The sequence below is a fragment of the Nocardia salmonicida NBRC 13393 genome, from assembly GCF_001613085.1.
GTDB classification, from domain to species: domain Bacteria; phylum Actinomycetota; class Actinomycetes; order Mycobacteriales; family Mycobacteriaceae; genus Nocardia; species Nocardia salmonicida.
This window is the reverse complement of the sequence record NZ_BDBR01000019.1, coordinates 1-55306: the sequence shown is the minus strand read 5'-3', so window position 1 is coordinate 55306 and position 55306 is coordinate 1. Positions and strand designations below refer to the sequence as shown.

Below are 55306 nucleotides of genomic sequence, written 5' to 3'. Positions count from 1 at the left end.
CGCACGTGTCGGTGAAGGCGGCGATGGTGTCCGGCAGGAGTTCTTCGGGACCGATCGGGTCGGTGAGCGCGATGACAGTGCCCGCGTGGCGTTGGTAGGCGACGCACCGTTCACCGTCGTCGGCGAACCAGTATTTGTTCTCCGGCCACGTGGTCATCCACGACATGGTGCTGCCGCCGTAGCGGGCGAGCAGGGCGCGCACCGCGTCGCCGGGATCGGTGCCGGTGAGCGCGCCGTCGGAGATCCTGCGCCGGACCGGCACCCGGAACGCGCCGCGGCCGCCGTAGAGCAGGGCCACCTCACCCGCCCACAGCAGGGCGGTCCCGACGGTCACCGCGCCGGTGGTCTCGTAGTCGGTGCCGATGGAAACGCCGAGCAGCACCAGGGTGAGCACCACGTGCAGCAGGCCGTAGCCGAGGGCGACCCACCACGCCCAGTGTCTGCCCTTGCGTAACTGGTCGGCGACCAACCCGATCACCACGACCGTGACGATCGTGCTCCACAGCGAACCGCGTTCGCCCTCGGTGGGGCCGAGCAGGCTGTTGGCGGGGAAGAAGTACACCGCCACCGAGGCCGCGGCGATCACCATCAGTCCGGCGAAGGCCAGCATGCGCACCTCGCGTCGGGTGCGTGGCCAGAAGCCGTGTTCGGTTCGGCTGAAGAGCTTTTCGCCCGCGGGCAGCCACACGGCGACCGCGATGAGATGCATGAGATCGGCGAAGGTCGATTCGAACAGGAAGGTGATCGCCACGTGTGCCATCAGCAAGGCGCGCACCCGCAGACGCCACGGCGAGCGCAGGGTCGCCGAGACCGCGGCCACCGCCGAGATCGCCGCCGTGGTGAACCCGACATCGCGCACCTCGGAAAGCCGGTCGGCCCAACCGAGATGGGTGTGTGCCAGCAGCCCGACCGTCACCGACGCGCCGAGGACCCCGATCAACTGGCCCGACAGGCAGACCAGGGCGGTGCGCACGGTGCCGAGCCGCCACTCCGCCCAGCCGATCGCGGCCGCTGAAAAGATTGTCATGCAGAGGTATTGGACGGGGGTGAGCCCGAAGAACCAGCCCGACAGCGGCGTCCACCACTTGCCCTCGGTGAGCGCGAGCCAGCCGTAGGCGATATCGGGGTACCAGGAACGCTGGTCGAGCCTGCGCCAGAGGCCGCCGGTGGCGAGGCCGAGAATCATGACCGCGACCAGGAAGCCGAGAGTGAACGGCACCCGGCGGATCACGGTGTGCGCCAAGGCGACGCCGCGCGAAGGAGCTGGTTCGGTGGCAACCGCGTCGTCGTTCATGGAACCACCCTTTGCTGCGAGTGCGCCGCACCGGCGCGGTGACGTCTTCTGTGTACCGTATGTCATCGCGGTCGTACGGGGACCGCGATGCGCGCTAGGGCGGTCGAGGTGGCATCTGTGGAGGTCAGCGATGACGCGAATCACCGATCTGTCGTTGCTCACCGGATGGCTGCCGGTGGCGCTGACGGTGCTCGGCGCCGTGGGTGCGGTGTGGTTGCTGTTTCCTCGCGTACGGCGGTACGTCACGACGACCATGCCGATCGTGGTGCTGTCCGCCGTGGTGCTCACCGTGGCGCTGTACCTGTTCGTCGAAGAGGTGTGGCAGCCGTTTCCCGATCCGATCGCCGTCTCGGTGTACGTGCTGATCGGGATCGCGGTGGCCGCGGTGCTGCTGGTGGTGCCACGGATTCTGGTGCGCCGGAGTGTGGCGACCGTGGTGGTGACCGTGCTCGCGGCCGGTGTCGTGCTGGTCGCGGTGGGAGTCCGGATCAACCTCGTGTACGCGTCGTATCCGACGGTGGGCGCGGCGCTCGGGGTGGAAGAGGTCGATCGGGTGGAGGCCGGTGAGCTGACCCGGCGCGAGCGGGTGATCAGCGCGCGTCCGCTCGAGCCCGCGTGGCAAGCACCCGGCGGATTGCCCGACGGCGGGCGGATGCTGACCGCGACCGTACCGCCGACGGCGTCCGGATTCACCGCTCGCGAGGCTCAGATCTATTTGCCGCCCGCCTATTTCGCGGACCCGCGGCCACTGCTGCCGGTCCTGGTGTTGCTCGCCGGTGAGCCGGGCGCACCGCAGGACTGGTTCGTCGGTGGAAAGTTGGCCGAGACCATGGATTCCTTCGCCCGTGCGCACAACGGCCTCGCGCCGGTGGTCGTTGTCGCCGACGGCACCGGCTCCCAACTGGCCAACCCGCTGTGTTTGGACTCCGCGCTCGGCAAGGTCGCCACCTACCTGGCCGTCGACGTGCCCGCATGGACAAAGGCGAATCTGCAGATCGATCCGGATCCGCGCTCCTGGGCGGTGGGTGGACTGTCCTATGGCGGCACCTGCGCACTGCAACTGGCCACCAACTATCCCGGCGTCTATCCCACCTTCCTCGACATCTCCGGTGAGGACGAGCCCACGCTGGGCGACCGGCAGCGCACCGTGGACGCCGCGTTCGGCGGGGATACCGCGGCGCTGCTGCGGGTCAATCCACTCGATCTGCTGCGATCGCGGACCTATCCGGATTCCGCCGGTGCGTTCGTGGTCGGCGCCGATGACGAGATGTATCGGCCGCAGGTGGAGCGGATGTATCAGGCGGCGAAAGACGCGGGGATGGACGTGCGGTTGCGTATTCTGCCCGGCGGCCACAACTTCGCGCTGTGGGCGTCCGCGCTGCGCGATCAGCTGCCGTGGTTGGCCACCCGGCTCGGCCTCACACCCTGATCGGTGCCGGATTCCGCGGGGGTCGCCGGAGTACAGTCGGCGCATGTCCGAGGCGAAAACCCCAGGTACGGACGCCGGTGATGCAGCAGAGGCGCTCACCGAGAAACACATTTCCGACGCCGCGCTCGCCGTTCTCGACGCGGGCGGCAGGCAGGCTCTGTCCGTCGGGGCGGTGGCGCGGCGGCTCGGGGTCGACGCGGCCGCGGTGCACGCTCACGTGGGCAGCTCGGACGGGCTCGAACGCGTCGTGATCGAACGCGTGCTGTCGTCGGTGGCGCTCGGGCCGCTCACCGACGACGGTGTGGAGTGGACCGCGGCGGTGGTCCAGTTCGCGCTCAGTGTGCGCGGTCGGCTGTTCGATCACCCCGCGGTGCCGGAGTTGATCATGTCGGGTCCCATGGACAGCCCGTCGGCGGACGGGCCCGCGGCACGCGAAATGGCCGAGTCGCTGTTCGTTTGTCTCGCTCGCGGTGGACTACCGGCGCCCATCCGCGCGCACGGCGTCTACGCGGTGATCGTGTACGTGCTCGGCTCGATCGCCCTCGACGTGGCCGAAACCGACGGAAAGCCGCCGCTGCCAGGGGAATCCGAGCGGATCGCGGCCCGCCGCGCGGCTCTCCACGACCTGGATCCGACCCGGTGGCCGCGCACCGCGGCGCACCTCGAGGAGATCGCCGCCTGGTCCTCCGTCGATCAGTTCGTCTGGGGGCTTCGCGTACTGCTCGTCGGGATGACGGCGACCTGACGCGCGAACGCGCCGCGGGCGAGCAGGGCGGCGAAGGCCAGCAGCCACACGCTCCACAACACGTAGCCGAGGAAGTTGACGACGGCGGCGAGCTCGATGCCGAGCGGGATGACGACGCCGGTCGCGATGGCGGCGGCGCTGGTGTAGCCGAGCGCGGCGAACCACCGTGGGGTGCAGGGCCGCGATGACCAGCGCGGTCCAGATCGCGGTGAGGGTGTACCCGGCGGTTTCGCCGAGGAGGGTGCCGAGCAGGGTGTGCTGGCGTTCGAAGGTGTCCGCGTCGGTCAGAGTGGGGACCAGTAGCGGCCAGCGCAGCAGGCCGATCGTTTGCACGAGGGCGGCGGCGACGCCCGCTCGCACCGCCCAGCGCATCGTGGGAAAGCTGTCCAGCCGGCCGATGGGTGAATCGATCCCAACGTGGTGTACACCTACGTGGCGAGCCGCGCCGATCTGGAGCGCGCCGTGATCGAACGCGTGCGCTCGGCAGTTGCCCTCGAACCCCTCCGCGATCAGGGTGTGGAGTGGGCCGAGGCGGTGGTCCAGTTCGCGCTCGGCCTGCGCACCGAACTGCTCGCGCATCCGGCGGTCGCGCTGCTGATGATGTCCGGGCCGATGGACGGGCCCGCGGCGAGCGACGTCGGCGAGGCGATGTTCGAGTGCCTGGCTCGGGGCGGGTTGTCCGAGACGAGGCAGGCGAACGGCGTGTACGCGGTGATCGTGCAGGTACTGGGCGGGATCGCGCTCACGGTGGCCGAGACCGACGGAAAGCCGCCGCTCACAACGGAATCCGAGCGGGTCGCGCGACGTCGTGACGGGCTGGCCCTGCTCGATGCCGAGTGCTGGCCGCGCTCTGCCGCGCAGGTGGACGCGATGGCGGCGCGGAATTCCGAAGATCAGTTCGTGTGGGGGTTGCGTGCCCTGCTCACCGGGATAGCTGCCGGCTGACTACCAGGGGCGGGGGTGCAATCCCGCTGCCGCACAGGACTTGTCGATGGCATCGGGCAGAGAGTCGTTGTCCGCGGCGAGGCTGACGAGGGCGAGTGTGTAGGTATCGCCGAGGTGGGAGAGATAGCCCGCGAGTCGGGTGCGGGGGAAAGTGGTGATGTCGGGGTGGATCGCGCGCGCGGCTACTCGGGTGCAGTTGTGCGGCCCGACTTTTCGCACGGCTTCGGGGAGGGCGCCGATGTTGGAGCACAGGATGTCTCGCTCGCCCGCGCCTTTGCTGAGGGTGTGGGCCCAGCGGTCGGGGAGTACCTGGAGGATCTCCTCGGGAAGGCTCGCGGGGCTCGACATTCGGCGCTGATAGGCGGCTTTGGCCTTGTCGCGGATTGTCGCGGGGGAGTCGGCGCGGTGGATCGCGATCTCGGTCATCGCGAGGTCGTTGTCGACGCGTGGCTCGTCGCGGGTGTCCACGGGCAGACTCGCGATTATCGTTGGACCCGGAAATCCGTTGTGCCACAAAATATTCGCGATCAGGTGGATGAACAGGCTGTTCGCGGTTCCGTCGGCCGCGGCCGCGGTGGTGTCCCAGTGGTCCGCGTCGAAGGTGAGCAGGGTGCTGCGGACGGCGCGATCAGTGGACGTGTCGGGGGTGCTGGTCGCGGGTGGCCGCGGGATGCCTCGGCGCAGCGCATGTGCGGTGCCGCTGATGATGGTGGTCCACTGGGCGCGCGCGTCAGCCCAGTCCGAAGACGTTGTGAAGACACCTTTCCCGGCGTTGGGCAGGTCCTGCTCGTCGGCTCCGAGGGAGTCGAGGGCGACGGTGATGGCGTGGATCAGGCCACGGGCATCGGCGAGTGCGTGTGAACACGTCACGGCCACCACGGTTCCGCCGTCGTCCAGGCGCGCGGCCGACAGGCGCCATCCCGGGGTGTACTCCGGGTCGAGGTCGGTGCCGAGTCCATCGGCCCAGGGCAGGATCGCGTTCTCGACGAGTGGCCCCACGCTGCTGGAAGTGCGGTCGTCCGGGCTCATCGGTGTTGTCGGCCAACCTGCTTCGGATGTCCCGACGGCGTTCGGGAGGAGGTCGAGAGCGTGCGCTCCGGTGTTGGGCTGCCAGGCGCGGCGGGCGCCGGGGACTCGCGGGTTGACGACTCTGCGACCCAACCGGCCGCGACGTAAGCGGTCGTGAATCGCTTGCAGGAGAGCGGGTTCCATCGTATCGGTGGTGCGCCAGAGCCCCTGGAGCGCGATGGGGGTGCCCATGCCGCGGTGGGTGCGCAGGAAGATCTCGTCGACGACCGTGAGACGGTCCATCAGCGGCGGTCTGCGCTACCGTGCCTGCCCTCACCCGCGGCGAAGCGGGCGGCGCCGTCGAGCGCACCGCCGGTCAGGGCGGTCAGGCCGTGCCGGAATTCGACGCGCAGCGCCTCTTCCTCGGTGTGGCCGTACTGGTCGTACAGGGCGGCGCGGTCGGTGCGCAGACATGTTTGGGGCAGCGCCGCGAGCTGGGCGGCCAGCTCCTCGGCGACGCGGCGGGCATCGCCGGTGGGCACGACCCGGGTGACCAGGCCCATCTGCAGCGCTTCGGGCGCGCTCACCGGGCGGCCGGTGAGGATCATGTCGAGTGCGCGACCTTCGCCGACGATGCGCGGCAGACGCACGGTGCCGCCGTCGATCAGTGGGACGCCCCAGCGGCGGCAGAAGACGCCGAAAGTGGCGTCCTGCTCGGCAATGCGCAGATCGCACCACAGGGCCAGTTCGAGCCCGCCCGCCACGGCGTACCCGGAGATCGCCGCGATCACCGGCTTGGACAGGCGCAGCCGGGTCGGGCCCATCGGACCGTCACCGTCCTCGGCGGCGTGATTGCTGTTCTCGGTACCGAGGGCTTTGAGGTCGGCGCCGGAGCAGAAGGTGCCGTTCTCGCCCCACAGCACGGCCACCGAGGAGGTGGGGTCGGCGTCGAATGCGCGGAAGGCCTCCACCAACGCGCGAGCGGTCGGGCCGTCCACCGCGTTGCGGGCCTGTGGGCGATCCAGGATCACCGTCGTGACCGGGCCTGCGTGCTCGACGCGCACGGGGGGCGGAGCCGGCTGACCGGTCGATGATTCCATTCCTCGACCATACGGCCAGGTTGCCCTTGTGTGAAGAGGTGAATTAGTGGTTCACTTCTTCACATGGTGTACCGCAGGACCCCGGCCGTGCAGGCCCGGCTCGACGCGCAACGGGCGCTGATCGTGCAGGGCGCCACCGCCGTGCTCTCGCGCGACGGGTTCGCCGGGTTGTCGATGGCCGCGGTCGCCGCCGAGGCGGGAATCGCGACCGGCACCGTGTACAAGCAGTTCGAGAACAAGGCCGAGTTGGTAGCGGCGGTGTTCGAGACGGTGGTCGCCCGCGAGGTCGACGCCGTGCGGGCCGCGGTGGCGGCCGGTGACGTGGTCGGGCGGGTCACCGCGGCGGTGGAGACCTTCGCCGGTCGTGCGCTGAAGAATCCGAAACTGGCCTATGTCCTGCTGGCCGAACCCGTCGACCCCGCGGTCGACGCGCAACGGCTGGAATTCCGGCGCGCGTTCGCCGCGTCGTTCGAGACCGCCATCGCACACGGTGTCGCCGAGGGGCGTTTGCCCGCGCAGGACCCGAGCCTCACCGCCGCTGCCCTTGTCGGCGCGATCGGCGAGGTACTCGTCGGGCCGTTGGCGGCGGCTCCCCACGCCGAGACCGTCGTTCCGGAATTGGTTGCTTTCGCCGTGCGCGCGCTCGGTGCGCGCCCGGAAACGTTGTAGTCGAAGGAGTTGCAGGACATGCCGACCCACGAAGTGTTCAACCAGGCGCCACCGCTGATCCCCTTCGACGGCGCGCGCAACCCCGCGCTGCTGGAAGGCCTGCACCGCGAAGGGGCAGGCTGGGCCGAAGCGGAAGTGCGCGAACTCGGTGCGCTGGCAGGCGGTTTCGAGGCGCAGGAGTGGGGCAGACTGGCCAACGAGTACCCGCCGGTGCTGCACACCCACGATCGGTGGGGTAATCGGGTCGACGAGGTGGAATTCCACCCGCACTGGCACGACCTGATGAAGGTCGCGGTGGCGCAAGGCCTGCACGGTTCGCCGTGGCTGGACGAGCGGCCGGGCGCGCACACCGCTCGCGCCGCCAAGTTCTTCACCTGGGGCGCCGCGGACGCCGGGCACATGTGCCCGATCTCGATGACCTACGCGGTGGTGCCCGCGTTGCGCCACAATCCCGAACTGGCCGCCCGCTTCGAGCCGCTACTCGGTTCACGCACCTACGATTTCGGGCTGCGCGAGCCGTCGACCAAGGCCGGGCTCATCGCTGGCATGTCGATGACGGAGAAGCAGGGCGGCTCGGACGTCCGGGCCAACACCACCACCGCCACACCACAACCCGATGGTTCGTACCGCATCGTCGGGCACAAGTGGTTCACCTCGGCGCCCATGTCGGACATGTTCCTCACCCTCGCCCAGGCCCCCGGTGGCCTGTCGTGTTTCCTGCTGCCGCGCGTGCTGCCCGACGGCACCCGCAACCCCCTCCGCATCCAGCGACTGAAAGACAAGCTGGGCAACAAGTCCAACGCGTCCTCGGAGATCGAGTACGAGAACGCCACCGGCTGGCTCGTCGGCGCCGAGGGGGCAGGCGTGAAGACGATCATCGAGATGGTCAATATGACCCGCCTCGACTGTGTGATCGGCTCGGCCACCGGCATGCGGCTCGGCGCGGTGACCGCGATCCATCACGCCAGGCATCGAGAAGCGTTCGGCGCCAAGCTGATCGACCAGCCCGCGATGCGCAATGTGCTCGCCGACCTCGTCGTCGAATCGGATGCCGCGACCACGGTGATGATGCGACTGGCCGGCGCCACCGATCGCGCGGGCAGCGATCCGGCCGAAGCGGCGCTGCGCCGGATCGCCCTCGCCATCACCAAATACTGGGTTTGCAAGCGTGCTCCCGCCCACGCCGCCGAGGCGCTGGAATGTCTCGGCGGCAACGGATATGCCGAGGAATCGGGGATGCCGCGGCTGTATCGCGAGGCGCCGCTCATGTCGATCTGGGAGGGTTCGGGCAATGTGGCGGCGCTGGACGCGCTGCGCGCCATGGGACGTCAGCCCGAAACGGTCGAGGCGTACTTCGCCGAGGTCGGTCTCGCTCGTGGTGCCGATACGCGCCTCGACGACGCGATCGACCGTGTCGGCAAGGAACTCACCGACCTGTCCGACATCGAATATCGCGCTCGACGCGTCGTGGAACTCATGGCACTGGTCCTGCAGGGCGCGCAGCTGGTGCGGCACGGACATCCCGCCGTCGCGGATGCCTTCTGCGCGACGCGCCTCGGCGGTGATTGGGGCATCGCCTTCGGCACGCTGCCGGCCGGTGCGGACACGGGCGCGATCCTCGAGCGCGGATACGTCGACGTGCGCTGAGTCCGATGTACTCACCGATGTCCGGTGCGCTCGTCGGTAGGGTACCCAGGTGACCTGGGCGAGTGGGGTGCTGTCGGTGAGCGAACTGGCTCAACGGATTCCGATGCGCCGTGCGCGGTTCCTGCTCGGGATCGCCGGGCCGCCCGGCGCCGGGAAGTCGACACTGGCGCAGCGGCTGTGCGCCGAGTCGATCACGTCGGGGCGTCCTGCGGTGGTAGCGCCGATGGACGGCTACCACCTGCGAAATGAGGTGCTGCGGGCGCGCAACGCCCTGGCGCGCAAGGGTGAGCCGGATACCTTCGACGCGGCCGGGTTCGTCGCGGATCTGCGGTTGCTGCGGGAAACACCGGTCGGCGCGCCGGTGCCGTGGCCGCTGTTCGATCGCACGATCGACGAGCCGACCGACGGCGGCGTGGTCGTGTGTGACGAGCGGGTGGTCATCGTCGAGGGCAACTACCTGCTGCTGACCGATGCCGAGGCGCCGGGTTGGGCGGAGGTCCGCGGGCTGCTCGATGCGTGCTGGTACCTGGACGCGCCGCGTGGAGTACTCACCGAACGACTCATGGACCGCCACACCGCCGGCGGTCGAACGCCGGATCAGGCACGGGAGAAGGTGACGGGGAGCGATCTGCGCAACGCCGATCTCATCGCAGCGAGTAGGGGCCGCGCTGACCACGTGTTGACCGCCGCGGGGCACGGCTACCGGGTGACCTGATCCGTTTCTAACGGGCTGCTCCGACCTGCTCGGCGCGTGTGCGCGGAAATCGGCGGCTTCGGGGCAATCATGGAGTGATGACGCGAGATCGGCGGTTCCCTCATCATGTGATGCGCAATGGTGCGGCGGCGTTTTGCTCGGTGTTGCTGTACTACAGCGTGCCAGTGGGTTGGGCGTTCGAGCTCGATGCGTGGCCGGGGCGGTTGCTGGGGGTGTGTCTGTTCCTGGCCGGGCTCGCGGGAATCGGCTGGCTGGTCTGGCGGCGGATCGATAACTACCTCAGGGCGCCGACCGCCATGGGTGCGCAGGTCGACGGATTACTGCTGCTCGTGTGCGTCGTCGGCGTGGTGTTCGCCCTGTTCTATTTCCGGTTGCAGCAGCTTCATCCGGATCAATTCGACGGGCTCGAAACCCGCACCGATGCGCTGTATTACACGCTCGCCACGCTCGGCACCGTCGGTTACGGCGATGTGCACGCCGCCGGTCAGGCGGCGCGGATCGCGACGATGGTGCAGATCGTGTTCGACCTGGTGGTGCTCGGCACCCTGCTCACCATCATCACTACCAGCGTGACCGGCCGGGTCCAAGCCGCGACTCGCGCAGCGCGGGAAGCGCGCGAAGTCAGCGGCGGTGCGACCGATACCACTCGATGAGCTCGTCGGTCGACGAATCACCCACCGACACCGGCTTTTCCGGCTCGCTGAGCAACGGCATCAGGGCTAGCGCCTGCTGCTTGCCCAGTTCGACGCCCCACTGATCGAAGCTGTCGACGCCCCAGATGATGCCCTCTACGAACACCTGGTGCTCGTAGAGCGCGATCAGTTGCCCCAGCGCCGACGGTGTGAGCTCCGCTGCCAGGATCGTGGTGCTCGGCCGGTTGCCCGGCATCACCTTGTGCGGCACCAGTTCCGGGTCGGTGCCCTCGGCCCGGATCTCCTCGGCGGTCTTGCCGAAGGCCAGCACCTTCGACTGCGCGAACAGGTTGCTCATCAGGATGTCCTGCATGCTGCCGGTGCCGTCGCGGGTCGGCAGGTCGTCGGTGGACCTGGCGAAGCCGAGGAAGTCGGCGGGGATCAGGCGCGTGCCCTGATGCAGGAGTTGGTAGAAGGCGTGCTGGCCGTTGGTACCCGGCTCGCCCCAGAAGATCTCGCCGGTCGACGAGGTCACCGGAGTGCCGTCGGCGCGCACCGACTTACCGTTGGACTCCATCGTCAATTGCTGCAGATAGGCCGGGAATCGACCCAGGTCGTTCGAATAGGGCAGCACCACACGGGATTCGGCGCCGAAGAAATTCGAGTACCAGATGCCCAGCATCGCCAGCAGCACCGGTGCGTTCTCTTCCAGCGGTGCGGTCGCGAAATGCTTGTCTATGGCGTGCATTCCGCCGAGGAACTCCGCGAACTTCTCCTTGCCGATGGTCACCATCACCGAAAGGCCGATCGCTGAATCCACCGAATAGCGACCGCCGACCCAATCCCAGAAACCGAACATGTGCGCGGTGTCGATTCCGAAGGCGGCCACCCGTTCCGCGTTCGTCGATACCGCGACGAAATGCTTGGCGACCGCTTCCTCGCCCAGCGCGGCGACCAGCCAGCGGCGCGCCGCGGTCGCGTTGGTGAGGGTTTCCAGTGTCGAGAAGGTCTTCGACGCGACGACGAACAGGGTGGTCGCCGGGTCGAGTCCGGCGAGCTTGGCGACCAGATCGGTGGGGTCGACGTTCGAGACGAAACGGGCGGCGATGCCCGCGTCGACATAGTGGCGCAGCGCGCGATAGACCATGTCTGGCCCCAGATCCGAGCCGCCGATGCCGATATTGACGATGGTCTCGATGCGTTTTCCGGTCGCGCCGAGCCACTCGCCCGAGCGCACCGAATCGGCGAATTCGCCCATCCGGTGCAGGACGTCGTGCACCTCGGCGTCGGCGTCGGTGCCGTCGATACAGAGCTGGTCGCCGACCGGAAGGCGCAGCGCGATATGGCCGACAGCGCGGTCTTCGGAGGTGTTGATGTGCTGACCCGAATACATCGCGTCGCGGCGCTGCGGCACACCAGCCGTGTGCGCGAGATCGATGAGCAGGCGCAGAGTTTCGCGGGTCACTCGATGTTTGCTGTAGTCGATGTGCAGGTCGGCCACCCGCAGCGTCAACTCGCGGCCACGTGCCGGGTCCTCGGCGAACAGTTGCCGTAGATGCATCGGCGCAACGGTGCGGTGATTGCCGTGCAGTGCCTGCCAGGCCGCCGACGCGGTGATGTCGCTGCTGCTCACGACCCGAGGGTACCGCGTTATTTGCGCGCTGGCGCGCGGGTGTCCGCGGCCCTGAGGGGCCGCCGGTCAGGCACCGTTGCTTGCTCCTTCGTCGCCTACGCAACGGCGCCTGACCGGCGACCCGGCCGCGGGGAGAGGAAAGTGGTGATCGTCCGACTCGGTGTTCGGGTGCTGGCTGGGGCGGCGGGCTTAGGCTGGGCGCATGGTGTCTGAACGCGATGTACTCGAATTCGTACCCAAGGGGTTGTGGATCGGCTCCGGACCCGTCGAAGCCACCGGGGGTGGGACTTTCGACGTCCGCAATCCGGCCGACGGGACGGTGATCGCGCAGGTGGCGGACGCGACCCCCGAGGACGCGATGCGGGCGCTGGACGCGGCCGTCGCGGCGGGGGACGCGTGGGCCGCGACGCCGTCGCGGGAACGGGGCGAAATCCTGCGAACGGTGTTCGAGCAGCTGACCGCGCGGGCGGAGGAATTCGCGCTGTTGATGACGCTCGAGATGGGCAAGGCACTCGCGGAGAGCCGCAATGAAGTCCGCTACGGTGCCGAGTTCTTCCGCTGGAACAGCGAAGAGGCGGTGCGGATTCACGGACGGTATCTGAACGCGCCCTCGGGGACAGGGCGGATCATGGTCGCCAAGCAGCCGGTGGGGCCGTGTCTGGCGATCACGCCGTGGAATTTCCCCCTCGCGATGGGCACCCGCAAGATCGGGCCCGCGCTGGCGGCCGGCTGCACGATGATCGTCAAGCCCGCCTCGGCGACACCGCTGACCATGCTGGCGCTGGCCAAGCTCTGCAGCGAAGCCGGCCTGCCCGACGGGGTGCTGTCGGTGGTCACGACGCAGCGTTCCGGGGCTGTCACGGGCCCGCTGATCGACGATCCCCGGCTGCGCAAGCTCACCTTCACCGGCTCCACCGAAGTCGGCAAGAAACTCGTTTCCGCCTCCGCGAACCGGTTGCTGCGCACGTCCATGGAATTGGGCGGCAACGCACCGTTCGTGGTGTTCGACGATGCCGATATCGACGCCGCCGTGGCCGGTGCGATGCAGGCGAAGCTGCGCAACGGCGGCGAAGCGTGCACGGCGGCCAACCGGTTCTACGTGCAGCGCGGTGTGGTCGCCGAGTTCACCGAGAAGTTCGTCGCCGCGATGGCCGACACCGTCGTGATGGGTCCCGGCACCGATTCCGCGACCACCCTCGGCCCGCTGGTGAGTGAGGACCAGCGCGAGATCGTGAGCGACCTGGTCGACGATGCTGTCTCCGTCGGCGCGCGAGTTCTGATCGGCGGCAAGGCCCCCAGCGGTCCGGGGTGGTACTACCCGGCCACGATCCTGGCCGATGTGCCGCCCACCGCCCGCATCCTGCGCGAGGAGGTATTCGGCCCGGTGGCTCCGATCGTCGCCTTCGATACCGAGGACGAGGGCGTCGCCGCCGCCAACGACACCGAATACGGGCTGGTCAGCTACGTCTTCACCCGAGACCTCGATCGCGCGCTTCGGATCTCGGAGGCTTTGGAAAGCGGCATGGTGGGCGTCAACCGTGGCGTCATCTCCGACCCCGCGGCCCCATTCGGCGGGGTCAAGGAGTCGGGCTTCGGTCGCGAGGGCGGCACCGAGGGCATCGAGGAATACCTGAACACCAAATACATCGCCCTGACCTGAGCCGGGCGAAAAAATAACCGCCCCGGGGATGGTGTCGCACCCGGGGCGGCTTTTCGGAAGCGGCGAACTGGCTGGTCCGCCGCGAGGTCTGTGGTCTGGGGCTAGCGGCCGAGTCGGCCGCGGCCGAGGCGGAGCAGGAGCATGGCGAGGGTGTGGCCCTCCTGGCCGAGCTCACTGAAGCGCTCGAGCACCTTCATCTCACGGCTGTGGACCAGGCGCGTACCGCCGGAAGCCATGCGGGTGCGGCCGATGATCCGGGAAATTTCGCTGCGGCGTTTGATCGCGGCGAGGATCGTGGCATCGAGCTGATCGATCTCGAGGCGGAGCTTGTCGATCTCGGCTTCGGACTGCGGCAAGGCCGAATCGGAGCCGGTGGTCGTAGCGGGGGTGCTCATCATTCATCTCCTCGTGTCAGAACTTGGATCGGTCAAACCGAACGGCCTGTTACCCGATCTGTTCCGTCACCCTGAAACTTTCCCGATGGGCGGTACATGATCCCCCGGGAGTACACACAAGTCGTACTCGCCGCCACGATATCGGATCGGCCTCCGATCCGGGCATGCGGAGAAGCGCTGACCATGTCGCCCAGTCTGCCATGGGGCGCTAGGTAGGCAAAACAGTTCAGTTTGTGAATTCGCTGAGAACGTTCACCAGCGCTGCTCGCGCCTACCTGGTCGAGTTCACCCGTAGTTTGCCGAGCTGCCGCCTGCCGGCCACCTCGGCGGCCGCGGTTCGCGGCTTGTCGGTGGCCGCCGGTAGCGTGGACAGACGATGGACATCACGGTCGCTCCCCACGCCTCAGCCACCGATCCCAGCGAACCGGCGCCCGCGCCGAGCGGTGCCGCGCTACCGCCTGCGGACGGTGGTGGAAGCGGTGCGTCCGCGCTGGCTCAGGCGGCGGCCAGGAACAGCGCCGAACAGTCCCAGCGCCGCCAGGAGCGCGAACAGCAGCGCGCCGAGGAGATCGAGCGACTGCTCGACGGGCTCAACCCGCCCCAGCGTGCCGCGGTGATGCACGCGGGGTCCCCGCTGCTGATCGTGGCGGGCGCCGGCTCGGGCAAGACCGCGGTGCTCACCCGTCGAATCGCGTATCTGCTCGCGGCGCGGGGTGTGCGCACCGGCGAGATCCTGGCCATCACCTTCACCAACAAGGCCGCCGCCGAGATGCGCGAACGCGTCGCCGGGCTGGTCGGTCCGCGCGCGACCAGCATGTGGGTGTCGACCTTCCATTCCAGCTGCGTGCGCATTCTGCGGATGCAGGCGGCGCTGCTGCCCGGCTTGAATTCGAATTTCTCGATCTACGACGCGGATGATTCGCGTCGTTTGCTGACGATGATCAGCCGCGATTTCGAGATCGACACGAAGAAGTATTCCGCGCGGTTGCTGTCGACGGCCATTTCGAATCTGAAGAACGAACTGATCGGTCCGGAAAAGGCCGCCGCCGACGCCGAAGCCGACGACACGGAACTGCCCGCTCTGGTCGCCAGGGTCTACGCCGAGTACCAGCGGCGGTTGCGCACAGCCAACGCGATGGACTTCGACGATCTGATCGGCGAGACCGTGGCGCTGCTGCAGAACCATCCGCAGGTGGCCGAGTACTACCGGCGCCGGTTCCGGCATGTGCTGGTCGACGAGTACCAGGACACCAACCACGCCCAGTACGTGCTCGTGCGTGAGTTGGTCGGGCATCACAGCGAGTCGGAGGAACAGGCGGTCGAGCCGAGCGAGTTGTGCGTGGTCGGTGACGCAGACCAGTCGATTTACGCGTTCCGTGGCGCCACGATCCGCAACATCGAGGAATTCGAACGCGACTTCCCGGATGCGGAAACCATTCTGCTGGAGCAGAACTACCGCTCCACCCAGCACATTCTGTCCGCCGCCAACGCGGTGATCTCGCGTAACGAGGGCAGGCGCGAGAAGAAACTGTGGACCGATTCCGGCGAGGGTGAACTGATCACCGGCTACGTCGCCGACAACGAACACGACGAAGCCTCCTTCGTCGCCAAGGAAATCGACCGGCTCGTCGACACGGGCGATGCCAACTACGGCGACGTGGCGGTGTTCTATCGCACCAACAACAATTCGCGTGCGCTGGAAGAGATCTTCATCCGAATGGGCCTGCCGTACAAGGTCGTCGGTGGCGTGCGGTTCTACGAGCGCAAAGAAGTGCGTGACGTGGTGGCATACCTGCGCGTGCTGGAGAATCCCGAGGACGCGGTGAGTGTGCGCCGCATTCTCAATACGCCGCGTCGCGGGATCGGCGATCGGGCGGAGGCGTGCGTGGCGGTGCACGCCGAACAGCGCGGTATCGGTTTCGCCGCGGCGCTGCGTGACGCTGCCGATGGCAAGGTCGCGTTGCTGAATACCCGTGCGCAGCGGGCCATCGCGGGATTCCTCGATCTGCTCGACGAGATTCGGGTGGCAGGCAAGCGAGCCGACAGCGACTACCCCGATGTGGGCAACGTGGTCGAGGCGGTGCTCGACCGCACCGGATATCGCGGCGAACTGGAAGCCTCCGACGATCCGCAAGACGGCGCCCGGCTCGACAACCTCAACGAATTGGTCAGCGTCGCACGCGAATTCAGTTCCGAGGCGTTCAACAATGCCGAGGCGGCGCGCGAGGAAGGGCTGGTGCCGGAGGCGGGCGACGGTGAGCCCGAGCCGGGATCGCTGGCGGCTTTCCTCGAGCGGGTGTCCTTGGTCGCCGATACCGATCAGATCCCGGACGAGGGCACGGGTGTGGTCACCATGATGACGCTGCACACGGCCAAGGGGCTGGAATTCCCGGTGGTGTTCGTCACCGGTTGGGAGGACGGGCAGTTCCCGCACATGCGGGCGCTGGGTGATCCGAACGAGCTCGCCGAGGAACGCCGGTTGGCCTATGTGGGGATCACGCGGGCGCGGCAGCGGCTCTATCTTTCGCGCGCGGTGGTGCGGTCGGGGTGGGGGCAGCCGGTGTCCAACCCGGAATCGCGTTTCCTGCAGGAGATTCCGCAGCATCTGCTGGATTGGCGCAGGCTGGAGCCGGTGATCTCACCGGTGCAGCGGGGGCGGCGTCGGGGTGAGGACAGCGGCTTCGATCGGGACTGGACCAGTGGGAACGGGTGGGATCAGCGGCCCGGAGTGCGTGGGGGATCCGGCGAGCGCAGGCCGGCGCCGGGCGGTGCGGTGAAGCGCAACAACACGGAGTTGGTGCTGGCCGTGGGCGATCGCGTCACCGACGACAAGTATGGGTTGGGGCGGGTTGTCGCGGCCGATGGTGTGGGTCCGTTGGCTACGGTGACCATCGACTTCGGGTCCGCCGGCAAGATCCGGCTGATTCCGCAATTCAGTCGGACCATTGTGAAGTTGTGAGGTGGTTGGGCAACCTAACGGTCGAGCTCCCGGACGGCACCCGGAATACGCGGTGAGGCGGAACCGAGCAGGTCTGTCAGGGCTTCGTCGAGGGTGGGGTAGCGGAACTCGAAGCCTGCCCTGTGGAGGACTTCGGAGGTGGCGTGTCGGCCGGTGAGGCCGAGGGCCGGGTCGGTGCGCAGGGCTACCGCGCCTATCTTCAGGATCGCCGAGGGGGTGGGGGGTGATGCGGGACGGTGCAGGATTCGGCGGAGAGTGGCCATGAGTTCGGCGTTGCGGACCGGGAATGCGGTGGCGGCGACGAGGATGCCGTCGGGGAGGGCGACGGTCGGGTCGAGGCCGAGGCAGGTTCGGACGATGGCCAGCCAGTCCTCGATATGGATCCAGCTGAACCACTGATCGCCGGGGCCGACGCGGCCGCCGAGACCAGCCTTGGTGAGCTGGCCGAGGCGTCTGAGGGCGGGGGCGTCGGGGTCGAGAACGATGGAGGTGCGCAGCACCGTCCAGTGGGCGGCGCGCGCGGGATCGAACGCCTCCTCCCACGGCTGGGCCACGCCGGTCATCTGCGGGAGCCCGACCGGGAGGGGAGTTGTTTCGGTGCACCGGGTTTCGCCCGCGTCCGACCAGATGGCCGTGGTGCTGGCTTGCACCCAGTAGTCGACGGGGGTGTCGCGCAGGCCCGCGGCGGCGACCAGAGCGGCGGTGGAATCGACTCGGCTGGAGCGCAATTCGGCGATATTGCGTTCGGTCGGCCTGCAGTCGACCAGCTTTCCGGCGAGGTTGATCACCGCGAGCCGACCGGGTTCGCGCAGTTCGGCCGACCAGGAGCCGAGCGAGCGGCCGTCCCATTCGGTCTGGCGGAACGGGAGATCGGGGTTGCGGCGGCGGGTCAGCAGGGTGACGCGCTGTCCGCGGCAGGTCAGATCGGCGGCGATCTGGAGTCCGAGTGCGCCGGTACCGCCCGCGATGACGACATTCAGCGCGCTGTCGACGGGGGCGAGTCCGGCCAGCCGGGCCAGGCGCGAGAAGTTCACGCGCGCATCGGTTTCGATGAAGGGGCGAACGACAGTGCGCGCCGCACCGGCGGAGGGGCCGGTGAAGCGGAGTTCCTGGGTGATCTCGGTGCCACCGTCGCGGGGCGTCAGCCGCCAGGTGAGATACATGGTGCCCGCGGGTTCGGGCTGCTCGATCCCGAGCTCACGATTCGGTTCGAAGGTGGTGACAGTGAACGCTTTTGCGAACCGCCTGTGGATCCGGGCCGAGACGTTCCCGTTGGGCAGATAATCGCCGGTGGCCCCGACAGCGAGCGGTGAGTGCATCCGCACCGATCGCACTCCGGGATTCCACTCCGGCCACTGCTCGAGATCCCCGAGCACACCCCACACCAATTCCGGTGCGAGCCCGATGAACTGCGTGTACTTCGTCGTACCAGCCATACCGCAACGCTAACCCCACCCCCGACAGAGCGGAAGCGTGCTACCGGTCACGTAGAAGCGACTTCACGCCACGTCAGTCGCGCTGGGCGCCCAGGCTGATGCCGCGGGTGGCGAGCCACGGGACCGGGTCGATCTTGTCGGTGCCGTTGAGCCAGACCTCGAAGTGGCAGTGCGGGCCGGTGGAGAAGCCGCGGTTGCCCATGGTGGCGATCTGGTCGCCCGCCATCACGCGCTCGCCCTGCGAGACGGTGGCGGTGTCGATGTGGCCGTAGATGGTGACGGTGCCGTCGTCGTGCAGGACGCGGACCCACATGCCGAAACCGGAGGCCGGGCCCGCTTCGATGATGGTGCCGTCGGCGACCGCGTAGATCGGGGTGCCGATCGGGCCGGCGACGTCGATGCCGAGGTGCTGGACGCCCCAGCGGGCGCCGAAGCCGGAGGTGTAATTACCCGAGGTGAACTTGGTGAACAGGGGCCGCAGCTTGGCGGATTCCTGGGCGGCGAGGTCTTCGGCGAACTTGGCGCCCTTGGCGAGGATGTCGTCGAAATGGCTCTTGTCGGCGACGCCGGTGGCGTCGAGTACCTGCGGCGAAGCGCCGGTGCCAGGGTCGCCGACGTCGGCGGTGCTCATCGACTGGGCGGCGATCTCGTGGACCTGGCCCGCTGCCTCGTAATCGATGCCGTGTGCGGGCTGGCCCGGATCGGCCATAGCCGCCTGACCCGCGGCGACAACAGCGCCCGCGGCGACGGCGATGACCGCGGCGCGGCCCTTCAGCGCGGCGGGCGGCGCGGGGACGCGGTGTGCGCCGCCGCGACGTTCGGCGCGGCGCGGCGCGGGCCGCTCTTCCGCGGTGGTCTCTTCGGCCACGGGCGCCCAGTCGGCGCCGTACGTGCCGGTGTCATAGGACTCGTCCGCGGTCCATTCGTCCTCGGCGGGCGTCCATGCCGCGTCGTCGGACCAGGTGTTCTGATCGCGCCACGCATCGTCGGTCTGCGGCCATGCGGCGGCGGGGGCTCGACGGGTCTGCGGATGCGACGTGTATTCGTCGGCATACCGGTAACGGCGGTCGGAGCTGGTGCGATTTTCGACTGGAAGGGTGGAGCGGTGGTTCATCGGCCGTACCGAATCGCCAGCTGTTCCAAGCGAGTACTGAAGTACCTCAAGCTTGTCGTCCTCCTCAGTCCTGACTTGCCAGTCGTGACCTGGTTGTCGTGACCTGGTTGTGACTTCGACCGCATTGACGGTAACGAAGCGATTGCAGAGTGGCAAGCGCTGGTCGAAAACCTACACCTGTGTGTGACATTCGTCACCGTAACGCGGAGGAATAACTCACCGTTTTCCGGCATCTCGGGTGAGGTCTGTCGACGACATAACGTAGTAGATGCCGGGGTGTCCGGGCTTTAGGTGGCCCTACCTGCCAAGGCGCGGGCAAACGGCGAAAAACTACTCGCCAGTAGCCTTGGCCAGCGGTTTTCCGGGGCTCCCGTTATGGGTCGTGACCTGCGCCACTTACTATGAACGTGGTCGTTTAGCCCTCCCCGTGACTAGCTACAGTCCGATCCGACCCGCTACCGACGTCGGGCCGCCAACAAAGACGTTGTCATAGCAACGCAGACGAGACGGTGAGTACATGGATCTCTTCGAATATCAGGCGAAGGAGCTCTTCGTTAAGCACGGAGTGCCTTCGTCCGAGGGTCGTGTTTGCGACACGGCTGAAGAAGCACGCGCCATTGCCGAGGAAATCGGCAAGCCTGTGATGGTCAAGGCGCAGGTCAAGGTGGGCGGCCGCGGCAAGGCTGGCGGCGTCAAGTACGCGGCCACTCCGGACGACGCGTTCACGCACGCGCAGAACATCCTCGGCCTCGACATCAAGGGCCACATCGTCAAGAAGCTTCTGGTCGCCGAGGCCAAGGACATCGCGGAGGAGTACTACATCTCCTTCCTGCTCGACCGTTCCAACCGCACCTACCTGGCCATGTGTTCGGTCGAGGGCGGCATGGAGATCGAAGAGGTCGCGGAGAAGACTCCCGAGCGTCTCGCCAAGATCGCCGTCGACGCCGTCAAGGGTGTCGACCTGGCCTTCGCCCGTGAGATCGCGGAGAAGGGTCACCTGCCCGCCGACGTGCTCGACGCCGCGGCCGTGACCATCCAGAAGCTGTGGGAGGTCTTCATCAACGAAGACACCACCCTGGTCGAGGTCAACCCGCTGGTGCGCACCCCCACCGACGAGATCCTCGCCCTCGACGGCAAGGTCACCCTGGACGAGAACGCCGAGTACCGGCATCCCGACCACCTCGAGTTCGCCGACGTCGACGCGACCGACCCGCTCGAGCTCAAGGCCAAGGAAAACGACCTCAACTACGTCAAGCTCGACGGTGAGGTCGGCATCATCGGCAACGGCGCCGGTCTGGTCATGTCGACCCTGGACGTCGTCGCCTACGCCGGTGAGAACCACGGCGGCGTGAAGCCGGCCAACTTCCTCGACATCGGCGGCGGCGCGTCGGCTGCCGTGATGGCCGCTGGTCTGGACGTCATCCTGGGCGACGCGCAGGTCAAGAGCGTGTTCGTCAACGTGTTCGGTGGCATCACCGCGTGCGACGCGGTCGCCAACGGCATCGTCGGCGCACTCGAGGTGCTCGGTGCCGCGGCCACCAAGCCGCTGGTCGTTCGCCTGGACGGCAACAACGTCGAAGAGGGTCGTCGCATCCTCGCCGAGGCCAATCACCCGCTGGTGACGCTGGCCCAGACCATGGACGAAGGCGCCGACAAGGCTGCCGAACTCGCCGCAGCCAAGTAAGGAACCGTAAACATGTCCATCTTCCTGAACAAGGACAACAAGGTCATCGTCCAGGGCATCACCGGCGGCGAGGGCACCAAGCACACCGCGCTGATGCTGAAGGCGGGCACCAACGTCGTCGGCGGCGTGAACGCGCGCAAGGCCGGGACCACGGTCAAGCACACCGATAAAGACGGCAACGAGATCGAGCTGCCCGTGTTCGCCTCCGTCGCCGAGGCGATCGAGAAGACCGGCGCCGACACCTCCATCGCGTTCGTGCCGCCCGCCTTCTCCAAGGACGCCATCATCGAGGCCATCGACGCGGAGATCCCGCTGCTCGTGGTCATCACCGAGGGCATCCCGGTGCAGGACTCCGCCTACGCGTGGGCCTACAACGTCGAAAAGGGCGAGAAGACCCGCATCATCGGCCCGAACTGCCCCGGCATCATCACCCCCGGCGAGGCGCTGGTCGGCATCACCCCGAACAACATCACCGGCAAGGGCCCGATCGGCCTGGTGTCGAAGTCGGGCACCCTGACCTACCAGATGATGTACGAGCTGCGCGATTTCGGTTTCTCGACCGCGATCGGCATCGGCGGCGACCCGGTTATCGGCACCACCCACATCGACGCCATCGAGGCGTTCGAGAAGGACCCCGAGACCAAGATCATCGTCATGATCGGCGAGATCGGTGGCGACGCCGAAGAGCGTGCGGCCGCCTACATCAAGGCCAATGTGACCAAGCCGGTCGTCGGCTACGTCGCCGGTTTCACCGCGCCCGAGGGCAAGACCATGGGCCACGCCGGCGCCATCGTCTCCAGTGGTGGCGGTACCGCGCAGGCCAAGCAGGACGCGCTCGAGGCCGCAGGCGTGAAGGTCGGCAAGACGCCGTCCGCCACCGCCGCGCTCGCTCGCGAGATCTTGGAGAAGGCGTCCATCGCTTCTGCGTGATCTGAAATCTCACACTGTCGAAGGCCGCTTTCAGGTTTAACCTGGGCGGCCTTCGTCGATTCATCCACAGGTAGTGGTTTATCCACAGCCTGCATCGGTTGGTGATGACCGGGGCCGTGGCGTGCAGTAGCGTCAGGTATCGGATCAGGCACCAGTCAGTTCGACGCGACCGATGCGCACGACTCGACAAGGAGACGACGAGACATGTCATACCCGACCGGGGGCTCCGGGTACAACGCACCCGTGACACCCGCCGCGCCCCAGGGCCCGAGTACCGGAGCCGCCGCGGCTGCGCCATCGACCGCGACCGGTTCGGAAGGCAAAGGGCTGCCGTTCATTCTGACCGCGGCCGCAGCCGGACTCGGCGTCGTCACCTTCCTCCTCGGCTTCGCCCCCTATGTCGGCTTCACCGCGCTGCGTGAGACCTCGACCGGCAGCATGTTCGAGTCCAGCAACGGCGCGATCGCGACGCTCATCCTGGCCGCTGCCTTGCTGGCCGGGCTGTCGTTGCTGCCCAAGCAGAATGTCCTCGGTGTCGCCGCCGCACTCGCGGTGGCCTCGTTCCTCGGTGTCGTCGTCTCGCTGATCAGCGTGAGCGAAGGCGTGGAACTGCAGTGGGGCGCGTTCGTCGTCGCCGCGTTCTCGTTCGTCGTCGCTGTGTTGCTGGTGCTGGCACTGCTGTTCGGGCTGGGGATCATCAAGGTACCCGCGCCGAAACCGGCTCAGCCGCAACAGCAGCCGGGCCAGTACGGCCAGTACGGTCAGCAGGGTTACGGCCAGCAGGGCTACGGCCAGACCGGCGGCCAGCAGTACGGTCAGACCGGTTACGGCCAGGCCCAGACCGGTGGCCAGTACCCGACGCAGTCGCCGTCGCCCTACGGCCAGCAGAGTCAGCCGTCGATGCCGCAGGCGCAGCAGCCGTCCTACGGCCAGCCGGGTCAGCAGGCCTACGGTCAGCCGCAGCAGTCGCCGTACGGCCAGCAGTACGGTGCCCCGCAGCAGCAGCCCTCGCCGTATGGTTCGGCGCCGCAGGCACAGCCTCGTCCGGACGAGAGCGCGACGCAGACCTTCGGTGGGCAGCAGCAGGGCCAGCCGTTCGGTGCGCCGACCTATGGTGCGCAGCCGTCGTCGCCGGGTCAGCCGCAGCCGTTCGGTGGCGAGCAGACCGCCGATCCGGCGGCCGACGCGACCACCGCGTTCCGTCCGAACGACGACAACAAGTAGAACCGACGGCTGCCGCACGGTGGTTCAGGTTCGATCGCGAGCCCACAGGTACGCCTGTGGGCTCGCGGCGCGCCTGACCCCCGGCCGCCGAGGAAGCTGCCACGCTGAATTGTCATGAGCTCCCGTAACGCCCTCGTGCGCCGGACCTCCGGGTCACGCGGCACCGGGGAGACAGTCACCGCATCACCGTCCGGGCCCGAGCCCGGTTGGTGGTCGCTCTCGCCCGAGCGGGCGCGAACCCTGCTGCTGGTCGCGGCGAGGCCGACGATCACCGCCTTGGCGGCGACGGTGCTGCTCGTACTCGTGGTCATGCTCACCACAGGCACCGATCTCACCAGTGCGCCCGCCGCGGTCGCCGCTACGTGGCTTGCCGCCCACCAGGTTCCGCTCACTGTCGGCAGGACAACGCTCGGCCTGCTCCCGCTGGTACCGACGGCCGTGCTGGTCTGGCTGGCCGCGCGCGAATGCGCGCGTGCGGTCCCGAACCGGCCGACCCCCGTCGAGCTGGGCTGGTTGACGGGTGCGGTGCTGGCCGGACCGCTGCTGATGACGGCCGTCTGTCTGGCCGTCACCGGCGACGCCGCGGGCGTCACGCCACTGGAATCGGCCGGTCCGATCGCGGCCTTCGGCTGGGTGCTCGTGTTGTATCTGGTCGCGGCCGCCGCAGGCATCGGCAGTCGGGCGTGGAGTTCGCTCTGCGCGCTGGTGCCGATCGAGATCCCGGAATGGGCGGTCCTCGGCGCCCGCGCCGCGCGGCGCACCGTGCTCCGCATGCTCGGCTGCGCCGCACTGGCCACCGTGATCTCCTTCTTCGTCCATCTGTCCCGGCTCGACGGCGCTTTCCAGCAGGCCCACAACGTCACCGATGTACTGGGGATGACGTTGTTGTCCCTGCTCTACCTGCCGAATGTGGTGATCGGCGCGGCGGGGATCCTCAGCGGTGCCGCGGTGCTGTTCGGCGCCGGGTCGGTGGGTCTGTTCGGGGTCACCGGCGGACACATGCCGGTGCTGCCCGCGCTGATTCCCGTGCCGGAAGGGCCCGCGGCCGGGTGGTGGGCGGCGCTGCTGCTCGTCCCGCTCGCTGTGGGCGTGCTCGGCGGAATCGAACTCGGCCGTACCAGCGACGATCGGCCCGGCGCCCCGTGGGCGACCCTCACCTGCGCCGCGCTGTCCACGCTGACGTTCCTGGTGCTCGCGATCCTCGGCAGCGGTCAGCTCGGCGCCGTCGGGTGGGTCGGCGTCGATCTGCTGATGCTGGTCGTGCTGATGGTCACCTGGTTCGGGTTCGGCGGCTTCGTGGGCATGGTGTTCGCCCGCCGCTTCCTCGCACCCGCCGCGCCGACCGAGGTCTACGACGAATACGACACCGACGACTACGAGGACCACGACTACTACGACGAGGACGAGTACGACTACGAGGACGATGAGGACGCCGACGAGGACGATGAGGACGCCGACGAGGACGAGGACGCTGTCGAATACGACGATCCCGCAGTCGAAGTCGACGGCGAACTGGTCGAAGACTTCGATGACGACGTCGAAGTGAGCATCGCCGCACCCGGCTCGACCGACGCGCCGACCGACGACATCGTCGACGTCGAAGTGGTCGAGTCGGACCTGCCGGACGGTGACGAGACCCCCGGTCGCTAAGCTCGACCCGGCGCCTATCGCCATCGCCGCCGCCCGATCACACGCAGGAGTAGAGCGCTGACGTCCTCGTTTGCCCCGTGGAAACCCGCCAGAACACCGGCCACCGTCGTCGTTCTTGCCTCGGGCACCGGCTCGCTGCTCAACGCACTGCTGGCCGCCGCACGCGAGCCCGGCTACCCGGCGCAGATCGTCGCTGTCGGCGTCGACCGGGACTGCCAGGCCACCACCCACGCCGATGCGGCGGGGGTGCCGCACTTCAAAGTGGGGCTCAAAGATTTTCCGGATCGCGAAGCCTGGAACGTCGCCCTCACCGAGGCCGTCGACGCGCACAAGCCCGATCTGGTGGTCCTCGCGGGCTTCATGAAAATCCTCGGCCCCGCGTTCATGGAACGCTTCGGCGGCCGTCTCATCAACACCCATCCCGCGCTGCTGCCGTCGTTCCCCGGCGCGCACGGGGTGCGTGACGCGCTCGCCTACGGCGTGAAGGTCACCGGCTGCACCGTGCACCTGGTCGACGCGGGCGTCGATACCGGCCCGATCCTCGCGCAGGAGACGGTCGCGGTGGTGCCCGGCGACGACGAGGACACGTTGCAGGAGCGCATCAAGGTTGTCGAGCGACGGTTACTGGCGGAGGTCATCGCCGCCGTCGCGACGCGAGGCATTGTCTCCGACGGACGAAAGGCAGAAATACCAGTGAGCGAGCACGCCGGTGAGTGAACGTAAGGCGATCCAGAGGGCGCTGGTGAGCGTCTACGACAAGACCGGGCTCATCGAGCTCGCCACCGGCCTGCACGCGGCCGGTGTGGAGCTGGTGTCGACCGGGTCGACCGCGGGCAAGATCGCCGAGGCCGGGATTCCGGTCACCAAGGTCGAGGATCTGACCGGTTTCCCGGAGACCCTCGACGGCCGGGTCAAGACGCTGCACCCCCGTGTGCACGCGGGCATCCTGGCCGACACCCGTCGCGCCGAGCATGTCGATCAGCTCGTCGAGCTCGGTGTCGAGGCGTTCCAGCTGGTGGTGGTGAACCTGTACCCGTTCACCCAGACTGTGGCCAGTGGCGCGAGCGTCGACGAGTGCGTCGAGCAGATCGACATCGGTGGACCGTCGATGGTGCGTGCCGCGGCGAAGAATCACCCGTCCGTGGGTGTGGTCGTCGACGTCACCGACTACGACGACGTGCTCGCCGCGGTGAAGTCCGGCGGGTTCACCCTCGCCGAGCGGACCGCGCTGGCCGCCAAGGCCTTCCAGCACACCGCGAGCTACGACGTGGCCGTCGCGAGCTGGATGGGCTCGGTCGCCGTGCCCGCCGTCGCCGAGGAGACCGAGCAGTTCCCCGGCTGGGTCGCCGGTTCGTGGGAGCGCGCCGCGGTGCTGCGCTACGGCGAGAACCCGCACCAGGCCGCCGCGCTGTACACCAGCAACGACGGCACGGTCGGGATCGCGCAGGCCGAGCAGCTGCACGGCAAGGAGATGTCGTACAACAACTACACCGACGGTGACGCCGCCTGGCGTGCCGCGTTCGACTTCGACGAGCCCGCGGTGGCGGTGATCAAGCACGCCAACCCGTGTGGCATCGCCGTGGCAGGCGATATCGCCGAGGCGCATCGCAAGGCACACGCCACCGACCCGGTCAGCGCCTACGGCGGCGTGATCGCGGCCAACCGCGAGGTCAGCGTCGAGATGGCCGAGCAGGTCGCCGAGATCTTCACCGAGGTCATCATCGCTCCGGGCTACGCGCCCGGTGCCGTGGAAGTGTTGCAGCGCAAGAAGAATGTGCGCGTGCTGGTGGCCGAGGCGCCGCAGCGCAAGGGTGTCGAGCTGCGTCCGATCAGCGGCGGCGCGCTGCTGCAGGACCGCGACGTCCTCGACGCCGCGGGCGACGATCCGGTCAACTGGACTCTCGCGGCGGGCGATCCGGCCGACGTCACCACCCTCGCCGACCTCGAATTCGCTTGGCGCGCTTGCCGTTCGGTGAAGTCGAACGCGATCCTGCTCGCCGAGGACGGCGCCGCTGTCGGCGTCGGCATGGGGCAGGTCAACCGCGTGGACTCCTGCAAGCTCGCCGTCGAGCGCGCGGGTGAGCGTGCGAAGGGCTCCGTCGCCGCCTCCGACGCCTTCTTCCCGTTCTCGGACGGGCCGGAGATCCTGGTGGCCGCGGGCGTTCGCGCGATCGTGCAGCCGGGCGGTTCGATCCGCGACAAGGACACCATCGAACTCTGCAAGCAAGCAGGCGTCACGCTGTACCTGACAGGCGCTCGTCACTTCGCTCACTGAGTCGACACCCGAAAACGGGTGCCGCGCCGAATCCTCGGCACGGCACCCGTTTTCGGTTATCCGGCGTCGCGTACCTCGCGGGTGCCCAGTGGGGAGCTCAGGGGGATCGCCAACGTGGCGAAGACGGCATTCATGGTGCACATCTTGTTCACGGAATCCGCTCGAGTCCCGGAGCGCAGCGCGACGGTGACCGCCTCGGGGGTCTCGGTGACGGTGGCGTCCACGGCGTAGCACTCGGGGTTGCCGGTCTGGAAGTTGACGCTGATCGTGTTGTCGCTCAGTCGATTCCAGGACGTGAAGGGAATCGGATGCGGGTTGACGAGGGTGGGATCCGCGGTGAAGGGCAGGCCGAGGCCGGGATTCGGAACCTCGGGTCGGCTGTTGGTGGTCGACGTATCCGGTTGGGGCGCAGGCTCATCCGAGGAACCGCAGGCGGTGAGGGGTGCGATCAGCACGGCCACGGCCGCCGCCGCGACGGTGTAGCGCGACATCGTTCTCATGCTGCCAACCCTAGACGGCACCGCCCTACTGTGAACTTTCCGCGAACCCTGCGCATAACCCCTCCGTTTCCCCGCCGCGGCGACTAGATTCGGGTGCGATGCGACATTGTGGCAATCGGTCGGCATCTACTGTTGTGCTCTGCAATTGGCGATCTTCGAAAGGAACAACGTGGCCGACACGCTGCGCGTAGGCGAAGAACTGGGTCTGGGTCAGTCCCTGACCGGCGGTGCGTACACCCTGACTCTGCAGCCGGACGGCAACCTGGTGCTGAGTGAGCCCGACGGCAACGTCGTCTGGGCCGCCATGACGCATGGGCAGGACGCGCAGCGCGCGGCTCTGCAGCACGACGGCGACCTCGTCGTCTACAGCGGTGGCGGTGCGCGGATCTGGGCGACCGACACCAGTGGGAAGAACGTCGAGAAGCTGGTCGTGCAGCCCGACCGCAACGTCGTGCTCTACGGCACCGACGGTTCGGTCGCGTGGTCCACCGCCACCAACACCGACAACCCGCTGCCTGCGCCCGAGCCGGTCGCCGCCGCTCCGATCGCCGAAGAGGTCCCGCCGCCGCCGGCCGCGCAGACCTACACGGTCGAGTCGGGCGACACCCTGTGGGCCATCTCCGAGCGCTTCTACGGTGACGGCAACCGCTACCACGAGATCGCCGCGGCCTCCGGTATCGACAACCCGGATCTCATCAACGCCGGTCAGGTCCTGACCATCCCGTAATTTTGGCGGCCGGGGCCGCGTGTTCGCGGCCCCGAAGGGCCACCGGCGACCCGGCCGCGAACGGGTCGGTCGTAAGACTCCCTTTGTGGTTATTGAGTTCTCGAACAAAGGTGGCCCCGGAGCTGTTGCTCCGGGGCCACTTTCGCGTTCACGGCTACTTGGTCGTGGTGAACGGCAGCAGCGCCATCTCGCGCGCGTTCTTCACCGCGACGGCGACCTGACGCTGCTGGCGGGGGGTCAGGCCGGTGACGCGGCGGCTACGGATCTTGCCGCGATCGGAGATGAAGGTGCGCAGCAGGTTGACGTCTTTGTAGTCGACGTACTCGATGCCCGCGGTGATCAGCGGATTCTTCTTCGGCTTGCGGCCCTGATCGGCCCGGGCCTTCTTGGACGGTGCTCGCTTCACTGCCATGGGATATTCCTTCTCACGAATCAGTTTGGGGAGTCTCTACCAGCTCGATTTGTGGACCCCCGGAAGCTCGCCCCGGTGGGCCATCTCGCGCACACGAACACGGGAGAGGCCGAACTTGCGGAGATAGCCGCGTGGGCGGCCGTCAGCAGCGTCCCGATTGCGCAATCGTACCGGACTGGCATTGCGTGGCTGGTTGCGCAGTTCGGCCTGTGCGGCGGCGCGCTCGGGCTCGCCGGTGCTGGGCTTGCGGATGATCTCTTTGAGCTCGGCGCGACGATCGGCGAACCGTTCGACGATCTCGCGCCGTTGTTCGTTGCGGGCGATCTTGGACTTCTTCGCCATCAGCGCTCCTCGCGGAAATCGACGTGGCGGCGCACGACGGGGTCGTATTTGCGCAGGACCAGCCGGTCGGGGTCGTTGCGGCGGTTCTTGCGGGTGACGTAGGTGAAGCCGGTGTCGGCGGTGGACTTCAGCTTGACGATCGGCCGGATATCGGTCGATTTCGAGGCCATGTTCAGCTCCTAGATCTTGTCCCCGCGAGCGCGGATACGGGCCACCACAGCCTCGATCCCGTCGCGGTCGATGGTCTTGATGCCCTTGGTGGAGACCGTCAGCGTGACGCGGCGGCCCTCGCTGGGCAGGTAGTAGGTCTTGTGCTGGATGTTGGGGTTCCAGCGTCGGCTGGTGCGCCGGTGCGAGTGCGAGACGGCTTTTCCGAAGCCGGGCTTGCGACCGGTGACCTGGCAGTGGGCCGACATGCGACCTCCTTCCATGGTTATGACAACCATTTTCGACAACGATTATTCCGCACTGTACAGTCGCCGTGAAGTAAATGAAAATCATTGTCGAAAGGGGTATCGGGTGCTTGACCAGTCGGACCGGAGAACGCCCGTGGTGCTGCTGGCCGGCTTCTCGGGACCCGCCATGGGCGGCGTCGAACACATCGCGAAAACGTTGAGCGCGGACGCGGGCACCGTGGTGGTGCATCACGACCTCGCCGAACTCCGTGAAGGCGTGGTGCGCCGCACGGTGCGCACCGCGGGCAATGTGAGCACCACGGTGCTCGAACTCGCGCACGGGTGCGTGTCGTGCACGCTGCGCGCCGATCTGCTGCCGATGCTGTGCACGCTCGCCACACGCGACCATGTCGAACGCATCGTGCTCGCGCTGGATCCCGGCATCGAGGCCGAGGCGCTGTGTCACGCGATCGAGAAGGTCGTGGTGACCGGGGTCGCCGATCGCGTCGACGGGCCTGCCGGGCGTTCCGTGCGAATCGAGGCCGTGCTCACCTGCCTCGACGGGCAGCAGTGGCTGGCCGACGCGACCGGTGACGAGGTGCTGGCCGATCGGGGCCTGGCCTCAGCCGACGACGAGCGCACCGTGGCGCAGGTGGCGGTCGGGCAGGTCGACTTCGCCGACGCGCTGGTGGTCCTCGCCGCGGGAGTCGACGCGCTCGATCGCGAACGACTCGGGGCGGTCCTCGACCGACTGGCGCCCGCGGCGCCGATCGCCTGGCTAGACGAACTACCCGGCTTCGACGCGATGGAGATCGGCGCCTTGCTGACCCGCGTGTCCGCCGATTCGCGCCGTGGCCGGATCTTCGACGCGCACGCGCCATTGCTGCGCGGACAGCCGCCGCTGAGCACCGACTGTGGTGTCTCGATCGTCGAATTCGCCGCGCGCAGGCCGTTTCATCCCCAGCGGCTGCACGAGGCGCTCGACGTCCTGCTCGACGGCGTTGTCACTGCCCGCGGCCGGGTCTGGCTGGCGACCCAACCCGATCACGTGGTGTGGCTCGAGTCGGCGGGCGGCGGCCTGCGCGTCGGCGGGGCAGGGCGCTGGCTGGCGGCGATGAGCGCCGAGGAGCAGGCCGTCGTCGACGCTGATCGACGAGCGATGGCCGCGCTGGGCTGGGACGAGCGGTTCGGCGATCGTGATGTGTCGCTGGTGATCCTGGCCAACGACGCGGACCCCGTCGAGATCCGTCATGCCCTGCACTGGGCGTTGGTCGAGGACGACGAGCTGATGCTCGTCGAGCGAGCCCCGGAACGAGTCGCGTTGTGGGAGGACCCCTTCGGCGACTGGCACGAAGATCCCTGCGCCGACCCCACCGAGGCAACGGCTTCGGCGAGCGAGCGCACCAATCCGAGAGGAGAAACAGCATGAAAGCGGACATCCACCCCGATTACCACCCCGTCGTGTTCGAGGACGCGAGCACCGGCAAACAGTTCCTGACCAGGTCGACCGCGAACAGCGACCGGACGATCGAATGGGCCGATGGGAACACCTATCCGCTCATGACCGTCGACGTGACGTCGGATTCGCACCCGTTCTGGACGGGTACCGCCCGCAACCTCGACACCCAGGGCCGGGTCGAGAAGTTCGAGCGCAAGTACGGAAAGCGCTCGCGCGCAGGCAAGGAAGGCTGAGTCATGGCGGTTCCCAAGCGGAGGATGTCGCGCTCCAACACGCGAAGCAGGCGCTCGCAGTGGAAAGCGGAAGTGCCACAACTGGTCCCGGTGACGGTGGCAGGCGTGCAATACCGAGTGCCGCGCCGGATCGTCAACGCCGTACGCAAGGGCATGATCGACCCCGCTCGGCTCTGAAAAAAGAGATACGACAACGCCTGCCGGGGTTCCCGGCAGGCGTTGTCGTAATCAGCTCTACCGCTCTGGGCTTGCGGCCCGCCTCGGATCCGAGGGGCGAGACGTAACGGCGAAGCCGCAGTATCGCCCCTCGGATCCGAGGCAACCGGGGGCCGCAAACCCCGCGGCGCCAGCCGCTAGATAATTCAGCCTTCGCGTTCGGCGAGTGCCACGAGAGCCGCGGCGAGCTGGAAGAACTTGTTGTTGCCGAGGTCGGCGATGGTCTTGATCTTCAGCGCCTCGAGCAGCTGCTTGTCGTGCGCCTCGGTGAGGCCGGCCAGCGCCGACGGGGGAGCGGCGAGAATTTCGGCGAGCGTCTTGTTCTCGAATTCCTTGTCGAGGACTTTGTCGAGCACCACGTTGACGGCCATGCGAACTCCTTCGTACGAACCTTGGATGTGCCGGGCGAGACGAATGCGCCCTTCAGCGACCATAACTCGGTTGGCGCATCGTGTGGTGAGCTTCCGAGGGGTCGGCGGTTCGTTCCGCGCGCCCACCTGTCCAGGGGTCTTACCCCGACACCGTTGTGCCTGTTCACGGCCTTGTCGGAGGGGGTGGGGCAACTGCCCCGTTAACGGTGTGATGCACGCCACTTGGCGCGGACCCACCGAAGGGCTTGCGGAGCATTTGCTGAGAATCGAATTACCAACTCATGGTTTGTTTCTCGCCACAAGAAAATTCCCGAACCACTGATGCGGAGTCCCTCACGGGTATGTACTCTCGTGCACGAGGGCGGGTTCCCCGAGTCAGGGGAACCCGCTCATCGCCACTTCAGGGGCGGTTTTCGCGGTAGTTCACCGCAGGTCGCGAGCGCTTCGATCAGCGGGGCGGAAGACCGGAAAGATTCCGACAAACCGGACGTTAGCTGGTTGGCCTCAGCGGGCCGGAACGGGCTGGCGTGCCTGGGCCGCGACGTCGCGCCGATCCGGCGCCACCAGCACCGCGGTGATCGGCACCGTCAGGCCGAGCGCACCGATCACGAACATCGGGAACACCAGGTCGAACAGCGGCAACCCGTCCGGTGTCCGGACAGCTGGATCGATCGAGAACTTCAGTGCGGCGAGGGCCGTGTAGTACACCGCGGCGACGCCGAGCGCGAACAGCACCGACACCAACACCCGCACCGGTACCCGCCGGACCACCTGCGCCACCCACAGCGTGGCGGTGCACAGCGCCATCGACACCAGCACCGACACCCCGACGAGGCCGAGCGACTCCTCGACGGTGCCCTGCACGGCGAGTGCGTCGAGGGTCAGGTAGGTCGACAGTCCGACGCTCAATCCCATCGTCAGGCCGCCGATGATCAGCCGCGGCACCTGAGTGGTCCGGCCGCTGATCAGTAATCCGGCGAGCACGCCGACCACCGCGATGGCCAGCGCCGCCGCACCGAGCGCGACGTTGTACCGCACGGTGCTGTTGTTCACCCGCATCGCGAGCAGCGCGACCGAATTCGCCAGCCACAGCCCGACCCCGCCGAGCGAGACCGCGGCCATCGTCAGCCAGATCAGCCGGAACCGGATCGAGTACTTCGCGTGCCGGATGCAGGCGAACGACACCAGCGCACCGAGCGCCGAAAGATCCAATGCGAGCCACGCGATACCGGTGCCGTGCGCGAAGGTTTCGGCACCGGTCGCGGCGAGCACATCAAGCACGCCTGCCCGCTCCTTCGAACTGCTGCGGCTCGAGTTGGGCAATGGCGTATTCGGTCACCGCCGCCAGTGCCTGACGGACCTCGACGGCGTTGCGCGCATCGATGTCGACGATCGGGATGCCCTCGCGCACCGAGAGCGCTTCGCGCAGTTCGGCGATGGGGAAGCGGGGAGCGTTGGGGAAGCGGTTCACCGCGATCAGGAACGGCAGTCCGCGCGCCTCGAAGAAGTCCACGGCGGCGAAACTGTCTTCGAGCCTGCGGGTATCGATCAGCACCACCGCGCCGATGGCGCCACGGATCAGGTCGTCCCACATGAACCAGAAGCGCTTCTGGCCCGGCGTGCCGAACAGGTAGAGCACCAGGTTTCCGGGCAGCACGATGCGGCCGAAGTCCATGGCCACGGTGGTGGTTTCTTTTTCCGGCGTCTCGGCGAGGTCGTCGATGCCATCGGAGAAATGGGTCACCATCGCCTCGGTGCGCAGCGGCACGATCTCCGACACCGCACCGACGAAAGTCGTTTTACCGGCGCCGAATCCGCCGGCCACAACGATCTTGGTCGACGCAACGCGTTGTTCTGTTGCCGGCGGGCGCATGCCATCAGAGGCCACGGAGTCCACGCAAAGTCCTCTCCATCAGTGATCGGCGTTCGTCGTAGCTCGCCTGTTCGGTCAGCGTCGAATGCACTCGAAGAATCCCGCCCACTACGAGATCGCCGATCATCACCCGGACCATACCCAGTGGGCGTCCAAGGTATGCGGCAATCTCGACGACAGAAAGCCGATGTGTGGCAAGACGCACGATTTCGATCCGCAAATCGCCTGCGGACCAGTCGTTGTGCGCTGTATAGGAGACCGTCTCGACGACTGCTTCCAAGGGCAGCGCTATCGCGGGCTCGGTGCGGCCTGAAGTCAGGGCATAGGGCCTGACTCGCGTCGTCGGCCGGTGATCGGATCCGTAAGGGCTCGACATCTCACCTCAGCCGGCGGAGCGGGCGGTGGCGGTAACCGCCGAGCCCACCCGGTCGACGAGCAACGCCATCTCGTAGCCGATACGGCCGATGTCGTGGCTCTTGTTGGCGAGAACGGCCAGGTGCGAACCGTTTCCGACGCTCATCACCAGCAGGTATCCACGCTGCATCTCCACGATCGACTGCATCACCTTACCGCCGTCGAACAGGTGCGCCGCACCCATCGACAGGCTCGCCAGACCGGCGGTGACCGCGGCCAATTGCTCGGCGCGGTCCGCGGGTAGATGGGGACTGGTCGCCTGGAGCAGTCCGTCGGCCGAGACGAGCACCGCGTGCGAGACGCCGGGTACGTCGCGGGTGAAGCGGGCGACCAACCAGTTCAGATTCTCGTCTGTGGGGTGCGCGTTGCTCATTCGAGGCCTCCGTCGTTGTGCTGGATCTCGGCACGGCCGCTGCGGACGCCGCTGAGATGTCGGGTCAGGTTGTTGCGGATCTCCTCGGGGTCGCGATCGCCCGCTTCCTCCGCGGGGGTGAGCCCACCGGGGACGAGCTGAGCGCCCGGCTTGCGGATCGGCAGGCCGCCGCTCGTTCGCGAGGACGTGGGCGGGTGGTCCGCCTCGGCGGCGGCCGTCCAGCCCGCGTCGCCGGGGGCGCTCCACGACGCGCCGTTGCCACTGTCGGATTCGGCAGCGGCGGAAGCCGGTTCGACGAGCCACTCCGAGACCATCCGCTGGTAGATCGGGGTCGGTGCCGGGCCGGAAACAGGCTGCAAGCGAGTGCTCGTCGTCGGCAACGGGTCGGTGTCGATGGATCGCGACACCGGCTTCGGCTCGGGCTCGGGTTCCGGCTCGGGGTCTGGCTCCGGCGTCGGCTTCGGTGGCGCGGCGGGTGCGGACTGAGCGGCGAGCTCGGCCAGCGCGCTCGCGGGCACGCGCTGCGGCAGACCGAAGGGCAGCGAGTCGGTGACCGTGGGCGGATCGGTGGACACCGGGAGATCGTCGGAGTCGTGATCGTGCTCGGCCCACATGCCTACCGGTGTCGCGTCGTCGTCGGGGTCGACGCCGACCGGTTCCGGTGGGGGCGCCGGCACCGCGGCCGGAATACGTTGCGGAAGGCCGACATTGGTGAGCGCGGAGTTGTGCGCGCCGACGCCGTTGGTCGGGACGAGCGGACTCGGACCCGACGGCGTGAATATCGGGGGCCCGGGCAGTGGGGAGGCGGGCAGGTCGAGATCGGTCACCGCGTCCAGCGAAACCAAGGGACGCGGTCCGGTCGGCATGATCGGATTCGGCCCGGTGATATCGGCCGGAGTCAGTGCGTACGGGCCGATTCCGGCGGGCATGATCGGGTTCGGCCCGGTGGGCGGGCCCGACGACACCGGCGGCGACGGCGCGACGAGCGCGCTGGGCAGATGCACGCTGGCGGTGATGCCGGGCTGCGGCGCGGCACCGCTGGTGCGGCGCAGGCTCACGGTGATGGTGTGGCGCTTGGCGAGCCTGCCGACCACGAAAAGACCCATGCGGCGGGCGGTTTCGATGGTGACCTCACCACCGGAGGCGAGTCGGTCGTTGGTCGTCTGCAGATCGTCGGCCGACATGCCGAGGCCGCGGTCGGTGATCTCGATCAGATAGCCGCTGTCGACCGCCCGGCCGACGATGACCGCCACCGACGTGCTCGGCGGGGAGTAGCGCAGCGCGTTGTCGATGAGCTCGGCGAGCAGGTGCTCGATATCGACCGCGGACTCACCGGCGACGACACCGTCGGGCACATTGCCGATCTCGACGCGCTGGTAGTCCTCCACCTGCGAGACCGCGCTCCACAGCATGTCCGACAGCGGCACCGGCGGCAGGTGGCCACGGCGCAGCACGGTGCCCGCGAGCACGAGCAGGTTGTCGCCGTTGCGGCGCATGCGGGTGGCGAGGTGGTCGAGGCGGAACAGGGTCTGCAGGCGCGAGGGGTTGTCCTCGTCGTGCTCGAGTTCCTCGATGAGCGCGAGCTGCTGCTCCACCAGCGACTGGCTGCGCCGCGACAGCGTCTCGAACATGTTGCCGATCTGCAGGCGGAGGCGCGCCTGGTCGCCTGCCAGATTCAGGGCCTGCTCGTGGATCTCGTCGACGGCACGGGCCAGCTGACCGATCTCGTCGGTGGAATGCACACCCACCGGCGTGATCTCCGGCGTCGCCCCGCCGCTGCGGACCACGGCCAGCTCGTCGGGCAGCTTCACGTGCGCCACCTCGAGCGCGTCGCGACGCAGCCTGCGCACCGGCACCACCAGGGTGCGGGCCACGGCGAGCGCGAGCGCGAGCCCGGCCAGCAGCATGCCGAGCACCAGGGTGGTCTCGCGCAGGGCGCCGGTCTGGGCCGTGGCGGTATTGCTGTCGAGGGTGTGGTCGATGTTGTCGAGCAGCGCGGAGATAGTCGAGGCGTAGGTGTCGGCGCTGACCTGCAGCGTATTGAGCACCGCCGCGTTGGTGGTCGGGTCGCCGTTGTTCTGGCTGAACACGCTGATCCGGGTCTGCACCGCGTCGAGCAGCGCCGCCTGGCTGCCCGCGTGCTCGGGCAGGATCATCCCGTAGGTCTTGATCATGTTCGCTTCGGAGCCGAGCTCGACGAGCATCTTCGCCCGCGCGCTCTGGCTGCGACCCGATTCGGGCGAGACGACCAGGGTGCGTTCGCGGGTGAGCACCCGGCGGGCCTGGTGCAGCGCGGTCAGCTGCAGGAAGTAGCGCTGCACGATGAAGTCCTCGACCTGGGGGGTCTTGGACAGCGCGTTGCCGATCCGTTCGCCGATCTCGTCGGTCTGCTCACCGACCATCGCGGGGGAGCCGCCGCGCACGGTATTGCGTAGGGTGGCGCCGGTGGTGGTGGCCGCAGTGAGTTCACTGGCGACGCCGGCGTCGATGCGGGCCGAGCGCAGCGCGCTCTGCACCTCGGCGAGCGCCTGGTCGTAGTTGGTGAGCGCGGCGTCGGTCTGCGGGTCGGCGATCGCACCCCAGTTGGCTGTCGCGGCCACGGCGAGTTGTTCGGTCGCGGTGGCGAATTTGACGACGGGTCGGATGACGGTGGCCTGTTCGGTCGCCGCGCCGAGCTGCGTCATCGTTTGCAGTTCGTTGTTGATCCGCAGCACGGCGAAGGTGGTCGCGAGCATCACCGGCAGCACCAGCACCACACCGACCTTGCGCGTTACCGACCAGTTGGACAGGCTGAATTGCCAGGAGCGCGATGCAGGTTCCATCCGCGTGCGTTGCCTCTGCTTCCACGTGTGACCCCGGCCCGCGCGGGGAGGTCGCGGAGCGATGCGAGCGCAGAACCAACTGGAGGTCTTCTTTTACCGCAGGAAAGATACCGTGCCGAGTGGGCATCGGCAATCCGGGCCACGCGGTCTGTAATTCGCCGAATATGCGCTCACACAACGACGATTCGTTGAGGTTTGTCAAGACCTACAACATACATCGCCTAGAACACGACGTTCGGCGCGCCGAGCCCTCTCAGTACGTTCTCAGTCGGTCACGGCAAACTACAGCACATGCGCATTCTGGTAGTCGACGACGATCGCGCGGTGCGGGAATCACTGCGCCGGTCTCTGAGCTTCAACGGCTACACCGTCGACCTGGCCGTCGACGGTCTGGACGCCCTGGAGAAAGTGACCGCAGCCAGGCCCGATGCGCTGGTTCTCGACGTCATGATGCCGCGCCTGGACGGCCTGGAAGTGTGCCGACGGCTACGCAGTACGGGCGACGATCTGCCGATTCTCGTTTTGACCGCACGCGATTCGGTGTCCGAACGCGTGGCCGGGCTCGACGCGGGTGCCGACGATTATTTGCCGAAACCTTTCGCGTTGGAGGAATTGCTGGCGCGTTTACGGGCGTTGCTGCGTCGGCGAACGCCCGATCCTGGTGAAGCGTCGGAGGCGATGGTGTTCGCTGACTTGTCGCTGGATCCGGTCACCCGCGAGGTTTCGCGCGGCGAACGCGGGATCAGTCTGACGCGCACCGAGTTCTCGTTGCTCGAGATGTTGATGGCCAATCCACGCCGGGTACTCACCCGCGGCCGAATCCTCGAAGAGGTCTGGGGCTACGACTTTCCGACCTCCGGCAACGCGCTGGAGGTCTATATCGGCTATTTGCGCCGCAAGACCGAGGCCGACGGCGAGGAGCGACTGATCCATACCGTGCGTGGCGTCGGTTACGTGCTGCGCGAGACCCCTCCGTAGGCGGGCGGCATGGCACCCAAGGAACCCGCGGTCGCCGTTCTCGGCAGGCCGCTGGACGCGAGCGAGATGCGTCCGCCGACCCCGCTGACCCGCTCGGTGTCGCTGCGCTGGCGGGTGACGCTGCTGGCGGCGTCGGTGGTGCTGATCGCCGTCGCGGTGACCTCGATCGCCGCCTACGCGATGGTGGCGCGCGCGCTGTACGCCGATGTCGACGCCCAGCTGGAGGCCCGCGCGGCCACCATGATCAACAACAACTTCGAGACCGCCGGATTCCAGTCGATCGTGCTGGCCGGGCTGTTCTCCAATGATGTCGGCGTCGCGCTGATCTATGCCGGTCACAAGCCGTATATGCCGCCCCAGCAGACGATTCCGCCGGTCGGCGCCCAGGAGCTCGCCGTGGCCGACGGCAAGATCAACTCCTCGCTGCGCACCGTCGGCGACCAGCGGGTGCTCGCCGCGCGCACGCACAGCGGCGCGACGCTGATCATCTCGCAGAAGCTCTATCGCACCCGCGAGGTACTCGACCAGCTGGCCTGGCTGCTGTTCGTGGTCGGCGCGTGCGGTGTGGTGCTGGCCGCCGCGGCCGGAACCGCGGTGGGCCGCACCGGTCTGCGCCCGATCGCCCGCCTCACCGCGGCGACCGAGCGCGTGGCCCGCACCGACGACCTGACGCCGATCCCGGTGACCGGTGACGACGAATTGGCCAGGCTCACCGAGAGTTTCAACACGATGCTGCGGGCGCTGACCGAGTCACGCGACCGGCAGCGCCGGCTCGTGGCCGACGCCGGTCACGAGCTGCGGACCCCGCTCACCTCGCTGCGCACCAATATGGAGCTGCTCATCGCCTCGGGCAGGCCGGGTGCGCCCCGGCTGCCGGACGAGGACATGGCCGAATTGCGCGCCGATGTGGTCGCCCAGATCGGCGAGCTGTCGACACTGGTCGGCGACCTGGTCGATCTGGCCCGTGAGGACGCCCCCGAAACCGTGTACGAGCGGGTGGATCTCGGCGAGGTGGCCGAGCGTGCGCTCGAGCGTGCGCGACGAAGGCGGGTGGGGATCACCTTCGTTGCCGATCTGGCCCCGTGGTTCGTCTACGGGCACGAGGCGGGCCTGGAACGGGCCGTCCTCAACGTCCTCGACAACGCGGCCAAGTGGAGTCCGCCCGACGCGGTCGTACGCATCACCATGCGCCCGGCCGGTCCCGGTCTGCTCGAACTGGCCGTCGGCGACGCGGGCCCCGGTATCCCCACCGACGAACGCGAACTGGTCTTCGAACGCTTCTACCGCACGACCGCCTCGCGTTCGATGCCTGGTTCCGGGCTCGGGCTCGCGATCGTCAAGCAGGTGGTGACCAAACACGGCGGCACCATCGCGGTGGACACCTCCGATCGTGGCGGCGCGCTGGTGCGCATCGTGTTGCCCGGGGAGGCGCCGACCGTGCTCGACGAGTCCGGCGCCGAGTGATCGGCGGAGTCACGGCGAACTGATAGTCCGATCTCAGGCGCCTCTCAGTAGCCGTCAGGAAGCTGGTCTGCAAGCGTGAGGAGACAGACACCATGACCGACGATCCCCAGCGGCACCCTGCTGACCGCCCCGCCGAGACCGGTGGGCAACCGGATCAGCCTCCGTTCGGCGGGCACCAGGGCGAGCAGCCGCCCTACGGCGGCGAAGCCGCCCACCCGAGCCAGGCTCCCTATGGCGGGCCCTACGGCAACCCCGCGCCTTATGGCGGCCCCACGCCGTTCGGTCACCAGCATCCCCAGGGTGCTCCGGTGCCGCACGGCGTCGCGCCGCAGGCGTTCGGCCCCGCGCCGACTCCGCAGCGAAAGCCGTTGCGGCTCGGCCTGATCGCCGGAGCGACCGCCTTGGCGCTGGTCAGCGGTGGGGTCGGTGGGGTTGTCGGCGTGCTCGCCACCGACTCGAATTCCGCACCGGTGACCAACGCGCTCGAGGCGCCCAAGCCCGCGGTGAACAATGTCGCCAACGCGCCCGCCGGGTCCACTCAGGCGGTGGCGCAGCGGGTACTGCCCAGTGTCGTGATGATCAAGGTCGCGGGTAGTCGTGCGTCCGGAGAAGGTTCCGGGGTCGTGCTGTCCACGGACGGGCTGATTCTCACCAACAACCACGTCGCCGCGGGAGCGGGCGCCTCGGCGAAGATGGAAGTGGTGTTCAGCGACGGCAGCACCGCGCCGGCCACCATGATCGGCGCGGATCCGGTATCCGACCTGGCTGTCATCAAGGTCAGCGGCAAGACCGGGCTCACGCCGATCGAGTTGGGTACCTCCGACGGGCTGGCGGTCGGCCAGCCCGTGATCGCCATCGGCTCGCCCCTGGGCCTGGCGGGCACCGTCACCACCGGCATCGTCTCCGCCCTCAACCGTCCGGTCTCGACCAGCGGTGAGGGAACCCCGAGTCAGGTGAACCCGGTGATCGACGCGATCCAGACCGATGCGGCGATCAACCCGGGCAATTCCGGCGGTGCGCTGGTCGACGGGCAGGGCAAGCTGATCGGCATCAACACCGCCATCGCCAGCCTCGGCGGCGAGGCGGCGGGCGGCGCCCAGAGCGGTTCGATCGGCCTCGGCTTCGCGATCCCGGTGGATCAGGCACGACGGGTCGCCGACGAACTGATCAAGACCGGCCACGCCACCTACGCCCAGATCGGCATCAAACTGCGCCCGCAGGACACCGCCGCGCGCGTACTCGAGGCCACCCCCGACGGCCCTGCCGCCAAGGCGGGCATCCCGGCGGGCGCGGTCATCACCCGCCTCGGCGACCGTCCCATCGACTCGGGCGACGCGCTGATCGCCGCCGTCCGCTCGCACCAGCCAGGAGACAAGGTGAAGGTGACTTACACCGACGAACAGGGCGGCAATTCCAAGACCGCCGAGGTCACGCTCACCGCCGCGGCGGCCGAAGGCGGCCGATGATGCGTTCGAACGCAAACCTGTCGTGCGTAAGCGCTACGGTGATGACCATGGACATCGATGCTCCCGTGGCAGGGCGCGCACTGGTTGTTGTCGTCGACGATCGGACGGCTCATGGCGGCGTGGATTCACTCGGCCCACTCGTCACCGAATTGCTCAACGAGGCCGGGTTCCTCGTCGACGCCTCGGTGACGGTCCAGGCCGAGGAGGTCGAGATCCGCAACGCTCTCAACACCGCGGTGATCGGCGGTGTCGACCTGGTGATCTCGGTCGGCGGCACCGGCATGTCGCCGCGCGACATCACCCCCGAGGCCACGACCCAGGTGCTCGACCGCGAACTGCCCGGCATCACCGAGGCGCTGCGCGCGTCGGGTCGCGTGGCGGGCTCGCTCGATGCGGGTCTGTCGCGTGGCGTCGCGGGCATCTCCGGCAGCACCCTGGTGGTGAACCTGCCCGGTACCCGTGCGTCGGTCCGCGACGGCATGGCCACCCTCGGCCCACTGGCCAGCAAGGTGATCGGCGAACTGTCCGGTCTGGACGAATGACATCCGATCCGCGCGAACCCGCGTCGGCGGACGAGCTCCGACGCAAGGCCGCCGAGGCTGCGCGGCTGGCGAGGATCTTCGGCGATGTGCTGCCCGAGACCACCGGTGACGAGCGCGGCGACCGATCACGCGACTCCGGCGCGGACGAATGGTTACGGTCCCAGGTTCCCCCGCATCACGGGTGATCGGCCCGTTATCTACGTAGCCGCTACGTAATAGGCGGTATCGGAATAGTCTTTTTCAGCGCGAACGGGCACTGCCGACAAATACTCGAGACCACGCGAAAGCGTGGTCTTTTGTCGTTGGAAGGCCCGGATCGTTACCCATGGCTATCTCCTGTCAAGGTGCCATGACAGGAGCCTTCGCGACTGCATCAATGCACGTCAAAGCATGTGGCGATGTACGAATGTGTGCTGCGCTTCACAGTGAAATTTACGAACTCTTTCATTGCCGTATCCGTGGAACGGCGTTTAATGTTCGCCATTGAGCCACCAACTATCGGTCCCCGCAGTACTCCCGCTTCTGTGCGTTGAACTACCCGGTGGAGCCCTGGCTCGGGTTCGCCACACCGGCCCCGGCCGTATCGTCGAAATAACAGTTAGTTACGTAACGGCAACAAAGGGGCGACACACTGATCTGGGCCCTGTGAGGTCCACTTGTCCGGCTTCGAAAGTCGAGGTCGGCTGTTAGACACCTGATGAGGGGAAGTATGAGCGAGAACCGCACCACCGGTGTGCGCCGTGGCGTCCGTGCCGCGGGCGTCGGCGCTGCCGCGGCCGCCGTGGCCTTGGGCCTGCTGTCGACCGGTGCCGCCAATGCCGACACCTTCGTGCCGTTGCCGGACGGCCAGAAGGTCAGCCCTGCTGGCGTGACCATCACCCGCACCCATGAGTCCGCGCTGATCTCGCCGTCGCTGTCCGCCAATGGCGCGGGTCGCGTCGTGTGGGTCTCGGGCACCGCGGTCGCCGAGGTCAACGAGACCCCCGAGGGCGAGGTCGGCCCGTGGAACGGCCCGACCGGCCGCCCCGGTTCCAACAATTCCTCCACCCACGGCGCCTCCCAGCTGAACACCGGCTACATCGTCGGTTGCCAGGTGAGCATCGCCGATGACGCGATCGGCGCCGGCCTGTCCGGTGGCCTGAGCACCGGCGGCGTGACCGCCGGCGGCTCGATCGGCGTGAACCTGGGCCCGGGCGAGGTCAAGTTCGTGCAGATCAGCTCGAAGGACATCCTGAAGGCCGGTACGTACGCGATCGATTACCAGGACGCGGAAATCGAGATCCAGGGCTGCGCCGGCTACGCGCAGGCTCGGGCCTACACCGTGGTCGAGATCATCGGCGACCACTACTCGAAGACCACCCTGTACGGCATGCCGTTCAGCATCGGCTGACGTCTTTCGATCCGGCACGAATCTTCTTCTCGCTTCGGCGAACTCAATCCTCGAGGGACAAATCCTATGATCAACCGTAAGTTCATGGCGAAGGTGGCGGGCGTCAGCGCTGCGGCCACCGTGGCCGTCGGCCTGTTCTCGACGGGCGCGGCCAATGCCGATACCTTCGTTCCGCTGCCGGGTGGCCACATCACCAAGACGCTGTCCGACGGCACCGTGGTCGACATCGCCCTGGTCGGCGAGTCGGCCAACATCAACCCGTCGCTGGGTTCCACCCCGGTCCACCGCAACGCGTGGGTTTCGGGTAGCGCTCAGGTCTCCGTCTCCGACGGCGGCTCCGGCAAGATCTTCCCCGGCTACACCGTGGGTTGCCAGGTCAACATCGCGGGCGGCGGCGTCTCCGGCGGCGGCGACCTCGGCAGCGACTGGGAGGGCAACGTCGACGCGGGCGTGACCTCCGGCGGCGAGCTCTCGCTCGGCCCCGGCCAGTCCAAGTCGTTCTACGTCCTCGACCTCGAAAAGGCCGACGACTTCGGTTCGGAGTCGCACGGTAAGTCGAACAAGTTCAAGGACGGCTCGGGCTCGGTGACCTGGTCCGACGAGACCATCGGCCTGACCGGCTGCGGCGGCTACGCGCAGGCGCGCGCCTTCGTCTCCGTCGAGGTCGAGACCGACAATGTCATCTCCTGGGTGACCCTGTGGGGCGCTCCGTTCAGCCTCGGCTGATCTGTTCGCATTCCGCACTCGAAACGGGCCGGTCGCTCTGCGACCGGCCCGTTTTGTGTGCGCGCACTCCGGTAGCGCTGGACATTACGAGTCAGTCTCACTATGTTGAAGCCGAATCGACCGCTCTTGCAGTCGAAGTCACTTGCGTTTTCGTTCGCCGATCGGCTGAGCTCGCGCCGATCCGGTGACAACAGCTTCTCGATCCACCTCCCGGCAGGGCGCATCTGTCCTGTTGCCAGCGGTGCATGTCCTGGTGACACACCCCAGCTGGGTCCGGGCGCAACACAGATATCGACCTCGATGGTCGAGGTCGGATTTGCGTATACCTCGAGGGGAAGAATGAGCGAGAACCGCACCAACCGCGGGCGTCGCGGCGCTTGGAGCGTAGGCGCCGCCGTGGCCGTGACGATCGGCCTGTTGTCTGCCGGTGCTGCCGATGCGGACACCGTCGTACCGTTGCCGGACGGCCAGAAGGCCGGCCCCGGTGTCACTTTGAGCCGGACCGGTGAGCGTGCCGTGGTCTCCCCGTCGCTGGCCGCCAACGGCGCTGGTCGCGTCGTGTGGGTATCGGGCAATGCCCGCGCCGATGTGCAGGTCACGCCGGAGGGCGAGGTCGGGCCGTACAACGGTCCGACGAACCGTTCCGGCTCCAATAATTCTTCGACGCATGGTGCGTCACAGCTGAATACGGGTTACATCGTCGGTTGCCAGGTGAGCATCGGCGACGAGGCGATCGCTGCCGGGCTGGCCGGTGGAGTATCGACCCTCGGCGCCTCGGCCGGTGGTGCGATCGGCCTTCACCTCGGCCCCGGGCAGGTCGCTTTCGTGCAGATCGATGCCAAGGACATTCTGAAGCCCGGCGTCTATTCGGTGGAGTACCAAGACGCGGAGATCGATATCCAAGGGTGCGCGGGCTACGCGCAGGCCCGGTCCTACTCGGTGGTCGAGATCATCGGCGACCATTACTCCAAGACCACGCTGTACGGCGCGCCGTTCAGCATCGGCTGATCATCGGCCGAATCGAAACTCTTTCTCGTTCACACGAATTCACCCTCGAGGGGTCACAGTGATGATCAACCGTAAGAGCATGGCGCGCGCAGCCGGATTCATGGCGACGGCGACTATGGCGTCGGGTTTGCTGTTCACGGGTGCGGCCGATGCCGACACCGTCGTTCCGCTGCCGGGTGGCCACATCACCAAGACGCTGTCCGACGGCACTGTCGTCGACATCAGCCTGGTCGGCGAGTCCGCCAACATCAATCCGTCCATGGGGTCCACTCCAGCGCATCGCAACGCCTGGGTTTCCGGTAGTGCGCAGGTCTCGGTCTCGGGTGACGGCGGTGGCAAGATCTTCCCCGGTTACACCGTGGGTTGCCAGGTCAATATCGCCGGTGGCGACGCGCTCGGAGACAGTGGAGCGGAGGTCGTGGAGGGCGTGGGCTTCGGCGAGGTGAACACCGGCGGTGAGCTCACCGTCGGCCCCGGCCAGGCGAAGTCCTTCTACGTCCTCGATCTCGAAATGCCCGACGACTACGGCAATGAATCCCACAAGACCCGCAATGCCTTCAAGGGCGGGTCGGGCTCGGTGACCTGGGCCGACGAGACCATCGGCCTGTCCGGCTGCGGTGGTTACGCCCAGGCTCGTTCGTTCGTGAGCGTCGAGGTGGAAACCGACAACGTCATCAGCTGGGTGACCCTCTGGGGTGCGCCGTTCAGCCTCGGCTGAGCAATCACCAGGTATGAACTCGGGTCCCGCTCACCTGGTGAGCGGGACCCGATGCGTTGTGGGAGTGCCGGATCAGTAGGTTTTCCTACCGTCGGTATCCGACGCCGGTTCGGCCAGGTAGCTGTGCTTGCCGTTCGAGCGGCTGTGCTGTTCGGCGAGCAGGTCTCGGATCTGGATGAGCAATTCGTTTTCGCTGAGTTTCTCGTCGGCGGCGGAGAAACGCTTCTTTGCCCTGGTCGCGGGCACCACCAAGACGAAGTAGAGGATCAGCGCGACCAGCACGAAGTTGATCGCCGCGGTGATGATCGGCCCGATCTCGATGAAGGTGGCCGGTTTGTCCGCGATGAGCTGGAAGCCGAGCCCCATCTCGTTCGATCCGCCGAACACCGCGAGCAGCGGATTGATGATCCCCGTGGTGAACGCGGTGACGATCGCGACGAACGCCGTGCCGATGACGACAGCGACCGCCAGGTCGACCACATTGCCGCGAAGTAGGAAATCCCTGAAACCTTTGAGCATTGCCGATGTCTCCTTCGTACAGGAGCCGGCCCGGGGCGCTGCGCTCCATATCGAATGTTGCGAAACGGTCTGCTTGGTTCCTATCTGATGCTAACGAGAGTTCGGGCAAATTTCTCGCGAACTTCCCCGTGGGCGACAGAGGTGGCGGTCAGTGGAAGACGACAGTCAGTGCCGTCCGCAGTGACGCGCCGGCGACGGCGGTGGCGTATTCGGTGTCCAGTGCGAGCAAGACCACCCGTTCCGCCCCGCGCCGATCGCCCGTCGCGGTGACGAGCACGACCGCGGCATCGGTGGCCAGCGTCCGCGCGGGTTTGCTCGCCCCGGGCCCGCCCGCGTCCTCGACCCCGACGACATCGACTCGATCGCCCGCCCGCAACACATCAGCCACCGCGGCATCGGCCAATCGAATCGGCACGATCCGCGCATCGGCGCTACCCGCGCCCGCGGCGGCCAGCCGTGGCCCGACGACGCGCAGATCGGTGAAGGTTTCCCCGGCATGCATGGCGCCGGTCAGTGTCGCGCCGAGCAGGGGAGCGGTATCGGTGACCGAACCTGTTGGCAATGAACGGGATTCGTGTTGATCGACGCGCAAATCATCGGCGGTGAGCAGCCGACCGGGTGCGAGATCGCGGGCCGCGACAACAACCGCGACCCTCGCCCCACCGGGATCGCCACGCACGAACAGCACCACGGCAGCCACGGCGAGAACAGCGGCGGCGATACGTCGGGCGAGTAGCGCGTCGGCCCAGGCCGGACGGTTACCGAGGGCGAAGCGCCAGGAACTGCCACGTCCCAGATCGGCGAGACTGCGAGTCATGGCGAAAGCGTAGGACCGCGGCACGGCGGTAAAGCCGCCGAAAGCCCCGCCTGTGGATAACTACGGGGCTGTGGACAACTGTGAAAAAATCAGCTGGCGGCGGCCGGAGTGGAGCTGGTGGACGCGCTCGACGACGAATCGCCGTTGCTGCTTGACCCGTTGGTGCTCGACCCGTTGCTGCCGCTCTCGGACGAGGTCTTCGCCGGTTCGCTCGCGGTGGACGCGCCGCCACGGCTGTCGGTGCGGTAGAAACCGCTGCCCTTGAACACGATGCCGACCGAGTTGAACAGCTTGCGCAGCTTCCCGGAGCACTGCGGGCATTCCGTCAGTGTGTCGTCGGAGAAGGACTGAACGATGTCGAAGCGGTTGTCACACTCGGTGCACGCATACGAATAAGTTGGCACAGGATCCTCCGCAAGTCTCTCGTCGATCTAGCACTCTACCGCCGACACTGCCAACGTCGCGAATCGCCGTTTCATTCCGGCGAAACGGGGAGGTCGCGGCCCAGCTGTTGCAGCCCGCCACCCGGGGTGAGTACCCAACCCATCCGCCGATCGTGCGGTTCCTCGGGAAGCCGGTCGACCAGCTCATTATCCCGTACAACGGCGATGAGGCGCACGTCAGCGCGGACAGCGCCGAGCGTCCGGTCGTAATACCCGGCACCACGCCCGAGCCGGACGCCGCGTCGATCCACCGCGAGGGCGGGAACCAGGATCGTTGTGGCTTCGGCCACCACGGCGGGTGCCAGCGTCTCGGTGGCCGGTTCGAGCAGGCCGTAGCGGGCCTTGCGCAGCGAATCCGCGCCCTCGTAGCGCGCCCAGCTCAGCGGACCGGGCTCGCCGGTCACCGGTAGCAACACTGTGGCGCCACGCGCGCGCAGCACGTCGAGCATGCGCAGATCGCCGGGTTCGCCGCGGATGGGCACGTAGGCGCACACGACATCATCGGGCCCGGCCAAGCGGGCTGCCGAGGAAGCGAGCGCGGCCGCGTCGACGGCGTGTTCGGTGGGCGCCACTTGTGCGCGAGTGGCCAGGATCTCGCCGCGCCACGCATATTTGGTGCGCTCACCGGGCATCTCCACAGCGACCACCATAGTCTGCACAGGCGCGCAGCGATCCGAAGTCTTTTGCGCACGGCCGGAGCGAAGGCGGAGGTACGCCTAAGCTCTTGCCGACGCCGGATCGTCGCGAGGAGGCGATCGGACGGCACTGAATGGATAGGGTATGCGCATGACAGACAAGACTTCCGGTTTCCGCACTGCGGTGGTACCCGCGGCCGGACTCGGGACGCGGTTTCTGCCTGCCACCAAGACGGTGCCCAAGGAGTTGCTGCCGGTGGTCGACACCCCCGGCATCGAGCTGGTCGCGGCCGAGGCCGCCGAATCCGGCGCCGACCGGCTGGTGATCGTCACCTCGCCGGGCAAGGACGGCGTTGTGGCCCACTTCGTCGAGGACCTGGTGTTGGAGAGCACCCTGGCCGAGCGCGGGAAGTTCGCGCTGCTGGAGAAGGTTCGCAAGGCCCCGGCGCTGCTCGACGTGACATCGGTCGTGCAGGAGGAGCCGCTCGGGCTCGGCCACGCGGTCGCCCAGGCCGAAGCCGTCCTCGACGACGACGAATTGGCCATCGCCGTCCTGCTGCCCGACGATCTGGTGCTGCCGTGTGGCGTGCTCGAGACGATGAGCCGGGTCCGTCGTGAGCGTGGCGGCTCCGTGCTGTGCGCCATCGACGTGCCGAAATCGCAGGTCAGCGCCTACGGTGTCTTCGACGTCGAGGAATGCGCCGACGGAGCCGAGACCGACGTGTTGCGCGTCAAGGGCATGGTCGAGAAGCCCGATCTCGCCGACGCGCCGTCGACCCTGGCCGCCGCCGGCCGCTATCTGCTCGACCGGGTGATCTTCGACGCACTGCGCCGGATCGAGCCGGGCGCGGGCGGGGAACTGCAGCTCACCGATGCCATCGCCCTGCTGATCGCCGAGGGCCACCCGGTACACGTGGTGGTCCACCGTGGGTCGCGCCACGACTTGGGCAACCCGGGCGGTTATCTTCGAGCTGCTGTGGATTTCGCCCTCGAGCGGGACGAATACGGCCCGCAGCTGCGCGAGTGGCTGAAGTTCCGGCTCAGTCCGGAGTGGGATCCACAGTCGCCCGTCGCCTAAACGCGGTCAGGTACACCGCCATAGATTCAGGAGCTCGATGCGCTCGGTTGAGGATCAGCTGATCAAGGTCACCGCGGCTGCGGTCGCACCCCGGCCGGTCCGGGTGGCGATTTCCGAAGCCCAGGGTTTGCTGTGCGCGGAAGACGTCGTCACCGAACGGCCGCTGCCCGGCTTCGATCAGGCCGCCATCGACGGGTACGCGGTGCGCAGCGTCGATGTCACCGCCGCGGGCACCGATGTGCGCGACGAGGAGGGTGAGCTGATCGACCTCACCCTGCCGGTGGTCGGCGAGGTGGTGGCCGGTTCACGCCAGCCCATCCGATTGCAGCCGCGCCAGACCGTCCGGGTCGATACCGGCGCGCCGCTGCCGACCCTGGCCGACGCGGTGCTGCCGGTGGAGTTCACCGACGGTGGGCGGGCCAGGATCAAGGTTTTCGAGCCGGTTCGCTCGGGCGACTACGTCCGCCGCATCGGTGACGACGTGCAGCCCGGTGACGTGGCGGTCCGGGCGGGCACGATCATCGGCGCGGCCCAGGTGGGCCTGCTCGCCGCGGTCGGCCAGGACAAGGTGCTGGTGCATCCGCGCCCGCGCCTTTCGGTGATCTCCATCGGTGGCGAGCTGATCGACATCGACCGCACGCCCGGTCCCGGCCAGGTCTACGACGTGAACTCCTATGCCCTGGCGGCGGCCGCGCGCGACGCGGGCGCCGATGTGAACCGGGTCGGCATCGTCAGCGCCGATCCGCGCCGACTGCGTGACGTGGTCGAAGGCCAGCTCGTGCGCTCGGAGGTCGTGGTGATCGCGGGTGCCGTCGGCGGCTGGGCCTCGGATCAGGTGCGCGAGGCGCTCGACGGCCTCGGCGAACTCGAGGTCGACCGGGTGGCGATGCACCCGGGTTCCGTGCAGGGTTTCGGCCGGCTCGGGCGCGACGAGGTGCCCACCTTCCTGCTGCCCGCGAATCCGGTGAGCGCCTTGGTGGTGTTCGAGGTGATGGTCCGTCCGCTGATCCGGATCGCGCTCGGCCGCCGTCAGCCGATGCGTCGAATCGTGAGCGCGCGCACCATCACTCCCATCACCTCGATGCCGGGCCGCAAGGGTTACCTGCGCGCGCAACTGCTGCGCGACGAGACGACCGGCGACTACCTGGTGCAGCCGCTCGGCAACGGCAACGCGGGCTCCTCGCATCTGCTGGTGTCCCTCGCCGAGGCCAACAGCCTGATCGTGGTGGAACCCGACGACACCGATTTCCGCACCGGTGACGAAGTGCAAGTCGCGTTCTTGGCGCAGCGCGGCTGAAAAATGGAATCCATGAACGTATTCCGGGCCGGACAGCATCCCGGCTGGCCCGCCCGGCTCGGTCCGGTAATGGTGGCGGGCGGCAAGGTGACCTTGCGACCGGTGCGTTTTCGTGATGCCGCCGCGTGGAGCCGGATCCGGCTGCGCGACCGCGACCACCTCGAGCGCTGGGAACCGACCGGGCGCGGCAGTTGGGAGGCGCGCAATCACGCGTCGAACTGGCCGTCGCTGTGGACGAGTCTGAAGGCCGAGGCCCGGCGCGGGGCGATGATCCCGCTGGTCATCGAGGTCGACGGGCAGTTCAGCGGTCAGTTGACCATCGGCAACGTCGTTCGTGGTGCGCTGCGCTCGGGCTGGATCGGGTACTGGGTGGCCAAGGATCTCGGCGGTCAGGGGGTGGCGACCGCCGCGCTCGCGCTCGGCCTCGACCACTGCTTCGGCCCGGTCGGCCTGCATCGCGTCGAGGCGACCGTGCGGCCGGAAAATCTTGCCAGCCAGGCGGTTCTGCGCAATGTCGGCTTCCGGGAAGAGGGCCTGCTGCGCCGCTACCTCGATGTCGACGGTGCGTGGCGTGATCACCTACTGGTCGGTCTGACAGTTGAAGAGGTTATGGGCACTGTGGTAGATCGCCTGGTCAGGGAGGGTCGAGCGGCGCTGCCGTGAAATTTCTGTTACTCATGTGGCAGGTGTGCACGGCGCGCCTGCCACACGGGCGCGTCTGCCCGAATTAACCTACGGACGTCAGTGGTGCGTCCACAGAGAAACAACACGTAGGTGGGGACGGGAGGTGATGACCGCGATGCCGAATTCGATCCTGTGGATCGGACTGGTGGTGCTGTGGGTCTTCGTCCTGTTCCCGATCCTGGCGGACCGGCATCCCCGGATCCGCCGCACCACCGATGCCGCGCTCGCCACACGCGTGCTGCACCGTGGCGGGGCCGAACGACGGATCCGCATCGGCGCGGCGGGCGGTCACGAGAGTGACCCCGATTACCGACCTCGTGTGCTTCGCAAGCGCTCCCACCGAACTGATTCGGAGGATCGGATGACGACCGAAGAGCCCGTCACCGAAGATGACGACGAAAAGTTGACCCCCGCAGTCGAACTCGAGGCCGCCGAAGCCGAGGTGGACCCCGACGACCTCGGAGAGCCCACCGCGACAGCCGATCCCGACGACGACGAAACAGAAGATGCTGCGGCGCAGCCGGTCTCGGCGGAAGCCGACGAGGACCCACCCGTCGCCGCGCGCATCCCACCCGCGCCGCCGGCCCGACTCGACGACCTCGTCGTCGAGGACGCCGAATTCGACGATGACGACGACTTCACCCCGTCGCGCCGCGGTCGCGGCGGCTACGACCCCGAGGCCGACGCGATCGCTCGCGCCGCCCGCTACAGCTTTCGCCAGCGCGCGGTCATGGGCCTGATCGTCGGCCTGATCCTGTTCGCCGCGTTCGGACTGCTGCTCAACTCGATGTTCTGGTGGGCGTGCGGGCTGTCGGCGGCGGTGCTCACGGGCTATCTCGCCTACCTGCGTAAGCAGGTCCACCTGGAGGAGGAGATCCGCCGCAGGCGCGCGGCTCGCCTCACTCGTGGCAAGCGTCAGGAAGCCGCTGAAGCCACTCCGGAGGCGGCTACCACCCGGCGCACGATGGACCGCGACACCGCACGCGCCCTGCGCCGCCGCTCCACCCTCCTCGACACCGACGACGAGGACCCGAGGTTCGAGTTCCTCGAAATCTTCGATCCGGCCACTTCTCGCGCACTCCGCAACCGGGTCGAAGACCTCGGTCAAGCCGTCGGCGAGTAACTGGTGCAATCACGCAAATCAGCAGGTCAGAGTACCGATTCGGTATCCGGGCGCAACCCCTGATACAGTGTCACAGCGCGGTTCGCCAGAGCCGCACGGGGCTATAGCGCAGTTGGTAGCGCGTCTCGTTCGCATCGAGAAGGTCAGGGGTTCGATTCCCCTTAGCTCCACAGTATGTGCAGGTCAGGCCGGGTTCCGAGAATTACTTCGGGCTCGGCCTGACCTATTTCTCGTAGTAAGTCCCCACTAATACTCGCGACCGCATCCCCACTTTGCGAACTCTAAAGTCCGGCGTACCGCACCGCACCTGACCAGCACGGCGGTGTCGGTCGGTCGGTCGGTCGTGGCAGCATGCTCGGTGAGGTCGGTGCCGATCCCTCCAGGCATCGGATGGCAAGAACTCAGGTTCCCGGACACTGTCCGGGCACCTGATCCTCAACGACGATGCGTTCCAGTGCCGATTCCTTCGCGCGGCTGGTCAGTAGGCCCAGTTCGCGCCGGTGCCCCGGTACTGCTCAACAGAGATCGGCTCCACACCAGGCTTCAGATGGTCGAGGTAGAGAGTTGCGTGCAGGTGGTCGACTTCGTGTGCGACCAGGCGTGCGACTCCGCGGTCGAACACTGCAATTCGGGTGTTGCCGTCGATGTCGGTGTGCTCGACGTGGATTGTCAACGGGCGCGGCACCCGTCCGCGCAAGTCGAAGAAACTTAGGCATCCCTCGTACTGTTCGTCTTCGCCGCCGCCGGTTTCCACGATGCGTGGATTGAACAGGGTGATGGTGTCCCCGTTGGGAGTTCGGACGATCGCCGCGGCCCTGCTGATGCCGATCTGCGGGGCGGCTATGCCCATCCCCTTGCCGAATACGTGAGCTTGGGCGACACGTTGAGCTGCCGAATTCAATTCAGCGATGACACGGCGTGCGTCTTCGGCCTCGGCGGGCAGATCGAACGGGCGTGCGACCTCACGCAGGATCTCGTCACCTTCCTGCGCGATGCCCAGACCGGCCATCACCCTGCTCGGCGGAGTGCGCTCGTCGTCGCTACGTCCCCGGAAGTCCCACTCGAGGCGGTAGCGGGCATGCAGTGGCGGATGGTCGGTGGACCAGGAGTACATGGCTCGTCCCGGTTCGGCCTGGTGGGTGATGGGTGTGCGGAACGGCTGCCCTTCGGCAGTCATCGAGGTCTCGAGTCCCCAGACCGACGGTTCGAGCTCGGCCGGGAAATCCAGCCGGACCGAGAGGCGATTGGTGGGCAGACGGACCGCGCGCTGGAACCAGTTGCCCCAGTGGGCCGCCGAGACGGTGTATTCGTAGTCGATCCAGCAGGCTTGGCCAGGGTAGAGCGGGAAGTGGCGTCCACTGTCGGGTTCGCTGAACATCAGCCAGACTTCTTTGAACGCGTCGCGGTCGTGGTGGGCAGTCCACGTCATCGGCTCGGTTCTGTTTTCGCCGTACCAGGCGTGCAGGTCGATCTCTTCCCAGGTCAGCGGGTTTTCCTGATAGAGGTGGTTGGACCGTTCAGGGTCGCCCGGGTAACGGTCTACTGAGATCCGGATCAGGTAACGGGTGATGGGTTCGGACCCATCATTGATCAGCCGCCGCCGCTGGCGCAGTCGGTAGTTGAGGCCGTCGAACGACAAACTCGCATCATCGTGATCAACGACGAGCGACCCCGCCGAGTCGCGCGATTCGACAGCTACGGGCGACCGGACAGTGCCGGGTCGAGCGGCGATGAACTCGGCGAACGCAGCCCGCAGCGCACCACCGGCTTGGAGGATCGATTCGGCGCGCGCGGCGAACGCCTCCGAGGGCTTCTCGGTGCCGGACTCGATCTTGGACACATAGGGACGGCTGTAGCCCAATTTGGCCGCCAGCGCACGCAGCGACAGCCCTCGGACATCACGCCACCGGCGCAACTCGAGCGCGAAGACGTTGACCTGCGTGTTCGCGGGTTCATTGGCGGGTGAAGTTCCGGCCGGGGTCACTGTCAGGCGCTCCTGTTCGCGGGGGTGTGCGTGTGCGTGCGTACCCCGTGAGTATGAGCCCACTCTGTCGAAACACCCTGCACCCGTGGCGGAATTGGACGCACTCCGACACTGCGATCACATCCCGCTTCGACGGTCACAGCGGGAGACCGCTGATGCCGGAACGGCCAGCCTCGCGTGGCACGACCAGACAGGTGCGCTCACATGACTCCACTTCCCATCTCGGTACAGACCTCGCCATATCTGACGCGCGTCGATCCCGGTACACCGTCACCGGTGAGGTACTTCTCCGACACGTTCGGCCCTACCACCCCCGTCAACGAGACTCCAACCGAGGGCGCGGTGTTCGGGATCGTCGGCCTGGACCGCCACATCGACTGGCACACCGATCCCCGCATGCTCGAACTGCTGGTCGCCTGCGCGCGCGAACCCCGCGACGCCGCGGAGCTCGTGCAGCGGTTCGGTGCGACCCTGGTGGCCGAAGCCGCAGCGCGCCAATGGCTTCAACCACCAGAGGAGCTGTGCCAGGACTACCGGCTCGTCTCAGGGGAGATCGAAGTCACCGCCCACTGCAACTGGGGGTGCCGCAGCTGCCCGGTAGCGGTCGATCCCAAGCCACGCCGAACGATGCCGATGAAGATGTTCATCGATATCGTGGACAAGCTGGTCGACCACGGCTCGATCGACTACGTGACCTTCCAGTTCTTCAACGAACCCACCCTCGACCGCTACTTCGCTGACCGCATCGACGTGTTGGCCCGACACGGGATGCCGTTGGCGCTCTACACCAATGCCTCCGCGCTAACCCCAGACAAGATCGAGACCCTGCGCCGTTCCGGAGTGCTGCGCACGATGGTGGTCAACCTGCCCAGCGACGATCCGGCCGAGTTCGCCGACCTGACCGGCTCGGCCAGCTACACCCACAGCACACGAAACGTCGAAGCCGCACTGGCGGCCGATCTTCCAGTGCAGATCGGCGTCAACGGCGTCGGCGAGCGGGGCACCCGCAATTTCGACGAGGTGCGCCGCCGCTTCGGGCCGCTCGGCGCGGAGGTGACCGCGAACCTGATGTGCGACCGGGCCGGTGACGTCGGCGGGGAGTTCGCGCAGAACCTGCGCATCGAGGGCCCACTGACCGGCTGCGGCTACCCGA

56 protein-coding genes, 1 tRNA gene and 1 pseudogene (1 of these 58 cut by a window edge) are annotated in these 55306 nt (G+C 67.6%); 34 read left to right on the top strand and 24 right to left on the bottom strand.

Annotation, left to right across the window (positions count from 1 at the left end; genetic code table 11):
* Positions 1 to 1294: the 5' portion of a bifunctional lysylphosphatidylglycerol flippase/synthetase MprF gene (locus NS1_RS21035; protein ID WP_062986997.1), read on the bottom strand. Its footprint begins 809 nt before the window's first position; the window shows 1294 of its 2103 coding nt (coding positions 1–1294); the start codon lies at positions 1292 to 1294; its stop codon lies beyond the left edge, outside the window.
* 130 nt (positions 1295 to 1424) lie between these two features.
* On the opposite strand from NS1_RS21035, the gene NS1_RS21030 reads away from it, so the two are divergent.
* From NS1_RS21030 to NS1_RS21020, 3 genes are all read left to right on the top strand, one after another.
* A complete protein-coding gene (locus NS1_RS21030; protein ID WP_062986996.1) occupies positions 1425 to 2723 on the top strand; it encodes an alpha/beta hydrolase in 1299 nt (432 codons plus the stop codon).
* 43 nt (positions 2724 to 2766) lie between these two features.
* Positions 2767 to 3468 carry a TetR/AcrR family transcriptional regulator gene (locus tag NS1_RS21025; RefSeq protein WP_063816217.1) on the top strand — a complete coding sequence of 234 codons (702 nt, stop codon included), beginning with the start codon at positions 2767 to 2769 and terminating at the stop codon, positions 3466 to 3468.
* A 417-nt stretch (positions 3469 to 3885) separates the two neighbouring features.
* A complete protein-coding gene (locus NS1_RS21020) occupies positions 3886 to 4413 on the top strand; it encodes a TetR/AcrR family transcriptional regulator C-terminal domain-containing protein (RefSeq protein WP_062986995.1) in 528 nt (175 codons plus the stop codon).
* Here the strand turns inward: NS1_RS21020 and NS1_RS21015 are convergent, their stop codons facing one another.
* Both NS1_RS21015 and NS1_RS21010 read right to left on the bottom strand, forming a co-directional pair.
* A complete protein-coding gene (locus NS1_RS21015; protein WP_063816216.1) occupies positions 4414 to 5724 on the bottom strand; it encodes a hypothetical protein in 1311 nt (436 codons plus the stop codon).
* Positions 5724 to 6521 carry a crotonase/enoyl-CoA hydratase family protein gene (locus tag NS1_RS21010; RefSeq protein ID WP_062986993.1) on the bottom strand — a complete coding sequence of 266 codons (798 nt, stop codon included), beginning with the start codon at positions 6519 to 6521 and terminating at the stop codon, positions 5724 to 5726. The genes NS1_RS21015 and NS1_RS21010 overlap by 1 nt, the downstream gene beginning before the upstream one ends.
* A gap of 63 nt (positions 6522 to 6584) precedes the next feature.
* Here NS1_RS21010 and NS1_RS21005 point away from each other — a divergent pair, with 63 nt between their 5' ends.
* The 4 genes from NS1_RS21005 to NS1_RS20990 all read left to right on the top strand — a co-directional run bounded on the left by NS1_RS21005 (position 6585) and on the right by NS1_RS20990 (position 10205).
* A complete protein-coding gene (locus NS1_RS21005) occupies positions 6585 to 7190 on the top strand; it encodes a TetR/AcrR family transcriptional regulator (protein WP_062986992.1) in 606 nt (201 codons plus the stop codon).
* A gap of 18 nt (positions 7191 to 7208) precedes the next feature.
* The gene (locus NS1_RS21000; RefSeq protein WP_062986991.1) at positions 7209 to 8837 is read left to right on the top strand and encodes an acyl-CoA dehydrogenase family protein; all 1629 of its coding nucleotides are present in this window, start codon (positions 7209 to 7211) and stop codon (positions 8835 to 8837) included.
* 49 nt (positions 8838 to 8886) lie between these two features.
* Positions 8887 to 9552: a nucleoside/nucleotide kinase family protein gene (locus NS1_RS20995; protein WP_084503880.1), complete on the top strand. Its 666-nt coding sequence runs from the start codon at positions 8887 to 8889 to the stop codon at positions 9550 to 9552.
* A gap of 77 nt (positions 9553 to 9629) precedes the next feature.
* Entirely contained in the window at positions 9630 to 10205 is a 576-nt protein-coding gene (locus NS1_RS20990; RefSeq protein ID WP_084503879.1) for a potassium channel family protein, read from the top strand.
* Here NS1_RS20990 and pgi read toward each other — a convergent pair.
* Positions 10174 to 11817, bottom strand: a complete 1644-nt coding sequence (gene pgi / locus NS1_RS20985; RefSeq protein ID WP_062986990.1) for a glucose-6-phosphate isomerase — start codon at positions 11815 to 11817, stop codon at positions 10174 to 10176. The genes NS1_RS20990 and pgi overlap by 32 nt on opposite strands.
* 202 nt (positions 11818 to 12019) lie before the next feature.
* Here pgi and NS1_RS20980 point away from each other — a divergent pair, with 202 nt between their 5' ends.
* The gene (locus NS1_RS20980) at positions 12020 to 13477 is read left to right on the top strand and encodes an NAD-dependent succinate-semialdehyde dehydrogenase (RefSeq protein ID WP_062986989.1); all 1458 of its coding nucleotides are present in this window, start codon (positions 12020 to 12022) and stop codon (positions 13475 to 13477) included.
* 101 nt (positions 13478 to 13578) lie between these two features.
* Here the strand turns inward: NS1_RS20980 and NS1_RS20975 are convergent, their stop codons facing one another.
* Positions 13579 to 13872 (bottom strand): chorismate mutase, encoded by a 294-nt coding sequence (locus tag NS1_RS20975; RefSeq protein ID WP_056816138.1) that lies wholly within the window; start codon positions 13870 to 13872, stop codon positions 13579 to 13581.
* 616 nt (positions 13873 to 14488) lie between these two features.
* Here NS1_RS20975 and NS1_RS20970 point away from each other — a divergent pair.
* Entirely contained in the window at positions 14489 to 16831 is a 2343-nt protein-coding gene (locus NS1_RS20970) for a UvrD-helicase domain-containing protein (RefSeq protein ID WP_235569487.1), read from the top strand.
* Positions 16832 to 16845: 14 nt separating this feature from the next.
* On the opposite strand, the gene NS1_RS42470 is transcribed toward NS1_RS20970, so the two are convergent.
* From NS1_RS42470 to NS1_RS20960, 3 genes and pseudogenes are all read right to left on the bottom strand, one after another.
* Positions 16846 to 17094, bottom strand: coding sequence for a DUF1731 domain-containing protein (locus NS1_RS42470; protein WP_373864354.1), 249 nt, complete (start codon positions 17092 to 17094; stop codon positions 16846 to 16848).
* Positions 17095 to 17427: 333 nt separating this feature from the next.
* A pseudogene (locus tag NS1_RS42465) lies at positions 17428 to 18267 on the bottom strand (SRPBCC family protein); the annotation flags it as partial.
* A 73-nt stretch (positions 18268 to 18340) separates the two neighbouring features.
* Positions 18341 to 19381 (bottom strand): M23 family metallopeptidase, encoded by a 1041-nt coding sequence (locus NS1_RS20960; RefSeq protein WP_062986988.1) that lies wholly within the window; start codon positions 19379 to 19381, stop codon positions 18341 to 18343.
* Between the two features lie 517 nt (positions 19382 to 19898).
* Here NS1_RS20960 and sucC point away from each other — a divergent pair.
* From sucC to purH, 6 genes are all read left to right on the top strand, one after another.
* Positions 19899 to 21065: an ADP-forming succinate--CoA ligase subunit beta gene (gene sucC, locus NS1_RS20955; RefSeq protein ID WP_056814020.1), complete on the top strand. Its 1167-nt coding sequence runs from the start codon at positions 19899 to 19901 to the stop codon at positions 21063 to 21065.
* 12 nt (positions 21066 to 21077) lie between these two features.
* Positions 21078 to 21995 (top strand): succinate--CoA ligase subunit alpha, encoded by a 918-nt coding sequence (gene sucD / locus NS1_RS20950; protein ID WP_056814017.1) that lies wholly within the window; start codon positions 21078 to 21080, stop codon positions 21993 to 21995.
* Between the two features lie 204 nt (positions 21996 to 22199).
* On the top strand, positions 22200 to 23219 hold the full coding sequence (locus tag NS1_RS42185) for a DUF5336 domain-containing protein (protein ID WP_062986987.1): 1020 nt from the start codon (positions 22200 to 22202) through the stop codon (positions 23217 to 23219).
* A gap of 114 nt (positions 23220 to 23333) precedes the next feature.
* Positions 23334 to 24869 (top strand): cell division protein PerM, encoded by a 1536-nt coding sequence (locus NS1_RS20940; protein WP_062986986.1) that lies wholly within the window; start codon positions 23334 to 23336, stop codon positions 24867 to 24869.
* A gap of 36 nt (positions 24870 to 24905) precedes the next feature.
* Entirely contained in the window at positions 24906 to 25586 is a 681-nt protein-coding gene (gene purN / locus NS1_RS20935) for a phosphoribosylglycinamide formyltransferase (RefSeq protein ID WP_056814009.1), read from the top strand.
* Positions 25579 to 27144, top strand: coding sequence for a bifunctional phosphoribosylaminoimidazolecarboxamide formyltransferase/IMP cyclohydrolase (gene purH / locus NS1_RS20930; protein ID WP_062986985.1), 1566 nt, complete (start codon positions 25579 to 25581; stop codon positions 27142 to 27144). Before purN ends, purH begins: the two co-directional genes overlap by 8 nt.
* 56 nt (positions 27145 to 27200) lie before the next feature.
* On the opposite strand, the gene NS1_RS20925 is transcribed toward purH, so the two are convergent.
* Positions 27201 to 27644, bottom strand: coding sequence for a hypothetical protein (locus NS1_RS20925; protein WP_255284622.1), 444 nt, complete (start codon positions 27642 to 27644; stop codon positions 27201 to 27203).
* Positions 27645 to 27813: 169 nt separating this feature from the next.
* Between NS1_RS20925 and NS1_RS20920 the strand changes: the two genes are divergently transcribed.
* The gene (locus NS1_RS20920) at positions 27814 to 28371 is read left to right on the top strand and encodes a LysM peptidoglycan-binding domain-containing protein (protein WP_056816130.1); all 558 of its coding nucleotides are present in this window, start codon (positions 27814 to 27816) and stop codon (positions 28369 to 28371) included.
* A gap of 154 nt (positions 28372 to 28525) precedes the next feature.
* Here the strand turns inward: NS1_RS20920 and rpsR are convergent, their stop codons facing one another.
* Genes rpsR through rpmB form a run of 4 tightly spaced genes read right to left on the bottom strand, consistent with a single transcriptional unit; the run spans position 28526 to position 29541 of the window.
* On the bottom strand, positions 28526 to 28783 hold the full coding sequence (gene rpsR / locus NS1_RS20915) for a 30S ribosomal protein S18 (protein ID WP_056814000.1): 258 nt from the start codon (positions 28781 to 28783) through the stop codon (positions 28526 to 28528).
* Positions 28784 to 28819: 36 nt separating this feature from the next.
* Positions 28820 to 29125 carry a 30S ribosomal protein S14 gene (gene rpsN / locus NS1_RS20910; RefSeq protein WP_062986983.1) on the bottom strand — a complete coding sequence of 102 codons (306 nt, stop codon included), beginning with the start codon at positions 29123 to 29125 and terminating at the stop codon, positions 28820 to 28822.
* On the bottom strand, positions 29125 to 29295 hold the full coding sequence (gene rpmG, locus NS1_RS20905; RefSeq protein ID WP_056813994.1) for a 50S ribosomal protein L33: 171 nt from the start codon (positions 29293 to 29295) through the stop codon (positions 29125 to 29127). The genes rpsN and rpmG overlap by 1 nt, the downstream gene beginning before the upstream one ends.
* Before the next feature lie 9 nt (positions 29296 to 29304).
* On the bottom strand, positions 29305 to 29541 hold the full coding sequence (rpmB, locus tag NS1_RS20900; RefSeq protein ID WP_056813991.1) for a 50S ribosomal protein L28: 237 nt from the start codon (positions 29539 to 29541) through the stop codon (positions 29305 to 29307).
* Between the two features lie 103 nt (positions 29542 to 29644).
* Here rpmB and mrf point away from each other — a divergent pair, with 103 nt between their 5' ends.
* From mrf to rpmF, 3 genes are read left to right on the top strand one after another with little or no spacing between them, the layout of a single operon-like run.
* Complete coding sequence (gene mrf / locus NS1_RS20895) at positions 29645 to 30949, top strand: ribosome hibernation factor-recruiting GTPase MRF (protein WP_063816214.1); 1305 nt, start codon at positions 29645 to 29647, stop codon at positions 30947 to 30949.
* Entirely contained in the window at positions 30946 to 31212 is a 267-nt protein-coding gene (locus tag NS1_RS20890) for a type B 50S ribosomal protein L31 (RefSeq protein ID WP_062986982.1), read from the top strand. The genes mrf and NS1_RS20890 overlap by 4 nt, the downstream gene beginning before the upstream one ends.
* Positions 31213 to 31215: 3 nt before the next feature.
* Entirely contained in the window at positions 31216 to 31389 is a 174-nt protein-coding gene (gene rpmF, locus NS1_RS39200) for a 50S ribosomal protein L32 (RefSeq protein ID WP_082843551.1), read from the top strand.
* A gap of 185 nt (positions 31390 to 31574) precedes the next feature.
* Here the strand turns inward: rpmF and NS1_RS20885 are convergent, their stop codons facing one another.
* The 6 genes from NS1_RS20885 to NS1_RS20860 all read right to left on the bottom strand — a co-directional run bounded on the left by NS1_RS20885 (position 31575) and on the right by NS1_RS20860 (position 37281).
* Entirely contained in the window at positions 31575 to 31799 is a 225-nt protein-coding gene (locus NS1_RS20885) for a hypothetical protein (RefSeq protein WP_062986981.1), read from the bottom strand.
* Positions 31800 to 32303: 504 nt separating this feature from the next.
* On the bottom strand, positions 32304 to 33080 hold the full coding sequence (locus NS1_RS20880) for an MHYT domain-containing protein (RefSeq protein ID WP_062986980.1): 777 nt from the start codon (positions 33078 to 33080) through the stop codon (positions 32304 to 32306).
* On the bottom strand, positions 33073 to 33672 hold the full coding sequence (locus NS1_RS20875; RefSeq protein ID WP_056813977.1) for a GTP-binding protein: 600 nt from the start codon (positions 33670 to 33672) through the stop codon (positions 33073 to 33075). The genes NS1_RS20880 and NS1_RS20875 overlap by 8 nt, the downstream gene beginning before the upstream one ends.
* A gap of 4 nt (positions 33673 to 33676) precedes the next feature.
* Positions 33677 to 33952 carry a DUF742 domain-containing protein gene (locus NS1_RS39195; protein ID WP_370585335.1) on the bottom strand — a complete coding sequence of 92 codons (276 nt, stop codon included), beginning with the start codon at positions 33950 to 33952 and terminating at the stop codon, positions 33677 to 33679.
* A gap of 102 nt (positions 33953 to 34054) precedes the next feature.
* Positions 34055 to 34459, bottom strand: coding sequence for a roadblock/LC7 domain-containing protein (locus tag NS1_RS20865; RefSeq protein ID WP_056813970.1), 405 nt, complete (start codon positions 34457 to 34459; stop codon positions 34055 to 34057).
* Complete coding sequence (locus NS1_RS20860) at positions 34456 to 37281, bottom strand: sensor histidine kinase (RefSeq protein WP_062986978.1); 2826 nt, start codon at positions 37279 to 37281, stop codon at positions 34456 to 34458. Before NS1_RS20860 ends, NS1_RS20865 begins: the two co-directional genes overlap by 4 nt.
* A gap of 291 nt (positions 37282 to 37572) precedes the next feature.
* On the opposite strand from NS1_RS20860, the gene NS1_RS20855 reads away from it, so the two are divergent.
* The 9 genes from NS1_RS20855 (at position 37573) to NS1_RS20810 (ending at position 45573) form a co-directional block, all read left to right on the top strand.
* Positions 37573 to 38259 (top strand): response regulator transcription factor, encoded by a 687-nt coding sequence (locus NS1_RS20855; protein WP_056813964.1) that lies wholly within the window; start codon positions 37573 to 37575, stop codon positions 38257 to 38259.
* A 9-nt stretch (positions 38260 to 38268) separates the two neighbouring features.
* Positions 38269 to 39723, top strand: coding sequence for a sensor histidine kinase (locus NS1_RS20850; RefSeq protein ID WP_056813962.1), 1455 nt, complete (start codon positions 38269 to 38271; stop codon positions 39721 to 39723).
* Between the two features lie 92 nt (positions 39724 to 39815).
* A complete protein-coding gene (locus NS1_RS20840) occupies positions 39816 to 41189 on the top strand; it encodes a S1C family serine protease (protein WP_063816213.1) in 1374 nt (457 codons plus the stop codon).
* 47 nt (positions 41190 to 41236) lie between these two features.
* Positions 41237 to 41731 (top strand): MogA/MoaB family molybdenum cofactor biosynthesis protein, encoded by a 495-nt coding sequence (locus NS1_RS20835; protein ID WP_228537147.1) that lies wholly within the window; start codon positions 41237 to 41239, stop codon positions 41729 to 41731.
* Positions 41728 to 41916, top strand: a complete 189-nt coding sequence (locus NS1_RS20830; protein ID WP_062986976.1) for a hypothetical protein — start codon at positions 41728 to 41730, stop codon at positions 41914 to 41916. The genes NS1_RS20835 and NS1_RS20830 overlap by 4 nt, the downstream gene beginning before the upstream one ends.
* A gap of 524 nt (positions 41917 to 42440) precedes the next feature.
* A complete protein-coding gene (locus tag NS1_RS20825; RefSeq protein WP_056813945.1) occupies positions 42441 to 43121 on the top strand; it encodes an MspA family porin in 681 nt (226 codons plus the stop codon).
* A 66-nt stretch (positions 43122 to 43187) separates the two neighbouring features.
* Entirely contained in the window at positions 43188 to 43847 is a 660-nt protein-coding gene (locus NS1_RS20820; protein ID WP_056813942.1) for an MspA family porin, read from the top strand.
* A 339-nt stretch (positions 43848 to 44186) separates the two neighbouring features.
* Positions 44187 to 44855, top strand: a complete 669-nt coding sequence (locus NS1_RS20815; RefSeq protein WP_062986975.1) for an MspA family porin — start codon at positions 44187 to 44189, stop codon at positions 44853 to 44855.
* A 61-nt stretch (positions 44856 to 44916) separates the two neighbouring features.
* Positions 44917 to 45573 (top strand): MspA family porin, encoded by a 657-nt coding sequence (locus NS1_RS20810; protein WP_062986974.1) that lies wholly within the window; start codon positions 44917 to 44919, stop codon positions 45571 to 45573.
* Between the two features lie 72 nt (positions 45574 to 45645).
* On the opposite strand, the gene mscL is transcribed toward NS1_RS20810, so the two are convergent.
* From mscL to NS1_RS20790, 4 genes are all read right to left on the bottom strand, one after another.
* Positions 45646 to 46092, bottom strand: a complete 447-nt coding sequence (gene mscL, locus NS1_RS20805; protein WP_062986973.1) for a large conductance mechanosensitive channel protein MscL — start codon at positions 46090 to 46092, stop codon at positions 45646 to 45648.
* 148 nt (positions 46093 to 46240) lie between these two features.
* Positions 46241 to 46909 carry an SAF domain-containing protein gene (locus tag NS1_RS20800; RefSeq protein WP_062987008.1) on the bottom strand — a complete coding sequence of 223 codons (669 nt, stop codon included), beginning with the start codon at positions 46907 to 46909 and terminating at the stop codon, positions 46241 to 46243.
* Between the two features lie 89 nt (positions 46910 to 46998).
* On the bottom strand, positions 46999 to 47313 hold the full coding sequence (locus NS1_RS20795; protein ID WP_062986972.1) for an FmdB family zinc ribbon protein: 315 nt from the start codon (positions 47311 to 47313) through the stop codon (positions 46999 to 47001).
* Positions 47314 to 47384: 71 nt separating this feature from the next.
* Entirely contained in the window at positions 47385 to 47984 is a 600-nt protein-coding gene (locus NS1_RS20790) for a 5-formyltetrahydrofolate cyclo-ligase (protein WP_255284627.1), read from the bottom strand.
* Positions 47985 to 48138: 154 nt separating this feature from the next.
* On the opposite strand from NS1_RS20790, the gene NS1_RS20785 reads away from it, so the two are divergent.
* From NS1_RS20785 to NS1_RS20765, 5 genes are all read left to right on the top strand, one after another.
* Positions 48139 to 49065 (top strand): UTP--glucose-1-phosphate uridylyltransferase, encoded by a 927-nt coding sequence (locus tag NS1_RS20785; RefSeq protein WP_056816120.1) that lies wholly within the window; start codon positions 48139 to 48141, stop codon positions 49063 to 49065.
* Between the two features lie 37 nt (positions 49066 to 49102).
* Complete coding sequence (gene glp / locus NS1_RS20780; protein WP_056813926.1) at positions 49103 to 50362, top strand: molybdotransferase-like divisome protein Glp; 1260 nt, start codon at positions 49103 to 49105, stop codon at positions 50360 to 50362.
* Positions 50363 to 50374: 12 nt separating this feature from the next.
* A complete protein-coding gene (locus NS1_RS20775; RefSeq protein WP_056816118.1) occupies positions 50375 to 51025 on the top strand; it encodes a GNAT family N-acetyltransferase in 651 nt (216 codons plus the stop codon).
* Between the two features lie 136 nt (positions 51026 to 51161).
* Complete coding sequence (sepX, locus tag NS1_RS20770) at positions 51162 to 52169, top strand: divisome protein SepX/GlpR (protein WP_063816218.1); 1008 nt, start codon at positions 51162 to 51164, stop codon at positions 52167 to 52169.
* Between the two features lie 97 nt (positions 52170 to 52266).
* A tRNA-Ala gene (locus NS1_RS20765) sits at positions 52267 to 52339 on the top strand.
* Between the two features lie 308 nt (positions 52340 to 52647).
* Here the strand turns inward: NS1_RS20765 and NS1_RS20760 are convergent.
* Positions 52648 to 54153 (bottom strand): peptide deformylase, encoded by a 1506-nt coding sequence (locus NS1_RS20760; RefSeq protein ID WP_062986969.1) that lies wholly within the window; start codon positions 54151 to 54153, stop codon positions 52648 to 52650.
* 204 nt (positions 54154 to 54357) lie between these two features.
* Here NS1_RS20760 and NS1_RS20755 point away from each other — a divergent pair.
* The coding region (locus NS1_RS20755) for a radical SAM protein (protein ID WP_084503885.1) at positions 54358 to 55306 on the top strand (949 nt) is incomplete at its 3' end.

Excerpts from the sequence above, each read along its gene's own strand:
- NS1_RS42185 (WP_062986987.1), top strand. The coding sequence starts at position 22,200 with ATGTCATACCCGACCGGGGGCTCCGGGTACAACGCACCCGTGACACCC.
- NS1_RS20790 (WP_255284627.1), bottom strand. The coding sequence starts at position 47,984 with ATGCCCGGTGAGCGCACCAAATATGCGTGGCGCGGCGAGATCCTGGCC.
- NS1_RS20830 (WP_062986976.1), top strand. The coding sequence starts at position 41,728 with ATGACATCCGATCCGCGCGAACCCGCGTCGGCGGACGAGCTCCGACGC.
- rpmF (WP_082843551.1), top strand. The coding sequence starts at position 31,216 with ATGGCGGTTCCCAAGCGGAGGATGTCGCGCTCCAACACGCGAAGCAGG.
- NS1_RS20975 (WP_056816138.1), bottom strand. The coding sequence starts at position 13,872 with ATGAGCACCCCCGCTACGACCACCGGCTCCGATTCGGCCTTGCCGCAG.
- NS1_RS20980 (WP_062986989.1), top strand. The coding sequence starts at position 12,020 with ATGGTGTCTGAACGCGATGTACTCGAATTCGTACCCAAGGGGTTGTGG.
- NS1_RS21015 (WP_063816216.1), bottom strand. The coding sequence starts at position 5,724 with ATGGACCGTCTCACGGTCGTCGACGAGATCTTCCTGCGCACCCACCGC.
- NS1_RS20775 (WP_056816118.1), top strand. The coding sequence starts at position 50,375 with ATGAACGTATTCCGGGCCGGACAGCATCCCGGCTGGCCCGCCCGGCTC.
- NS1_RS20925 (WP_255284622.1), bottom strand. The coding sequence starts at position 27,644 with ATGAGAACGATGTCGCGCTACACCGTCGCGGCGGCGGCCGTGGCCGTG.
- mscL (WP_062986973.1), bottom strand. The coding sequence starts at position 46,092 with ATGCTCAAAGGTTTCAGGGATTTCCTACTTCGCGGCAATGTGGTCGAC.
- NS1_RS21030 (WP_062986996.1), top strand. The coding sequence starts at position 1,425 with ATGACGCGAATCACCGATCTGTCGTTGCTCACCGGATGGCTGCCGGTG.
- NS1_RS20890 (WP_062986982.1), top strand. The coding sequence starts at position 30,946 with ATGAAAGCGGACATCCACCCCGATTACCACCCCGTCGTGTTCGAGGAC.
- NS1_RS21005 (WP_062986992.1), top strand. The coding sequence starts at position 6,585 with ATGGTGTACCGCAGGACCCCGGCCGTGCAGGCCCGGCTCGACGCGCAA.
- NS1_RS20940 (WP_062986986.1), top strand. The coding sequence starts at position 23,334 with ATGAGCTCCCGTAACGCCCTCGTGCGCCGGACCTCCGGGTCACGCGGC.
- NS1_RS20850 (WP_056813962.1), top strand. The coding sequence starts at position 38,269 with ATGGCACCCAAGGAACCCGCGGTCGCCGTTCTCGGCAGGCCGCTGGAC.
- NS1_RS42470 (WP_373864354.1), bottom strand. The coding sequence starts at position 17,094 with ATGGCCACTCTCCGCCGAATCCTGCACCGTCCCGCATCACCCCCCACC.
- NS1_RS20970 (WP_235569487.1), top strand. The coding sequence starts at position 14,489 with ATGCACGCGGGGTCCCCGCTGCTGATCGTGGCGGGCGCCGGCTCGGGC.
- rpmB (WP_056813991.1), bottom strand. The coding sequence starts at position 29,541 with ATGTCGGCCCACTGCCAGGTCACCGGTCGCAAGCCCGGCTTCGGAAAA.
- NS1_RS20855 (WP_056813964.1), top strand. The coding sequence starts at position 37,573 with ATGCGCATTCTGGTAGTCGACGACGATCGCGCGGTGCGGGAATCACTG.
- rpsN (WP_062986983.1), bottom strand. The coding sequence starts at position 29,125 with ATGGCGAAGAAGTCCAAGATCGCCCGCAACGAACAACGGCGCGAGATC.
- sepX (WP_063816218.1), top strand. The coding sequence starts at position 51,162 with ATGCCGAATTCGATCCTGTGGATCGGACTGGTGGTGCTGTGGGTCTTC.
- NS1_RS20840 (WP_063816213.1), top strand. The coding sequence starts at position 39,816 with ATGACCGACGATCCCCAGCGGCACCCTGCTGACCGCCCCGCCGAGACC.
- sucD (WP_056814017.1), top strand. The coding sequence starts at position 21,078 with ATGTCCATCTTCCTGAACAAGGACAACAAGGTCATCGTCCAGGGCATC.
- NS1_RS20815 (WP_062986975.1), top strand. The coding sequence starts at position 44,187 with ATGAGCGAGAACCGCACCAACCGCGGGCGTCGCGGCGCTTGGAGCGTA.
- NS1_RS20860 (WP_062986978.1), bottom strand. The coding sequence starts at position 37,281 with ATGGAACCTGCATCGCGCTCCTGGCAATTCAGCCTGTCCAACTGGTCG.
- NS1_RS20785 (WP_056816120.1), top strand. The coding sequence starts at position 48,139 with ATGACAGACAAGACTTCCGGTTTCCGCACTGCGGTGGTACCCGCGGCC.
- NS1_RS21010 (WP_062986993.1), bottom strand. The coding sequence starts at position 6,521 with ATGGAATCATCGACCGGTCAGCCGGCTCCGCCCCCCGTGCGCGTCGAG.
- NS1_RS20960 (WP_062986988.1), bottom strand. The coding sequence starts at position 19,381 with ATGAACCACCGCTCCACCCTTCCAGTCGAAAATCGCACCAGCTCCGAC.
- NS1_RS20875 (WP_056813977.1), bottom strand. The coding sequence starts at position 33,672 with ATGCGCCCGCCGGCAACAGAACAACGCGTTGCGTCGACCAAGATCGTT.
- NS1_RS20820 (WP_056813942.1), top strand. The coding sequence starts at position 43,188 with ATGATCAACCGTAAGTTCATGGCGAAGGTGGCGGGCGTCAGCGCTGCG.
- NS1_RS21000 (WP_062986991.1), top strand. The coding sequence starts at position 7,209 with ATGCCGACCCACGAAGTGTTCAACCAGGCGCCACCGCTGATCCCCTTC.
- rpsR (WP_056814000.1), bottom strand. The coding sequence starts at position 28,783 with ATGGCAGTGAAGCGAGCACCGTCCAAGAAGGCCCGGGCCGATCAGGGC.
- glp (WP_056813926.1), top strand. The coding sequence starts at position 49,103 with ATGCGCTCGGTTGAGGATCAGCTGATCAAGGTCACCGCGGCTGCGGTC.
- NS1_RS20990 (WP_084503879.1), top strand. The coding sequence starts at position 9,630 with ATGACGCGAGATCGGCGGTTCCCTCATCATGTGATGCGCAATGGTGCG.
- NS1_RS20885 (WP_062986981.1), bottom strand. The coding sequence starts at position 31,799 with ATGGCCGTCAACGTGGTGCTCGACAAAGTCCTCGACAAGGAATTCGAG.
- NS1_RS21025 (WP_063816217.1), top strand. The coding sequence starts at position 2,767 with ATGTCCGAGGCGAAAACCCCAGGTACGGACGCCGGTGATGCAGCAGAG.
- NS1_RS20825 (WP_056813945.1), top strand. The coding sequence starts at position 42,441 with ATGAGCGAGAACCGCACCACCGGTGTGCGCCGTGGCGTCCGTGCCGCG.
- NS1_RS20865 (WP_056813970.1), bottom strand. The coding sequence starts at position 34,459 with ATGAGCAACGCGCACCCCACAGACGAGAATCTGAACTGGTTGGTCGCC.
- NS1_RS20800 (WP_062987008.1), bottom strand. The coding sequence starts at position 46,909 with ATGACTCGCAGTCTCGCCGATCTGGGACGTGGCAGTTCCTGGCGCTTC.
- sucC (WP_056814020.1), top strand. The coding sequence starts at position 19,899 with ATGGATCTCTTCGAATATCAGGCGAAGGAGCTCTTCGTTAAGCACGGA.
- rpmG (WP_056813994.1), bottom strand. The coding sequence starts at position 29,295 with ATGGCCTCGAAATCGACCGATATCCGGCCGATCGTCAAGCTGAAGTCC.
- NS1_RS20810 (WP_062986974.1), top strand. The coding sequence starts at position 44,917 with ATGATCAACCGTAAGAGCATGGCGCGCGCAGCCGGATTCATGGCGACG.
- NS1_RS20835 (WP_228537147.1), top strand. The coding sequence starts at position 41,237 with ATGGACATCGATGCTCCCGTGGCAGGGCGCGCACTGGTTGTTGTCGTC.